General features: G+C 68.8%; 55 protein-coding genes and 2 pseudogenes (1 of these 57 cut by a window edge). 32 read left to right on the top strand and 25 right to left on the bottom strand.

The features are described from left to right. Window positions 1-991, top strand: the 3' portion of a protein-coding gene (locus AB0F15_RS19585) for an SEFIR domain-containing protein (protein WP_360271821.1). It extends 521 nt beyond the left edge of the window; 991 of the gene's 1512 nt are visible here — the last part of the coding sequence; its start codon lies beyond the left edge, outside the window; its stop codon occupies window positions 989-991. Here the strand turns inward: AB0F15_RS19585 and AB0F15_RS19580 are convergent. The 3 genes from AB0F15_RS19580 to AB0F15_RS19570 all read right to left on the bottom strand — a co-directional run bounded on the left by AB0F15_RS19580 (window position 973) and on the right by AB0F15_RS19570 (window position 3189). Further along, on the bottom strand, window positions 973-1461 hold the full coding sequence (locus tag AB0F15_RS19580; RefSeq protein ID WP_360271819.1) for a hypothetical protein: 489 nt from the start codon (window positions 1459-1461) through the stop codon (window positions 973-975). The genes AB0F15_RS19585 and AB0F15_RS19580 overlap by 19 nt on opposite strands. 181 nt (window positions 1462-1642) lie before the next feature. Further along, a complete protein-coding gene (locus tag AB0F15_RS19575; protein ID WP_360271816.1) occupies window positions 1643-2842 on the bottom strand; it encodes a DUF6596 domain-containing protein in 1200 nt (399 codons plus the stop codon). Next, on the bottom strand, window positions 2839-3189 hold the full coding sequence (locus AB0F15_RS19570; RefSeq protein WP_360271813.1) for a YciI family protein: 351 nt from the start codon (window positions 3187-3189) through the stop codon (window positions 2839-2841). The genes AB0F15_RS19575 and AB0F15_RS19570 overlap by 4 nt, the downstream gene beginning before the upstream one ends. A 117-nt stretch (window positions 3190-3306) precedes the next feature. Between AB0F15_RS19570 and AB0F15_RS19565 the strand changes: the two are divergent. Together AB0F15_RS19565 and AB0F15_RS19560 are read left to right on the top strand one after the other, a co-directional pair. Then, a pseudogene (locus AB0F15_RS19565) lies at window positions 3307-4104 on the top strand (cytochrome P450); the annotation flags it as partial. Window positions 4105-4172: 68 nt separating this feature from the next. Next, entirely contained in the window at window positions 4173-4316 is a 144-nt protein-coding gene (locus AB0F15_RS19560) for a hypothetical protein (RefSeq protein ID WP_360272030.1), read from the top strand. On the opposite strand, the gene AB0F15_RS19555 is transcribed toward AB0F15_RS19560, so the two are convergent. Next, a complete protein-coding gene (locus AB0F15_RS19555; RefSeq protein WP_360271811.1) occupies window positions 4313-4963 on the bottom strand; it encodes a hypothetical protein in 651 nt (216 codons plus the stop codon). The genes AB0F15_RS19560 and AB0F15_RS19555 overlap by 4 nt on opposite strands. A 90-nt stretch (window positions 4964-5053) precedes the next feature. Between AB0F15_RS19555 and AB0F15_RS19550 the strand changes: the two genes are divergently transcribed. Together AB0F15_RS19550 and AB0F15_RS19545 are read left to right on the top strand one after the other, a co-directional pair. Beyond that, window positions 5054-5431 carry a nitroreductase family deazaflavin-dependent oxidoreductase gene (locus AB0F15_RS19550; RefSeq protein WP_360271809.1) on the top strand — a complete coding sequence of 126 codons (378 nt, stop codon included), beginning with the start codon at window positions 5054-5056 and terminating at the stop codon, window positions 5429-5431. 8 nt (window positions 5432-5439) lie between these two features. Further along, a complete protein-coding gene (locus AB0F15_RS19545; RefSeq protein ID WP_360271806.1) occupies window positions 5440-5973 on the top strand; it encodes a GNAT family protein in 534 nt (177 codons plus the stop codon). Here the strand turns inward: AB0F15_RS19545 and AB0F15_RS19540 are convergent. The 4 genes and pseudogenes from AB0F15_RS19540 to AB0F15_RS19525 all read right to left on the bottom strand — a co-directional run. After that, window positions 5966-6196: pseudogene (locus AB0F15_RS19540) on the bottom strand (MmcQ/YjbR family DNA-binding protein); the annotation flags it as partial. The gene AB0F15_RS19545 and the pseudogene AB0F15_RS19540 overlap by 8 nt on opposite strands. A gap of 13 nt (window positions 6197-6209) precedes the next feature. Further along, the gene (locus tag AB0F15_RS19535) at window positions 6210-7901 is read right to left on the bottom strand and encodes a bifunctional metallophosphatase/5'-nucleotidase (protein ID WP_360271804.1); all 1692 of its coding nucleotides are present in this window, start codon (window positions 7899-7901) and stop codon (window positions 6210-6212) included. 217 nt (window positions 7902-8118) lie between these two features. Further along, complete coding sequence (locus AB0F15_RS19530) at window positions 8119-8898, bottom strand: alpha/beta fold hydrolase (protein ID WP_360271801.1); 780 nt, start codon at window positions 8896-8898, stop codon at window positions 8119-8121. A gap of 51 nt (window positions 8899-8949) precedes the next feature. After that, the gene (locus AB0F15_RS19525) at window positions 8950-10029 is read right to left on the bottom strand and encodes a Gfo/Idh/MocA family oxidoreductase (RefSeq protein WP_360271798.1); all 1080 of its coding nucleotides are present in this window, start codon (window positions 10027-10029) and stop codon (window positions 8950-8952) included. 219 nt (window positions 10030-10248) lie between these two features. On the opposite strand from AB0F15_RS19525, the gene AB0F15_RS19520 reads away from it, so the two are divergent. Then, entirely contained in the window at window positions 10249-10875 is a 627-nt protein-coding gene (locus tag AB0F15_RS19520) for a VanZ family protein (protein ID WP_360271796.1), read from the top strand. On the opposite strand, the gene AB0F15_RS19515 is transcribed toward AB0F15_RS19520, so the two are convergent. Next, window positions 10816-10992: a hypothetical protein gene (locus AB0F15_RS19515; protein ID WP_003058066.1), complete on the bottom strand. Its 177-nt coding sequence runs from the start codon at window positions 10990-10992 to the stop codon at window positions 10816-10818. The genes AB0F15_RS19520 and AB0F15_RS19515 overlap by 60 nt on opposite strands. A gap of 96 nt (window positions 10993-11088) precedes the next feature. Between AB0F15_RS19515 and mug the strand changes: the two genes are divergently transcribed. The 4 genes from mug to AB0F15_RS19495 all read left to right on the top strand — a co-directional run bounded on the left by mug (window position 11089) and on the right by AB0F15_RS19495 (window position 15107). Next, the gene (gene mug / locus AB0F15_RS19510) at window positions 11089-11649 is read left to right on the top strand and encodes a G/U mismatch-specific DNA glycosylase (protein ID WP_360271794.1); all 561 of its coding nucleotides are present in this window, start codon (window positions 11089-11091) and stop codon (window positions 11647-11649) included. Between the two features lie 266 nt (window positions 11650-11915). Further along, a complete protein-coding gene (locus tag AB0F15_RS19505; RefSeq protein ID WP_360271791.1) occupies window positions 11916-12701 on the top strand; it encodes a response regulator transcription factor in 786 nt (261 codons plus the stop codon). Between the two features lie 157 nt (window positions 12702-12858). Further along, window positions 12859-14694, top strand: a complete 1836-nt coding sequence (locus tag AB0F15_RS19500) for an acyl-CoA dehydrogenase (RefSeq protein WP_360271788.1) — start codon at window positions 12859-12861, stop codon at window positions 14692-14694. Between the two features lie 137 nt (window positions 14695-14831). Then, on the top strand, window positions 14832-15107 hold the full coding sequence (locus AB0F15_RS19495) for a GlsB/YeaQ/YmgE family stress response membrane protein (RefSeq protein ID WP_360271785.1): 276 nt from the start codon (window positions 14832-14834) through the stop codon (window positions 15105-15107). A 54-nt stretch (window positions 15108-15161) separates the two neighbouring features. On the opposite strand, the gene AB0F15_RS19490 is transcribed toward AB0F15_RS19495, so the two are convergent. Further along, entirely contained in the window at window positions 15162-16583 is a 1422-nt protein-coding gene (locus AB0F15_RS19490; protein ID WP_360271782.1) for an MFS transporter, read from the bottom strand. 156 nt (window positions 16584-16739) lie between these two features. Between AB0F15_RS19490 and AB0F15_RS19485 the strand changes: the two genes are divergently transcribed. Both AB0F15_RS19485 and AB0F15_RS19480 read left to right on the top strand, forming a co-directional pair. After that, complete coding sequence (locus AB0F15_RS19485) at window positions 16740-17582, top strand: helix-turn-helix transcriptional regulator (protein ID WP_360271780.1); 843 nt, start codon at window positions 16740-16742, stop codon at window positions 17580-17582. After that, window positions 17579-18286, top strand: a complete 708-nt coding sequence (locus AB0F15_RS19480; protein ID WP_360271777.1) for a leucine-rich repeat domain-containing protein — start codon at window positions 17579-17581, stop codon at window positions 18284-18286. The genes AB0F15_RS19485 and AB0F15_RS19480 overlap by 4 nt, the downstream gene beginning before the upstream one ends. Window positions 18287-18290: 4 nt before the next feature. Here the strand turns inward: AB0F15_RS19480 and AB0F15_RS19475 are convergent, their stop codons facing one another. The 3 genes from AB0F15_RS19475 to AB0F15_RS19465 form a co-directional block, all read right to left on the bottom strand. Continuing rightward, window positions 18291-20309 carry a VanW family protein gene (locus AB0F15_RS19475; RefSeq protein WP_360272012.1) on the bottom strand — a complete coding sequence of 673 codons (2019 nt, stop codon included), beginning with the start codon at window positions 20307-20309 and terminating at the stop codon, window positions 18291-18293. A 353-nt stretch (window positions 20310-20662) separates the two neighbouring features. Next, window positions 20663-20995, bottom strand: coding sequence for a co-chaperone GroES (locus AB0F15_RS19470; protein ID WP_360271775.1), 333 nt, complete (start codon window positions 20993-20995; stop codon window positions 20663-20665). 1 nt (window position 20996) lies between these two features. Beyond that, window positions 20997-22823, bottom strand: coding sequence for an NHL domain-containing thioredoxin family protein (locus tag AB0F15_RS19465; RefSeq protein WP_360272009.1), 1827 nt, complete (start codon window positions 22821-22823; stop codon window positions 20997-20999). A 164-nt stretch (window positions 22824-22987) separates the two neighbouring features. Here AB0F15_RS19465 and AB0F15_RS19460 point away from each other — a divergent pair, with 164 nt between their 5' ends. Beyond that, entirely contained in the window at window positions 22988-23563 is a 576-nt protein-coding gene (locus AB0F15_RS19460) for a hypothetical protein (RefSeq protein ID WP_360271772.1), read from the top strand. Window positions 23564-23694: 131 nt separating this feature from the next. Here AB0F15_RS19460 and AB0F15_RS19455 read toward each other — a convergent pair whose 3' ends face one another. The 4 genes from AB0F15_RS19455 to AB0F15_RS19440 all read right to left on the bottom strand — a co-directional run bounded on the left by AB0F15_RS19455 (window position 23695) and on the right by AB0F15_RS19440 (window position 28763). Next, window positions 23695-25998 carry an oxidoreductase gene (locus AB0F15_RS19455; RefSeq protein ID WP_360271769.1) on the bottom strand — a complete coding sequence of 768 codons (2304 nt, stop codon included), beginning with the start codon at window positions 25996-25998 and terminating at the stop codon, window positions 23695-23697. Window positions 25999-26085: 87 nt separating this feature from the next. Beyond that, window positions 26086-26859 carry an amino acid ABC transporter ATP-binding protein gene (locus AB0F15_RS19450; RefSeq protein WP_360271766.1) on the bottom strand — a complete coding sequence of 258 codons (774 nt, stop codon included), beginning with the start codon at window positions 26857-26859 and terminating at the stop codon, window positions 26086-26088. Next, window positions 26856-27803, bottom strand: a complete 948-nt coding sequence (locus tag AB0F15_RS19445; RefSeq protein ID WP_360271764.1) for an amino acid ABC transporter permease — start codon at window positions 27801-27803, stop codon at window positions 26856-26858. The genes AB0F15_RS19450 and AB0F15_RS19445 overlap by 4 nt, the downstream gene beginning before the upstream one ends. Window positions 27804-27827: 24 nt before the next feature. After that, on the bottom strand, window positions 27828-28763 hold the full coding sequence (locus AB0F15_RS19440; RefSeq protein ID WP_360271761.1) for an ABC transporter substrate-binding protein: 936 nt from the start codon (window positions 28761-28763) through the stop codon (window positions 27828-27830). Between the two features lie 138 nt (window positions 28764-28901). Here AB0F15_RS19440 and AB0F15_RS19435 point away from each other — a divergent pair, with 138 nt between their 5' ends. From AB0F15_RS19435 to AB0F15_RS19425, 3 genes are read left to right on the top strand one after another with little or no spacing between them, the layout of a single operon-like run. After that, entirely contained in the window at window positions 28902-30560 is a 1659-nt protein-coding gene (locus tag AB0F15_RS19435) for a circularly permuted type 2 ATP-grasp protein (protein ID WP_360271758.1), read from the top strand. A 10-nt stretch (window positions 30561-30570) separates the two neighbouring features. Next, entirely contained in the window at window positions 30571-31518 is a 948-nt protein-coding gene (locus AB0F15_RS19430) for an alpha-E domain-containing protein (protein WP_360271755.1), read from the top strand. Next, window positions 31515-32357: a transglutaminase family protein gene (locus AB0F15_RS19425; protein WP_360271753.1), complete on the top strand. Its 843-nt coding sequence runs from the start codon at window positions 31515-31517 to the stop codon at window positions 32355-32357. Before AB0F15_RS19430 ends, AB0F15_RS19425 begins: the two co-directional genes overlap by 4 nt. A gap of 3 nt (window positions 32358-32360) precedes the next feature. On the opposite strand, the gene AB0F15_RS19420 is transcribed toward AB0F15_RS19425, so the two are convergent. Then, on the bottom strand, window positions 32361-33365 hold the full coding sequence (locus tag AB0F15_RS19420) for a hypothetical protein (RefSeq protein ID WP_360271750.1): 1005 nt from the start codon (window positions 33363-33365) through the stop codon (window positions 32361-32363). Window positions 33366-33445: 80 nt separating this feature from the next. On the opposite strand from AB0F15_RS19420, the gene AB0F15_RS19415 reads away from it, so the two are divergent. Continuing rightward, window positions 33446-34006 (top strand): helix-turn-helix domain-containing protein, encoded by a 561-nt coding sequence (locus tag AB0F15_RS19415; RefSeq protein ID WP_360271747.1) that lies wholly within the window; start codon window positions 33446-33448, stop codon window positions 34004-34006. Here AB0F15_RS19415 and AB0F15_RS19410 read toward each other — a convergent pair. Further along, window positions 34003-35421 (bottom strand): M20/M25/M40 family metallo-hydrolase, encoded by a 1419-nt coding sequence (locus AB0F15_RS19410; protein WP_360271745.1) that lies wholly within the window; start codon window positions 35419-35421, stop codon window positions 34003-34005. The two genes, AB0F15_RS19415 and AB0F15_RS19410, sit on opposite strands and share 4 nt — an antisense overlap. Window positions 35422-35780: 359 nt before the next feature. Here AB0F15_RS19410 and pdhA point away from each other — a divergent pair, with 359 nt between their 5' ends. Genes pdhA through AB0F15_RS19395 form a run of 3 tightly spaced genes read left to right on the top strand, consistent with a single transcriptional unit; the run spans window position 35781 to window position 39296 of the window. Further along, a complete protein-coding gene (gene pdhA, locus AB0F15_RS19405) occupies window positions 35781-36986 on the top strand; it encodes a pyruvate dehydrogenase (acetyl-transferring) E1 component subunit alpha (RefSeq protein WP_360271742.1) in 1206 nt (401 codons plus the stop codon). Next, a complete protein-coding gene (locus AB0F15_RS19400) occupies window positions 36986-37978 on the top strand; it encodes an alpha-ketoacid dehydrogenase subunit beta (RefSeq protein ID WP_360271740.1) in 993 nt (330 codons plus the stop codon). The genes pdhA and AB0F15_RS19400 overlap by 1 nt, the downstream gene beginning before the upstream one ends. 16 nt (window positions 37979-37994) lie before the next feature. Next, window positions 37995-39296 (top strand): dihydrolipoamide acetyltransferase family protein, encoded by a 1302-nt coding sequence (locus AB0F15_RS19395; RefSeq protein ID WP_360271737.1) that lies wholly within the window; start codon window positions 37995-37997, stop codon window positions 39294-39296. 45 nt (window positions 39297-39341) lie between these two features. Here the strand turns inward: AB0F15_RS19395 and AB0F15_RS19390 are convergent, their stop codons facing one another. Next, a complete protein-coding gene (locus tag AB0F15_RS19390; protein ID WP_360271734.1) occupies window positions 39342-39635 on the bottom strand; it encodes a DUF6191 domain-containing protein in 294 nt (97 codons plus the stop codon). A 95-nt stretch (window positions 39636-39730) separates the two neighbouring features. On the opposite strand from AB0F15_RS19390, the gene AB0F15_RS19385 reads away from it, so the two are divergent. Both AB0F15_RS19385 and AB0F15_RS19380 read left to right on the top strand, forming a co-directional pair. Continuing rightward, the gene (locus AB0F15_RS19385) at window positions 39731-40321 is read left to right on the top strand and encodes a TetR family transcriptional regulator (RefSeq protein ID WP_360271731.1); all 591 of its coding nucleotides are present in this window, start codon (window positions 39731-39733) and stop codon (window positions 40319-40321) included. 20 nt (window positions 40322-40341) lie between these two features. Continuing rightward, on the top strand, window positions 40342-42288 hold the full coding sequence (locus tag AB0F15_RS19380; RefSeq protein WP_360271729.1) for an ABC transporter ATP-binding protein: 1947 nt from the start codon (window positions 40342-40344) through the stop codon (window positions 42286-42288). On the opposite strand, the gene AB0F15_RS19375 is transcribed toward AB0F15_RS19380, so the two are convergent. Beyond that, on the bottom strand, window positions 42285-43184 hold the full coding sequence (locus tag AB0F15_RS19375) for a zinc-binding dehydrogenase (protein ID WP_360271727.1): 900 nt from the start codon (window positions 43182-43184) through the stop codon (window positions 42285-42287). The two genes, AB0F15_RS19380 and AB0F15_RS19375, sit on opposite strands and share 4 nt — an antisense overlap. A 79-nt stretch (window positions 43185-43263) precedes the next feature. Between AB0F15_RS19375 and AB0F15_RS19370 the strand changes: the two genes are divergently transcribed. The 3 genes from AB0F15_RS19370 (at window position 43264) to AB0F15_RS19360 (ending at window position 44810) form a co-directional block, all read left to right on the top strand. Then, on the top strand, window positions 43264-43815 hold the full coding sequence (locus AB0F15_RS19370) for a helix-turn-helix domain-containing protein (RefSeq protein ID WP_360271724.1): 552 nt from the start codon (window positions 43264-43266) through the stop codon (window positions 43813-43815). Window positions 43816-43862: 47 nt separating this feature from the next. Continuing rightward, window positions 43863-44333 (top strand): FxsA family protein, encoded by a 471-nt coding sequence (locus AB0F15_RS19365; protein WP_360271721.1) that lies wholly within the window; start codon window positions 43863-43865, stop codon window positions 44331-44333. 81 nt (window positions 44334-44414) lie between these two features. Continuing rightward, complete coding sequence (locus AB0F15_RS19360) at window positions 44415-44810, top strand: very short patch repair endonuclease (RefSeq protein ID WP_360272006.1); 396 nt, start codon at window positions 44415-44417, stop codon at window positions 44808-44810. On the opposite strand, the gene AB0F15_RS19355 is transcribed toward AB0F15_RS19360, so the two are convergent. Further along, window positions 44793-45887, bottom strand: a complete 1095-nt coding sequence (locus tag AB0F15_RS19355) for a DNA cytosine methyltransferase (RefSeq protein WP_360271718.1) — start codon at window positions 45885-45887, stop codon at window positions 44793-44795. The genes AB0F15_RS19360 and AB0F15_RS19355 overlap by 18 nt on opposite strands. 274 nt (window positions 45888-46161) lie before the next feature. On the opposite strand from AB0F15_RS19355, the gene AB0F15_RS19350 reads away from it, so the two are divergent. The 5 genes from AB0F15_RS19350 to AB0F15_RS19330 are packed head-to-tail and all read left to right on the top strand — an operon-like array spanning window position 46162 to window position 53342. After that, window positions 46162-48732: a Z1 domain-containing protein gene (locus AB0F15_RS19350; protein ID WP_360271716.1), complete on the top strand. Its 2571-nt coding sequence runs from the start codon at window positions 46162-46164 to the stop codon at window positions 48730-48732. Further along, window positions 48732-49733 (top strand): PD-(D/E)XK motif protein, encoded by a 1002-nt coding sequence (locus tag AB0F15_RS19345; protein ID WP_360271714.1) that lies wholly within the window; start codon window positions 48732-48734, stop codon window positions 49731-49733. Before AB0F15_RS19350 ends, AB0F15_RS19345 begins: the two co-directional genes overlap by 1 nt. Beyond that, complete coding sequence (locus AB0F15_RS19340; protein ID WP_360271711.1) at window positions 49730-51658, top strand: hypothetical protein; 1929 nt, start codon at window positions 49730-49732, stop codon at window positions 51656-51658. Before AB0F15_RS19345 ends, AB0F15_RS19340 begins: the two co-directional genes overlap by 4 nt. Beyond that, window positions 51655-52551, top strand: a complete 897-nt coding sequence (locus tag AB0F15_RS19335; protein ID WP_360271709.1) for a hypothetical protein — start codon at window positions 51655-51657, stop codon at window positions 52549-52551. The genes AB0F15_RS19340 and AB0F15_RS19335 overlap by 4 nt, the downstream gene beginning before the upstream one ends. Then, window positions 52551-53342 carry a DUF6339 family protein gene (locus AB0F15_RS19330; protein WP_360271706.1) on the top strand — a complete coding sequence of 264 codons (792 nt, stop codon included), beginning with the start codon at window positions 52551-52553 and terminating at the stop codon, window positions 53340-53342. The genes AB0F15_RS19335 and AB0F15_RS19330 overlap by 1 nt, the downstream gene beginning before the upstream one ends. A 27-nt stretch (window positions 53343-53369) precedes the next feature. Here AB0F15_RS19330 and AB0F15_RS19325 read toward each other — a convergent pair whose 3' ends face one another. The 3 genes from AB0F15_RS19325 to AB0F15_RS19315 all read right to left on the bottom strand — a co-directional run bounded on the left by AB0F15_RS19325 (window position 53370) and on the right by AB0F15_RS19315 (window position 54931). Continuing rightward, window positions 53370-53849: a SitI3 family protein gene (locus AB0F15_RS19325; RefSeq protein ID WP_360271703.1), complete on the bottom strand. Its 480-nt coding sequence runs from the start codon at window positions 53847-53849 to the stop codon at window positions 53370-53372. Window positions 53850-53874: 25 nt separating this feature from the next. Further along, entirely contained in the window at window positions 53875-54141 is a 267-nt protein-coding gene (locus AB0F15_RS19320; RefSeq protein ID WP_360272004.1) for a hypothetical protein, read from the bottom strand. A gap of 232 nt (window positions 54142-54373) precedes the next feature. Then, window positions 54374-54931: a hypothetical protein gene (locus AB0F15_RS19315; RefSeq protein ID WP_360271701.1), complete on the bottom strand. Its 558-nt coding sequence runs from the start codon at window positions 54929-54931 to the stop codon at window positions 54374-54376. Between the two features lie 125 nt (window positions 54932-55056). On the opposite strand from AB0F15_RS19315, the gene AB0F15_RS19310 reads away from it, so the two are divergent. Together AB0F15_RS19310 and AB0F15_RS19305 are read left to right on the top strand one after the other, a co-directional pair. Continuing rightward, on the top strand, window positions 55057-55536 hold the full coding sequence (locus AB0F15_RS19310) for a hypothetical protein (RefSeq protein WP_360271698.1): 480 nt from the start codon (window positions 55057-55059) through the stop codon (window positions 55534-55536). Further along, on the top strand, window positions 55529-55771 hold a 243-nt coding region (locus AB0F15_RS19305; protein WP_360271695.1), incomplete at its 3' end, for a transposase. The genes AB0F15_RS19310 and AB0F15_RS19305, both read left to right, overlap by 8 nt.

Below are 55771 nucleotides of genomic sequence, written 5' to 3'. Positions count from 1 at the left end.
AGAGCAAGAGACAGCTATCGGCGCAACTCCCCTTTTACTGCACGCTCCTTCTGTCGAACCTCATCAAGAGCGCAGCGACACCCTACAAATACCTACCGTTACGACCGAAGACTCCCACTTGCTGGCACCTCTCCCCGGAATATTCTTGCACTACTTCGACCCACATTTCCTTAGTGAAGTATCCGTCGGCAGGAACGTCGAGCGTGTCAACGTCGAGGCAAGACGAGCAACCCAGCTAGCGATCCTAGCCGCGCAGGCCGTGTACGTGCCGGCCGCGAGTTACCTGGAATCAGATCTTTGCACGCAAATTGTCAACAATTACCAATCACTGTTCGAACTCGGCCAGGTTGTCTTGGTCGGCAGTGAAGCCAACCTGATCGACTTCGCCACTTTGAAGATGCTTCAGTACGAAGAAGGCGGGCAGCGCCACGCCAAGTATCGAGCAGCACTTGGCCGGCAAGACGAAACGCCACCGTTTCGAACCCGGCAAAGATCAGCCACCACAGACATCCGAAAGGCATGGTGGCGCGGCCTCACGGATCTCGGACGTTTCACCGAGGGGATAGCGCCCAGTCAGGTATCAGACCTCGAAGAGCGTTGGGCTGACGTACCCGGAGCCCTGGCCGGACGAGCCTTTACGCCCGAGTACGCTGTTCTTGCCCTGTATGACTCAACAAGAATCTCAGACGTGCAGAACATCATCGCCAAGCGTGCTGGATCGTACATCAACCGCCACTACACTCAGAGCTACGTCGATGAACTACAAGTAGGCGTAGTCACCGATCTCAACTACTTGCACAGTCCACACGTGCCATCAGCAGGCGTCAACTTGCCTTTCAAGGCTGCCGTTCGCGCACTAACAGAGGCGGGATGCGCAGAAAGGGTGTTCAACGCTTCGCCGATCGAACTGGTCAATCTACGAGCAGACAACTCCATCACTCGAGCATTCGTCAGCGCGTTCCAGAAATCGATTCACACCAGCTCGGATTGAAGCGCAGTCCGCCATGTGCCAAAATCAACCGATCGCGGCGCGGATAATTCCGTAAGCAGTGGCTGCACATCGCCGTTGAGACAATGGACACCCCATGCGCTGAGCTCCTCGAAGTACGCATCCGGCATTCCGTGCAACAGGAATACCTTTCGATCGTCCGCGAAAGCTACGCTGATCTCAGCGAAAGAGTTCGGACCAATATAATTGTCAGCCTCCGGACGGTGCGCGTTCACAACGAGGATCGCAACTGTGTCCTCGCTCCGTATTTTGTTCATGTGGTCACGTGAGGCTTCTCTTTTTCGACGATTCCTGGCTTCAACACTTGAGCACGTATGGAACTCATCCGAAGAGGGGGTGACAACCTCAATACCGGCATCTTCGATCACTGAAGCAATCCTCGACATGAGGTCGAGCGACTTCATCGATCCGCAAATGACGACGGTTCCGCGTTGTCGGCGATCGCTGGTCACGCAAGAACCTCCTTGGGCCCCGTACTCGACAAAATAGCCTCCTGCGCCGTTTCAGGCCAAGATCGCCATATGACGATCACTCGTTCGACCCGCTCCCGGACATGGTGACACGAGCACCAATTGACGCGTCAGTTGACACGCCGAGTACCACACGGCGACCCAGCCTTGCCAGGCCGATCAGCTAATTCAGGGGGTCTGACCCTATTCGGGCTCGCAAATGCGCCGCGTGAGCCGCGGGAAGGCCGGTTTCCTCCGCCCGGGCCAACGCCTCCAAAGCCACCGGGGAACCCAAGCGGTGCAACAACTCCGCCCGCGACGCATGCCACCACGGGTAGTCCGACAGCCCCGGCAATCCGTCCACCAGCGCCAAAGCCGCCGACGGGCCGTCCCGTTCCGCCACCGCCGCCGCGCGGTTCAGGCGGACCACCGGTGTGTCCTGGACCGACAACAGCACGTCGTACCAGGAGATCACCGCGTCCCAGTTCGTCTCCTCGTACGCCGGCGCGAGGTCGTGGCAGGCGGCGATCGCCGCCTGGACCACGTATGCGTTCGGTACCGATGGGGTCCGGCGCAGGCCGCGGCCGACCAGCTCGACGCCTTCCTTGATCAGCGCTGCGTCCCACCGCGAACGGTCCTGCGAAGAGAGCAGCACCGGCGAGCCTGCCGCGTCGAACCGGGCCGGGCGGCGGGCGTCCTGCAGCAGCACCAGGGCCAGCAGGCCCAGCGCCGTCGGCTCGTCCGGCATCAGCGAAACCAGCAAGCGCGCCAGGCGGACGGCTTCGGCGGCCAGTCCCGAGCGGCCCGTGTAGCCCTCGTTGAAGATCAGGTACACCGTCGACGCCACGCCGGCCAGCCGCGACGGCAGCTCCTCCGCCGAAGGCACCCGGTACGGGATGCGGGCCGTGGCGATCTTCTGCTTCGCGCGTGTCAGCCGCTTCGCCATCGTCGCTTCGGGCAGCAGCAAGGCGCGGGCGACCTCCGCGGTCGACAAACCGCCCAACGTCCTGAGCGCCAAAGCGACCTGAGCGTCCAGCGACAACGCCGGGTGACAGCACGTGAAGACCAGCCGCAGCAGGTCGTCGCGGACCGAGACCGGGTCCGGAGACGGCTCGACGACGGGCATGGCGACCGCCTCCTTCCCGAGCCGCTTGGCCTCGCGCCGGACGACGTCCACCGCGCGGTGGCGGGCCGCGACCAGCAGCCAGCCGCGGGGGTTGGCGGGGACGCCGTCGCGCGGCCACGTCTCGAGGGCGCGCACGACGGCGTCCTGCACCGCGTCCTCGGCCAGGTCGACGCTGCCGGTGACGCGGACCAGCGTGGCCAGTACCCGGACGCCCTCGTCCCGGACCAGCCGCGCGACCGCGTCCCCGGCGCCGGTCACTTGCCGAAGTCGACGACCGGCCGGACCTCGATGGCGCCGTCCCAGGCGCCCGGGATCCGCGCCGCGACCTTGACGGCCTCGTCGAGGTCCGCGCATTCGAGCAGGTAGAAGCCGGTGAGGGCTTCCTTCGTCTCCGCGTACGGGCCGTCGCTGGTGACGACGTCGCCGCCCTTGCCGCCGGTGACGCGGACCGTCGTCGCGGTCGCCGTCGGGTACAGGGCCGCGCCGCCGCGGATCACCGCCTGGGCCCCCGCACCGAACTCGTCGTAGTCCTTCATCAGGTCGGTGGCCTCGGGCCGGGTCGGGTCGACGTCGGAGGCGTAGATGATCGCGGCGTACTGGGGCATGGCTGCTCCTCACAGGTCCTGACCGGCGCCGATCGCCGGTTCTCACTGTAAGGACGAACGGGCGAAGCCGCGCCGGGACACTTGTCGCGAAGAAAGTCCGGCGGGCAGGGTGAACCCATGGGAGAGCCTGCGCTGTTCGGTCCGGACTTCGATCGCGACCCCTCACCCGCCTACGCCTGGCTGCGTGAACGACCGCCGCACCGGCTCGCCTTTCCCACCGGCACCTGGGCCTGGCTGATCACCCGGTACGACGACGCCGTCACGGCGCTCAACCACCCCGCCCTGGTCAAGTGCCCCTCCGCCGGCAACGAAGACTGGCAGCGCTCGGGCATGGGCCTGCCGCTCGACCACCGGCCGTCGCTCGCGTCGAACATGATCAACACCGATCCGCCCGAGCACACCCGGTTGCGGCGCGCCTGCGCCGGCGCGTTCGGCCCGCGCCGGATGCAGCACCTGCGCGAGCGCGCCCAGCGGGTGACCGACGAGCTGATCGACGCCGTCGAAGGGCGGGGGCATGGCGATCTCGTCACCGACCTCGCCTACCCGCTGCCGATCGCGATCATCTGCGACCTGCTCGGAGTGCCCGGGTCCTACCGCGAAGACGTGCACGAGTGGTCCCTGGTCATCGACTCCGCCGACGACACCGACGGCTCGAAGGTCCGCGAAGCCACGGACCTGGTCACGGAGGAGGCCACGGGCACGCTCTCCGCGGACGAGGTGACGTCGACGGCGTTCCTGATCCTGATCGGCGGCCATGAAACGACCGTCGGGTTGATCGCCACCGGCGCGCTCGCCCTGCTGACCCACCCCGGCGAAGCGGCGAAGGCACGCCAGGATCCTCAGCACCGCGCCGCCGTCATCGAGGAGACGCTCCGGCTGCACGCGCCGCTGCAGAACGCGACCTGGCGGTTCCCCACCGAGGACGTCGAGATCGGCGGCCGGCTCATGCGGCCCGGCGATCCGATCCTCGTCTCCGGGCGGCGTTGGCCCGGCTGCAGGCCGATGTCGCCTTCGAGACCCTGCTCCGCCGCCTTCCGACGGCCCGGCTCGCCGTGCCCGAAGCGCAGCTCACCTGGTGGCCGAGCCCGATCACGCGCGGGCTCTTCCACCTCCCCGTCGAGGTCTAACCCTCGACGAGTTCCCAGTCGCCGTCCGGCGTCGCGCGGTCGTACACCTGGCCCGGCGCGGCCTTCAGCACCGTGCGCACTTCCGGGTACAGGTTCGCCACGTGCTCCAGCTCCAGGCCCTCGACCTCGAAGTCCTCCGCTTCGGGAACTTCGAAGCCGACGAACAGCCAGGTGCCGTCCTGCTCGCGGACGACCTGGCGGACCGCGCGCACCGGCTGCTCCGGGCCGGTGGGGATCTCGGTGAGGCCGCTGCTGATCTGGGCCTCGTCGTCCGGGGAGCCTTCGAACTTCCAGGCCGCGCGGCGCTGGGCCAGCAGCCGGAGGTCCTCATCCTCGTCGTCGGAGCCGGTCACCGACGAGAGCAGCCACGTGCGGCGCTCGGGGTCCCAGTCCGCGGCCATCCCGGTCGGGAGGCCCGCCAGCGCGCCCAGCTGCGGCAGCAGCTCGACGGCTTCGCGCAGGGACAGCTTGCCGAAGCTCTCGCGGTTGACCAGCACGTCGTCGGACAGCTCGGTGCCGTCGCTGATGAACCAGTCGTCTTCGTCGTCCAGTACGACGAAGCCGAGCTCGTCAGGGTCGTTCACCAGGGCCAGTGCGATGATCACCGGCGCTTCCGGGTCCTGGCGCAGCGGCCATTCGGTCGACATGCGCCATATCCCACCATCGGCGCGATGGGGGCGCCGAGCCGGGGGGTCACCCGATCGGTTAATTCATCATTTGTTGATATCATGCCGTCCATGGTGCTGCCCAAGCGACTCGCCCGCTTCAACCGCGTGGTGACCAACCGGATCAACAAGCACGTCGTCGGCTGGGCCCCCGGGTTCGGCCTGCTCGTCCACAAGGGACGGAAGTCGGGCCGGGAGTACCGGACGCCGTTGAACGTCTTCCGCACCGGCGACGGGTTCGTCGTCGCCCTCACCTACGGCCCCGGCGCGGACTGGGTCAAGAACGTGCTGGCCGCGGAGAGTTGCACCCTCATCACCCAGCGGAAAAATTACCGCGTGCACTCGGCCGAGCTCGTGCATGATGAATCGCGGAAGGCCATGCCGGCGCCGATCCGGCAGTTCCTCGGCCTGCTGAACGTCCACGACTTCCTGCTGCTGAAGCGGGACTAGGGGGAAGAGTGTTGCTCGAGGGGGAGCTCGTCCGGCTGCGCGCGCTCGAACCGGAGGACGCCGAGAAGATCCACAGCTGGGGGAACGATCCCGAGGTCGGCCGGTGGATGGAAAACGGTCACCCGAGGTCGCTCGCCCAACTGCGCAAGAGCGCCGCAGAACGTCCGGTCAACGAATACAAGCTGGTCGTACTCGGGATCGAGGCCAAGGCGGCGGGTGTCCTCATCGGCATCGTCGACCTGCGCGACGCCGAGCCCGAGGTCGGCGAAGCCACGCTGGACATCTACATCGGCGACGGCGAGTACCGCAACGGCGGCGGCTACGGCACCGAAGCACTCCGGCTGATGTGCCGCTACGGCTTCGACCACATGCGACTGCACCAGATCACGCTGTGGGTCGTCGCCGAGAACGAGGTCGCCCGGCACGTCTACCGGAAGGCCGGGTTCGTCGAAGAGGGCCGGCACCGCGAGTGCTTCATCGGCGAGGGCGGCCGCCGCCACGACATGATCCTGATGAGCATGCTTCGCGGGGAACTCAAGTGAGGAGCCGCCGCGGCGCCTTCAGCCGCCACGCCTCTTCGAGCAGCTCACGCAGCTGATCGACGTCCACCTTCGCCAGGTCGACGACGATCATGCCGTGGCCGTCGTAGTGCGGGGTCGTGAAGAAGGCCGCGTCGCCGGAATCCAGCAACGCGGCCTTCTCGTCGTGCCCGCACAGCACCACCAGGCCGCCTTCGGCCTCGGTGCGCAGCCGGGCGAATCCCTTGCAAAAACGGGAACTACGGCAGGCGGGTGATCCGGTCCGCCGCGGGCGGGGCCAGGTTCGCGTGTGCGCCCAGGTAGGCGATCAGCGCGTCCAGGTCCACCGGGCCACCCGCCAGGTTCGTGCCCTTCGTGAACTCGGTGAAGCCGTCCCCGCCGGCGGCGAGGAAGTTGTTCACCGACACGCGGAACGTCGCCGCCGGGTCGACCGGCGTGCCGTTGACCGTGAGGTTCGAAACGCGCGAGCCGATCGGTGCGGACGCCGAGTAGCTGTAGTGCAGCGAGCTCGAGATCTGCAGGATCTTCGTGCCGGTCGCGGTCCACTGCTGTTCCAGCACGTTCTTCAGGTTCGCGCCGGTCAGCGTGATCGTCTGCATGATGTTCGAGAACGGCTGGACGGTGAACGCCTCGCCGTAGGTCACCACGCCGTCACCCTCGCCGTTCGGCGAGGACTTGTACAGCAGGTCGGCGCGGATGCCGCCCGGGTTGGTGATCGCGATGACGGCGTTGTTCGTCTGCGTGCCCGCGAGCTGCGCGTCGGCGATGACGTCACCGAGCGGCGACTCACCGGCCGCGTTGCCCGCCGCCGGCAGGTCGGCGGTGATGGTGCCGACCTGCTTGTTCGCGATCGGCGCGGACTTCGTCTTGGCGTCGGCGACCAGCGCCGCCACGGCCGGGTCCGGCGTGACCGTGCGGGTGACGATCTCGTTGAACGCCGTGGTCTGCGAGCGCACGACGTCCCGCGTCTTGCGGCTGATCTTCAGGTCCACCACCGACAGCAGCCTGCCGAACGACGACCCCTGGATGACCGGCCGCGGCTGGCCCGCGGGGTCGTTGATCACGCAGTTGTACTGCTGGTGGCTGTGCCCGGTGAAGAACGCGTCGACCTTCGGCGTCACCGCGGCCGCGATCGCGGCGGCCGGGCCGGGGCGCAGCTTGCAGTCGTTCGGGCCCTCGACCTCGGTGCCGTCACCCTGGTGCATCAGCACGACCTGGGCCTTGACGCCGAAGAAGTCGAGCAGGTTCGCGGTCCGGTTGATCGCCTCGACCTCGTCGCCGAACTTCAGGCCCTTGATGGCCTCCGGCGTGACGACCGACGGCAGGTCCTTCAGCGTGGCACCGATGACGCCGATCGGCACGCCGCCTTCGAACTTGACGGTGAACGGCAACAGCGCGGGCAGGCCGTTGGTGAAGTACACATTGGACCCGAGGAACGGGAACTTCGCCCCGTCGAAGGTCTTCTGGAACTGGCAGCCGTCCGTCGGGTGGCAGCCGCCGAACTGCATGCGCTGCAGCTCCTTGTACCCCTCGTCGAACTCGTGGTTCCCGACGACGGACGCGTCGACGCCCAGCATGTTCAGGAAGTCGATGGTCGGCTCGTCGTGGAACAGCGCCGACGTCAACGGCGACGCGCCGATGTTGTCGCCGGCGGACACGACGAACGAGTTTGCCACCTGGGCCCGCAGCTGCTTCACGTGCGTGGCCAGGTAGGCGGCCCCGCCGGCGTCCACAGTGGTCCCGTCCGACTGCACCACGCGGCCGCTGGAGCCGGACGGCGGCTCGAGGTTGCCGTGCAGGTCGTTGAACCCGATGATCCGGACGTCGGTGGTGGGGTCCGGGCGCTGGCCCGCGGACGCGGGTGCGGTGGTCACCGCCGTGGTCGCCAGCGCGGCCGCGGCCAACACCGCGAGCCGGGTCGAAAGCCTCATGAGTGTTCTTCCTCCGATTCGCGCCCAGGGTCCCCGAACGGGCGCACGGCGGAGGATTCTGCCTCGCGGCGGAGGCATCTGCCAGGGGCGAAAGACGGACGTGCTGTGCGATTGTTACCAATCCGACCGGCAGTCACGGCGGAACAAGTCCCGTTGAGCGGATTCACTCCGGCCCGTTTCCGCCTGCTTTCGGCCGGATTTGTAACGTGAATGTCACCTAACGGCTTCCGTCGAGCAAGACCCGCGCGACGAGTTCCGGGTCGTCGTTCATCGGCACGTGCCCGCACCCCGGCAGCAGCCGGAACACCCCGTTCGGCGCGACTTTCCGCAGGTCGGCGACGCGCGGCCGGGCCAGGATGCGATCGCGCTCGGCCCAGGCGACGGTCACCGGGACGCCGGTGACCGGGCCGGTGAACCGGAAGTCACCCCGGGACTGCGCGGCGGTGGGTTCGAAGCCGGGCGCGGTGGCGAGCGCGCGGGCGTCCTCGACGACGGCGTCGGGCGTCAGCCGCTCGGGCCGTCCGACGATCATCCCGGTCAGCGCGCGCCGGCCGGACGCCGTCGCGGCGATCCGGCGCACGACGTGCGGTGGCGTGCGCTGGGCCAGGGCGCGGTGGGTCCTGAGCGTGGCGATCGCGTAGACCTTCTGGGTCCGGTTCCACAGCCCGGCCGGCGACAACGCCGTGACGCTGCGCACCAGCCCCGCCTGCCCGAGCGCCAGCGACAGCAGGCCGCCGAGCGAGTTGCCGGCGACGTGCGGCCGGTCGAGCCCCAGCTCGGTGAAGAGCTCTTTGAACATCACCAACGCGGGCTCGATGCCGTACCCGCCGACGGGCTCGGGCGATTCACCGAAGCCGGGCAGGTCGACGGCGATCACGTCGCGATGGGGCGTGAGCAGCGGAAACACCGGCGCCCACGCCTGGCGGCGGTGGCCGATGCCGTGGATCAGCACCAGCGGTTCGCCCCGGCCCGCACGGTCGTAGACAACGTCGTCCATGAGCCGAGCGTAAGGGGCGGCTAGCGGAAAAGCTACAACCGCCAGTAACAGTTACTTTGCGTCCAGCTGGACGCGCGTCCCAGCGTCGGCCGACCGCTGGACGGCGTCGAGCACCTGGTGCACGCGCAGGGCGTGCGCGAAGTCGGGCAGGTCGCCCTTGAGGTGCCGTGCGTACGCGTGCGCGACGTTGTACGACGGCTCGGCGCTGCGCCCGGCCAGCTGCGGCAGCTCGTACCGCGCGGGCACCGTGAGCTTCTCCAGCGAGCCCGTCCGGCTGCCGCGCAGCGTCAGCTTCGCGATCCAGAACAGCGGGTCCGCCGCCTCGACAACCAGCGTGCCCTCGGTGCCGTTGATCTCCCAGTGGAAGTTCGTGGCGGGCGACGTCCCGCCGCGCAGGTGCAGTGACGCGACGGCGCCCCCGGTCAGCACGCCGGTGACGGCGATCTGGTCCGGCGCGGTCATTTCGACGGACTCGCCGGTGACCTCGTCGCGCACCCGCGGCCGGACGGTCGCCATCGTCGCGGAGAGCTCGGCGAAACCGCCGAGGACCATGGCCAGCGCGTCGACGGTGTGTGCGAAGGGGATGGTCAGCATCGTGGCCCCGCCTTCGGGGTGCAGCTGGTAAGCCCGGCCGGCCCGGACGGAAGGTCCCCAGTTCGCGCCCGACGCGATCAGCGACGTCGAGAGCACGCGGCCGACGTAGCCGTCCTTGATGAGGTCACGCAGGTAGCGCAACGCCGGCGCCGACCGGCCCTGCAGGCCGACCGCGGTCGTCTTTTCCCGAGCGGCTTCGGCCAGTGCCTCGGTTTCGGCCCGGCTCACGCCCAGCGGCCACTCGCTCAGCACCTGCTTGCCCGCGGCCAGCGCGGGCTCGATGAGCGCCCGGTGCTCGGACACCTTCACGGCGACCACCACGAGGTCGACCTCCGGGTGCCGGGCGAGCTCCCCGGCGTCACCGAACGTCAGCGGCACGCCGTACTTCTCCCCGGCCACCCGCGCCGACTCGGCGCTGCTGCCGCTGAGCGCCCGGAGTTCGTAGCCCTCCACCGCGGCCAGCGCGGGCACGTGCGCGGTCGCGGCCCAGCCGCCGTTCGCGCTGAGCCCGACGATGCCGACCCGGACCGGTGCCATGAGCGTTCCTTTCGTTGCCTGCCAAGACTCCGACGCGCTGAGCGTCGTGCTCATTCCCGTATCGGCGCAAGCCGCATCCGGTTACGCCCGCATGACTTCGCTCACCCACGGGCCGCCGATCGGCGGGCGCCCGGGTCGGCCGAGTGGCCGATGGGGCCCGCAATCGTCCGGCTCTTCGACCGAAGTGATCCCGGGGGCAAGATCCATACCGTCGGTGGCATGACGAACGCGCAGGTCACCGCCCTGCAGTACGGCTTCATCGCCTTCCTCGCGCTGTGGGCCGTGGTGCTGGTGCCGCAGCTGATCACCCAGCTCGCCCGGCACGGCGGCCTGCGCCTGCGCGGCATCGCCACCACCGCGGCGGTGCTGCTCTACGGCTGCATGACCCTCGCGGTCGTCTTCCTGCCGCTGCCGGGCCCGGGCACCCACCGGCTCAACCAGACCGTGCAGCTGCAGCCGTTCCAGTGGATCGCCGACGTCCACACCGAGCTGCTCAAGCACGGCGAGCCGTGGTTCCTGACGCAGGCGTTCCAGCAGGCGTGCCTGAACGTCCTGTTGTTCGTGCCGCTCGGGGTGTTCGCCCGGATCCTGTGGCGCCGCGGCCTCACCGGAACCGCGCTGATCGGCTTCACGGCGTCACTGCTCATCGAGTTCACGCAGCTCACGGCGAACTTCGGCACGGCGCCGTACGTCTACCGCATCTTCGATGCCGACGACCTCATGACCAACACCTTCGGCGCCGTCGTGGGCTGGGTGTTCGGGGCGCTGCTGCGGACGCTCCTGCGTTCACCGGTCGACGTGCAGCCGGCCCGGCGCGAGCGGATCCACCTCGCCCAGACGCGCTAATCGCGCCTTCCGCTGCAGCGCCGCCCGCTTGGCGGCCCGCCGGTCCTCCAGGACGACGACGAGCGCCGCGACGGCCAGGACCAGCGCGACCAGCCCGAGGACGATCGGAAGCTGCACGAATCCTCCTCGGTACGGCGCTGTGCGGGAGATCACACAGGGTACGCAGGTTCGTGGTGAATCCGCTACCCCACGCGACCGGCGGAAACTGGACGGGTGAACACCCGACCCACGAAGGACCAGCTGGCCGCGGCGCACAACGCCACCATCCCGGACGTCATCGCGCCCGGACTCGACGTCCTCTTCTGCGGCATCAACCCCGGCCTCTACTCCGGCGCGCTCGGCCGGCACTTCGCGCGGCCCGGCAACCGTTTCTGGCCCGCGCTCCACGCCGGCGGGTTCACGCCCCGGCGGTACGCGCCGAGCGAGCAGGAGCAGCTGCTCGAACTCAAGCTCGGCGTCACGAACGTCGTCGCCCGCACCACCGCCCGCGCCGACGAGCTGACCGGCGACGAGCTGCGCGAAGGCGGAAAGCTGCTGGTCGCGAAGGTGCTCAAGTACCGGCCGCGGTGGCTGGCCGTCGTCGGGATCACGGCGTACCGGACCGCTTTCGGCTTCCCGAAGGCGCGCGTCGGCCGCCAAGATCACCGGATCGGGGACACCGGCGTGTGGGTGCTGCCGAACCCGAGCGGGCTCAACGCGCACTGGACGCCGGCCGGGCTGGCGGCGGAGTTCGCGGAGCTGCGGGCCGCATCCGACGACTGTCGAAATCGTTGAACAAGCTGTGGGCCACCCTCAGTAGTGCCGACTGCGCCATCCGGACCTGCCACGCCCGGCCGAGCCACCGCTTCAAGATCCACTTCTACCCATAGTTTGCTGTGACCTGCGGGTTCGGCCATGAGGGGGAATTGGCGTCATGAGCTGCGCAATCGCGACTCGTATCCAGCAGGAGGAGTCGCTTTTGGCCGGTCCCGACCGGGGACCGGACAGTGCCGGAGACGTCCGGCAGCCCAGGAGCGACGGCGCAGAGACGGAGGCCAGCGATGCACGGCATCGAGCCCACCCGCAGGTCCGTGGGGCCGGCCGGCCCTGGCGGCCGCAGTCTGGGCGTGGCGGTCGTCGACCCCGTGCCGATCTTCCGCGACGGCCTCGCCGCGCTCGTCCACCGCAGCCAGGGGCTGCACTGGTCCGGGCAGGCCGCCAGCCACCACGCGGCGCTGCAGCTGTGCGAGCAGGTCAAGCCGGACGTCGTCGTGCTCGATTCGGCGCTCGACCCGAACTGCCACCTGACCAAGCTGCTCAACGCCGGCGACCCGGCGCTGATCCTGGTCACCCTCATCCGTGACACGAATCGCACTCAGCAGTACCTCGCGGCCGCGATCGCCGCCGGAGCGCACGCCCTCGTGCCGCGATCGATCGATTCGCGGCGGCTCGCCGAAGCGATCCGCCGGGCCCACACGGAACGCCGGTACATCGACCCGGCCCTGGCCGCGCTGACCGCCCGGCCGAAGCGGTCGAGCCCGCCGAAGGGCGACCTCGGCCACGACAGCCCACCGGCGCCGCGCGGCGGGATGCCGCTGTCCAGGCGCGAATACCAGGTGCTTCAGCTGGTCGCCGAAGGGCTCGAAAACTCGGCGATCGCGAAGCTGCTGTTCCTGTCCGTCGAGACGGTCCGGACCCATGTGAAGAGCATTCTGCGCAAGCTTTCCGCCCGGGACCGGACACACGCGGTGACGATTGCCTTCCGCGGCGGGATCCTGGTCGCCCGGCCTGAAGACGGCTACGTCCCGGTGACGACGGACACAACGGCGCTCCCGGGGCACCCGTGAGCCCGTTCCGCAGGAAGAACCCGGATTTTCGAAGATTTCCCCTACTCGGAAGTGCGGATCTGCTTGCTCTGGTTACCCGCAGGTAATATCCTGAAGTTACCGGCGAGTAAGGCGAATATGTGCCCGGCCGGGGAGCCGAACACATTGGAGTGACGACATGGGCCACTACAAGAGCAACGTCCGAGACCTGGAGTTCAACCTCTTCGAGGTACTCGGCGTGCAGGAGCGCCTGGGCAAGGGGGTGCTCGCCGAATCCGACGAAGAGACCGCGCGCGGCGTGCTGTCCGAGCTGAACAAGCTCGCGACCGGGCCGCTCGCCGAGTCCTTCGCCGACGCCGACCGCAACCCGCCCGTGTACGACCCGAAGACGTTCAGCGTCAAGATCCCCGAGTCGTTCAAGAAGAGCTACCAGCAGCTCCTCGACGGCGAGTGGTGGCGCCTCGGCCTGACCAACGACCTCGGCGGCTTCGGCCTCCCCCCGACCGTCCAGTGGGCCGCGTCCGAGCTGATCCTCGGCGCCAACGCCCCGCTGTTCATGTACCTGGCGGGCCCGAACTTCGCCATGATCGTGAACAAGAACGGCACCGAAGAGCAGAAGCACTGGGCCCAGATCATGATCGACCGGGCCTGGGGCGCCACGATGGTGCTGACCGAGCCGGACGCCGGCTCCGACGTCGGCGCGGGCCGCACCAAGGCCACCAAGCAGGAGGACGGCTCCTGGCACATCGACGGCGTGAAGCGGTTCATCACCTCGGCCGAGCACGACATGAGCGAAAACATCATGCACCTCGTGCTCGCCCGGCCGGAGGGTCCCGGCATCGAGACCAAGCCGGGCACCAAGGGCCTGTCGCTGTTCCTCGTGCCGAAGTTCCACTTCGACTCGAAGACCGGTGAGCTGGGCGAGCGCAACGGCGCCTACGTCACGAACGTCGAGCACAAGATGGGCATCAAGGCCTCGACGACGTGCGAGCTGACCTTCGGCCAGCACGGGACCCCGGCCAAGGGCTGGCTGCTCGGCGAGGTCCACGACGGTATCGCGCAGATGTTCCAGGTCATCGAGTACGCCCGGATGATGGTCGGCACGAAGGCCATCGCGACGCTGTCGACGGGCTACCTCAACGCGCTCGAGTACGCCAAGGAGCGCGTCCAGGGCGCCGACCTGCCCAACATGCTGAACAAGGCCGCGCCGCGCGTCACCATCACGCACCACCCGGACGTCCGGCGCTCGCTGATGCTCCAGAAGGCGTACGCCGAGGGCCTCCGCGCAGTGTACCTCTACACGGCGTCCTTCCAGGACCAGCTGTGGACGGGCGAAGGCGACCAGAAGCTCGCGCAGGGCGTCAACGACCTGCTGCTGCCGATCGTCAAGGGCGTCGGCTCCGAGCGCGCCACCGAGCAGCTCGTGCAGTCGCTGCAGACGCTGGGCGGTTCCGGCTTCCTGCAGGACTACCCGATCGAGCAGTACATCCGGGACGCCAAGATCGACTCGCTGTACGAGGGCACCACGGCGATCCAGTCGCTGGACTTCTTCTTCCGCAAGATCGTCCGCGACAAGGGCCAGTCGCTGGCCCACGTCGCCGGCGAGATCACGAAGTTCATCGAGTCCGAGGCGGGCAACGGCCGGCTCAAGAACGAGCGCGGGCTGCTCAAGCAGGCCCTCGAGGACACCCAGGGCATGCTCGGGTCGCTGATCGGCTACCTGACCGCGTCGCAGGAGGACCCGCAGAGCATCAACAAGGTCGGCCAGCACACGGTCCGCCTGCTCATGTCGGTCGGCGACCTGGTCATCGGCTGGCAGCTGCTCAAGCACGCCGAGGTCGCCCTCGGCAAGCTCGACGCGGGCGCGTCCGCCAAGGACGTCCCGTTCTACGAGGGCAAGATCGCCGTGGCTTCCTTCTTCTCGAAGCAGGTGCTGCCGGAGCTGACCGCCCGCCGCGCCATCGTGGAGGCCGCCGACAACGCGCTCATGGAACTGGACGAAGCCGCGTTCTGATCAACGTATTGCGCCGAAGGGCCCCTTCCTGACGGGAAGGGGCCTTTTCGCGTTTCGGGGCGATCCGGCCGGGGCATTCCGTCCTCGAGTTCGTGGGACCGAGTGGCCGGACCCGCGATCATGGAGAGGAGAAAGTGATGACTGTCGCCGGCATCGTCAGCGCGATCATCGTCGGGCTGATCATCGGTGTTCTGGGCCGGCTGCTCGCTCCCGGCAAGCAGAACATCCCGGTCTGGCTGACCATCGTGATCGGTATCATCGCCGCCTTCATCGGTACGGCCATCGCGCGCGGTCTCGGGTACGCGGACACCAACGGCATCGACTGGCTGGAAATCCTCACCCAGGTCGTGCTGGCCGCGATCGGAGTCAGCATCGCCGCGGGCGCCTACGGTCGTCGCGGGGTAACCAGGTAACTTTCAGGAATCCGGCCCGGCCGGTTCACCTTCGGGTGAACCGGCCGGGCTTTTTCATGCCTGCCGCTTGGCCGACGCGCGGGCCAGCGCGACCGCGAACCCGGCGCCGACCACCAGCAACGCCGCCGCCCAGGTCATCGTCGTGGTGATGGCGTGCGCGGACGACCGGCCGGCGAGCGTCAGGAACAGGCTGCCGAACGTCGCCACCCCCACGACCTGCCCCAGCTGCAACGTCGTCGTGAGCAAGCCGCTGGCGTCCGCCGCGCTTTCGAGCGGGACGTGCGTGAGCGCGTGCGCCATCAGGGACCCGAATGCGAGGCCCATGGACACGCCGAACAGCAGGAGCGCGGCGAAGAACAGCGCACCGCCGGTTCCCCCGTCCGCCAGGCTGAACCCCAGCAACGCGTACGCGATCGCCGACCCCACGTAGCCGCACGGGGTCAGTGCCGCGTGGACGCGCTCGGGCAGTTTGTGCCAGAAGAACCCGCACACCCCGAAGACCACGCCACCGGGCGCCATGCTCAGCCCGGCCGCCAGCGCCGTCTCCCCGAGGCCCGCCTGCAGGTGCAACGCCACGCAGAACAAGAACCCGCCGTAGGAAGCGACACCGGTGGCCAGCGCGGCCAGTCCCGGTGCGACACCCCGGATCCGCAGCACGCCGAGGTTCACGAGCGGGTCGCGCACCCGGCGTTCCACAACCACGAACAGCACCGCCAGCAGCGCGCCGGCCGCCAGCGAGACGAACGTCCACACCGGCCAGCCGGTTTCGTGCCCGAGGACGAGCGGCAGCACGACGAGCACCACCGCGGGCACGGCGATCGCGAGGCCGGCGAGGTCGAGGCGGCGGCCCGCCCGGACGGCGCCGCCGGGCAGCAGCCGCAGCGCCAAGACGGCCACGAGCACGCCGATCGGCACGTTCACCAGGAAGATGGGCCGCCAGCCCGCACCGAAGAGGTCCGCGCCGACGAGCACCCCGCCGAGCACCTGACCGGCCACGAACGCGACCGAGATGACCGCGGTGTACGCGCTGAGCGCCTTGGCCCGCGCGGGGCCGGTGAACTGGGCCTGGATGACGCTGATGACCTGCGGCATCATCAGCGCGGCGCCGGCGCCCTGAGCGATCCGCGCGACGACCAGGAAGCCCGCGCCGGGCGCCAGGCCACAGAGGAGCGAGCAGCCGGTGAAGGCGACGACGCCGGTCACGAACAGCCGTCGCCGCCCGAACAGCTCGCCGAGCCGGGCACCGGTGATCAGCAACATCGCGTAGCCCACGGTGTAGCCGGAAACGACGAGCTGCAGCGCGGCGCCGGACGCGTGCAGGTCGGTGCGGATGTCGGTCATGGCGACGTTCACGACGGTGACGTCGAGCAGCGCCATGAACTGGCCGAGCAGCAGGACGGTCAGCATGAACCACGGCCGCCGGTCCGGCCGGGCGGCCCGATCCGGGGTGGCCGGGGCCGGGGTGGTCAGTGTCATGGCTCCGACCGTGGTGCTTTCCGGCCGCGGGCGGAGAGAGCCTGGGGATGCTGGTACCGGCAGCACCACCATCCTTCGGGGGGCCGGGTGGCGGAGCCCCGGAGCCCCGGGCGACACAGCGCGGAAATTGTCGTACCCCTCGGGCACCATGTCCGCATGACGTCAACGCAGGGCCACACGAGCCGCCGGGAGGAACTCGGCCAGTTCCTCAAGGCGTGCCGGGCCCGGATCGGCCCGGAGGAGGTCGGGCTGCCACCCGGCGTGCGCCGTCGCACCAGCGGGTTGCGGCGGGAGGAGGTCGCGCTGCTCGCCGGCGTCGGCGTCACCTGGTACACGTGGCTGGAGCAGGGGCGGCCGATCAACGCGAGCGCGCAGGTGCTCGACGCGGTGGCGCGCACGCTCCGGATGGACCACCCCGAGCGGGAGCACCTGTACCGGCTGGCGGAGCTGACACCGTCCCGGCTGCCGTCGTCGGTCGAAGTGGTGCCGGCCGCGGTGCTCGAGGTGCTGCGCGCGCTGGATCCGCTGCCCGCCACCGTCGTCAACGGCCGGTTCGACATCCTGGAGTCGAACGCGGCGCAGACGGAGCTGTTCTGGGAGTGGCACAGCCTGCCGTGCCTGCACAAGAACCTGCTGTGGTGCTGCGTGACCGAGCCGAACGCGCGGAAGTTCCTGCTGAACTACGACGAGGAGGTGCCCCACATGGTCGCGCGGATGCGTGCCGAGTACGGCAGGCACGTCGGCGACCCGGTCTGGGAGGAGGACATCCGGCGCCTGTCGGCCTTGTGCCCGGAGTTCGCCGAGCTGTGGGCGCGCCACGAGGTGGCGGAACCGCAGCCACGGGTGCGGGATTTCCAGCACCCGCGCGCGGGCCGGATGCACTTCCGGCTGACGGAGCTGGCCGTCTCGGAGGCACCGGGCCTGCGGATCCAGGTGTCCACTCCGGACGACGCGCACACGTGGTCCCTGCTGCCGTCGACTCGCCTGGAGGCACCATGACCTGGCTCGAACTCAGCGGGCAGGAGCTGACGTCGGTGCCTTCGGTGCCGCCCGGCACCACCCGGCTCGATCTGTACCGGAACTCGATCTCGGTGGTGCCCGCGGCCCTGTGGGAACTCACCGGGCTGGAGGTGCTCAACCTCGCGGCGAACCGGATTTCTTCGCTGCCGCCGGGCATCTCGGCGCTGACGTCACTGCACACGCTCGACCTGGCGCACAACCGGTTCGACTCGCTGCCGGACGAGCTGGGCGACCTGGCCGGGCTCACCGAGTACCTGTACATCAGCGACAACCGGCTGACGAAGTTCCCGGATGCCTGGTGCCGGCTGGGAAAGCTGCGGTACCTGGGCTGCACGGACAACCGGCTCGCTTCGCTTCCGCCGGACCTTTCGGGATTCGCGGCGCTGCGCGAACTCCGGCTCTACCGCAACGAGCTGACCGCGCTGCCCGAGTCGATCGGTGCCGTCGGCACGTTGCGGGAGCTGCACCTGCGGGGCAACCGGCTCACCGCGCTCCCGGAGTCGATCGGGGAGCTGAGCGAGCTGCGTCAGCTCGACCTGCGGGAGAACGCACTGACGACGTTGCCGGCGTCGGTGGCCCGTTTGTCCAAACTGGACAAACTGGATCTGCGGTGGAACCGGCACTTCCGCGAGCCGGCGTGGTTGCGCGACTTCGAGGAGGCGGGGTGCATGGTCCTTCGCTGACAACTCAACAGAGAACGGTCGGCCGCGGACCGTAGGTGGCCGTGTGCGACGTCCGCCGGAGTTCGGTGCCGCTCGCGAGGTCGTAGAGCACGCGCGTGTCGGTGACGCTGAAGCCGGACGAGCCGATCGAGGGCAGGCACGGACCGCTCCCGCCTGAGCCGAACTGGATCGGCGGCGGGTCACCAGGCGTCTGCGCTCCGGTCTGGCCCTCGACGCGGAAGTGGCGGGTACCCCAGATCCGCACGGTCACCGAGTCACCGGAGACCGTGGCCTGGATGGCAATGCCGGTCGCCGCGTCGTTGGTCAGCTTGAGCTCGGCCGGGCTGCCGTCGGCGTTGACGGCCTTGGCGTCGCGGCCGACGGGGTAGCGGTCGAGGTAGTGGTCGTGCTCCAGGTGACCGCTGTCGGCCAAGCCGGCGAGGTAGGCGGCGTTGTACAAAGTGGACGCCAGCTGCGAGACACCGCCGCCGGCCACGTCCGGGCCGGTGCCGTCCTCGTCGACGGGGGCGGCCACGTAACCGGTGCCCGCGGTGCGTGGACCGGACCGGCCGCCGAGGCTGAATGTCTCGCCGGGCTTGACGATCGCGCCGGACACACGGGCGGCGAGCGTCCGGTTGTTCGTCTCGGCCGGCCCGCTCAGGCCACCGGTGGTGAACTCGCCGATGACCTCCTTGATGCCGAGCGCGCTGGCGGCGTCGGTGGTCACGCTGGGTGCCGACGCGCTGTAGACGACCGGGAGATCCCGCCCGTCGGTCTTCTTGAGCACGTCGATCAGGGGGAGGAAGGTCTTCTCCCAGTCCACCTTGCGGGCGTCTTCGGACGGCTCGACCGTCGGCTGGTCGTCGCTGAAGACGATCTGCGCGTCCTTGCCGTCGGTCTCGGTGCTGGCGAGCTGGTCCTTGAGGGCGGCTTGCAGCTTGCCCTGGTCGACGCGGACCTCGACGGCCCCGCCCTCGACCGGCGCGAACTGGAACGACGACGCGATCGCCACCGGCTTCAGCGGAACGTCCTTGCCCTCACCGTGCACGACGACCGGCTTCGCGACCGCGGGCACGACGATCTGCCGGCAGGCCGCCTGCACCCCGGCTGCGGTTGCCCGCACCGGCGTGACCGCCATGGCCAGCTTGACCCCGCCGGGGTCGAGCCAGTGGTCGGTGACGGTGTGCACGGCGCCGGCCACGTCGGTCAGCTGCTGGCCCTGCCGCGGCAGGATCGGGTGGGCCGTGACACCACCGTCGCTGCCCTCGATCGGCGTGAACCCGACCGAGCCTTCGGTGGCGGGGTGGTTCAGCCTGCCCTCGGCGAGCTCGCGCAGGGCCTGGCCGATCCGGTTCTGGTCGGTGCGCGTCGCCACCCCGACCTCGCGGCTGCTGAAGAACGACATGATCCGCGTGATCGGGCTGAGCGGCTGGTGCCCGGCGAGCCCGAGGGTGTTCGGCCAGTCGAGGCCGAGCCCGGACTGCGACGGCAGGAGTTCGGCTTGGACATCCCCGCCGTGGACGACCACGGGCCGGATCAGCCGCGGCTCGAGCTCTTGCCGCAGCTTCGCTTCCGCCTCGGCGTGGGTCAGCCCACCGACATCGATGCCGGCAACGGTCACCCCACGTGGCACATCACCGGCGCTGACGACCAGATCGACGGCGTAGAGGATGACGAAGATCCCGAGCGCAAGCCCGACGGCCATCATGGTCCGGGCCAGGCCCCTGCGCAGCTTCCGGGCCGGAGTCTCCGGAGCGGGAGGTGGCGCAGGGTTTTCGAGGAGCTCGCCGAGCAGATCGTCGGCGAAGAGATCGGTGGTCGCGCCGGCGGTGCCGGGGGCTGGGGACGCGACCGGAGGCCACTCGGGCACAACACCGCTCGCGAGCGGCTCGGCTGCCGCCGCAGGCGGCTCAGGAGCCGCGGGCCACTCCGGGATCGCCTCGCTCGCGGGTTCGGTGGGCGGCTCGGCCGCCGTGGGCCACTCCGGCACCACCGGCTCGGCAGATTCGGCAGGCGATTCGTCAGCCGCGGGCCACTCCGGCATCGCCTCGCTCGCGGGCTCGGCGAGCGGCTCGGCAGCCGCAGGCCACTCCGACACCGCTGCGCCCGCAGGCTCGGCAGGCGACTCGGCAGCCGCGGGCCGCTCGGGCGCCGTCGCGCCGGCAGGCTCGGCCGTCGGCTCGGTGGGCAGCTCGGGGTCGGTTTCCGCCGTCTCGGGGGCGAGCTCGGGCTCAGCCGTGCGCACCGGCTCGGGCTCCGCGGCAGGCCACCCCTCGGCCACTGCGGGGAGCTCGGTGGTCACCGGCCCCGTCGGTGGGTCGGGTTCGAGCTCGCGCACGTCGACGCCCTTGCGCACCTCTTCGTCTGCCACGCGCCTGCCCTCCGCGGGGACCCGGCCTACAGGTAGAGCCCCGTCCCGTGCTCGGTTCCCTCGGTCGCCACCGCGTGGATGTCGCGTTCGCGCATCACCAAGTGCCCCTCGCCCTTGATCTCGACCTCGAACTGGTCCTCCGGGTTGAAGAGCACGCGGTCGCCGGCCTTGACGTTCCGCACGCTGTTGCCTACGCCCAGTACATCACCCCAGGCGAGCCGGCGCGCGACCTGCGCCGTCGCGGGGATCACGATGCCGCCGCTGCTGCGGCGCTCCCCTTCTTCCGGCGCCAGCCGCACGAGTACCCGGTCGTGCAGCATCTGGATTTCGAGTTTCGGCCCGTCAGACACGGCGTGCATGTTACCCGTCGGTCCGCGGCTCACCGGCCATGACCAGGTTCAGCTCGCGCACTCCGTCACTCTCGATCCGCACCGGCACACCCCAGTCCTGCCGGGTGATCCGGCACGCCGGGTGCTCGCTGCCGCCGTCGGCACTGTCGCAGCTCGCGGCCTGCGCGACGACCTGCAGCACGCCCTCGGTGACCCCCGGTGCCAGGCGGATCTTGCGGGTCAGGTCCGTGCCGGTCCCCCCGCCGTCGACCAGCAGCGACGGCGGTGACGCGCTGATCTCGAGCCGCGTCGACGGGCCGAAGCGGTCGTCCAGCTTCTCGCCGGGCGGGGCGGTGAACACCACGGAAAAGTCGATCTCGCCCGGCGCGAGCACCGTCGGCGGGCGGCGCACGGCGTGCGCGTCGCCGGTGACGACCGTCGGCTCGGTCGTGGGCAGCGGGCCGATCCGGTTGCCCGCGGACTCGACGACCAGCAGCTCACCGTCGTGCGCCAGCAACCCCTGAGGTTCGGCGAGCCCGTCGGCGATCGTGGTCACCGTGCGGGTGAAGATGTCGAAACGGCGAACCGCGCCGTTGTAGGTGTCGGCGATCGCGATCTTGTCGCCGGGCAGCACGGCGAGGCCCAGCGGGTGCTGGAGCAGGGCCTGGTCGGCCGGGCCGTCGGTGTGGCCGAAGGAAAAGAGGTCGACGCCGATCGCGGTGTGCACGGTGAACGACTCGCCGTCGGGCTCGATCCAGCGCAGCGCCGACGTCTCCGCGTCGACGAGCCACAGCTTGTCGCCGTCCACGGCCAAGCCGGACGTCTGCGCGAAGAACGCTTCGCCGACGTCGCCGTCGCGGAGGCCTTCGACGGTCGTCCCGGCGAACCGGCGGATCGTGCCGCCGACCGGGTCGAACACGCTCAGCGTGTGGTTGCCCGCCATGGCGACGACGACCCCGCCGGCCGGCCCCCACCAGGCGACGTCCCACGGACTCGTGAGGTCGACCTCGGTGCCCTTGCCGGCGTCCGGCCCGCTGCGCCACTGCGCGCCGGTGCCCGCGACCGTCGTCACCTCGCCGGTGATCAGGTCGAGGCCCCGCAGCCGGTGGCCGGCGGTGTCGGCGACCACGGCGTGGTAGCCGACGCGCTCGGCGATGTCGTACGGCAGGAGCGCGATGCCCGACGGCTCGGTGAAGGTCGCGATGTCGAACGGACCGTCCTGGCCGCCGCGGGCCCCGCTGCCGAAGCGGCGGATGACCGTCTCACCGTCCGAAGCGAACTCGACGATCGCGTGGTGCCCGGTGTCGGCGACCAGGACGCGTCCCTCGGCGGTCGCGACGGCCTTGCTCGGGAAGCGCAGCTCGCCGGGCTGCTCTTCGACCGGCACGTACGGGCTGCCGCCGCGGCGGAGCGTCCCCTTGGCTTCGTGCTTCGTCACCAGGTCCGCGATGACGCGGCGAAGCGCCTCTTCGTGTCCTTCGCCCGCGGCGACGTGCACGACGTACCCCTCGGGGTCGACGACCGCCAGCGTCGGCCACGCGCGGACCGCGTACTGCGACCACAGCTCCATCTTCGGGTCGTTGACCACCGGGTGGTGCACCTCGTAGCGGCGGACCGCGGCTTCGATGGAGGCGCGCTCGCCCTCGTGCAGGAACTTCGGCGAGTGGACACCGATCGTGACCAGCACGTCCGCGAACTCGGCTTCTAGCGGACGCAGCTCGTCGAGCACGTGGAGGCAGTTGATGCAGCCGCTGGTCCAGAAGTCCAGCAGCACGACGCGGCCGCGCAGCTCGGCGAGGGTGATCGGGCGGCCGCCCGTGTTCAGCCAGACGTCGCCGCGCAGCTCGGGGGCGCGCACGCGGCTCTGCGGTCGTGGGGAAGTCACGGGAAGAGTGAACTACACGCGCTCACGCTCTGTTCCGCGGTTCGCCCGATGAGAGAACAAACTCACCCTGCCGTGGACGCCCAGGTCAGCGCGAAAAAGGACGCGCGGGCGGGTGAGCCGCCGCTTAGGCTCGCGTCATGACCCCCGTCCAACCGGCCGGCTCCCTCACTCCCGAGGAGGCACGGCACCTGCAGGAGAACCTCCGGGAACCGGTGCGTCCCGGGCTGAGCGAAGCCGAACTCGACGACGTCGAGCGCCGGTTCGGCTTCCGCTTCGCCGCGGACCACCGGACGTTCCTGTCCGCCGGCGTCCCGATCGGCGACCGCTGGCCCGACTGGCGCTGCGGCAACGCGGAGCAGCTGCGCAAACGTTTGGCATGGCCGGTGGACGGCGTGCTGTACGACGTCGAACACAACGGCTTCTGGCTGCCCGATTGGGGCACCCGCCCGGTCGGCCCGGAGGACGCGGTCCGCGAAGCCCGGCGACGCCTGGCCGACGTGCCGCAGCTGGTGCCGGTGTGCGGGCACCGGTACCTGCCCGGCCTGCCGGGCACGGTGGGGTACCCGGTGCTGTCGGTGTACCAGACGGACATCGTCGTCTACGGCAGCGACCTGCGGGATTACCTGCACCGCGAGTTCTCGACCGGCGGAATCAGCACGGCCCCGCCGGACGGCCCGAGGTACATCCCGTTCTGGTCGCGCTTCATCGACTAGCTTCGGCGGCCCGCTTCAGCCGGGCCGGGTGGCGGCAGCCAACTCGCCGCCCGCAGTGGCCAACTCAACGCCGGGAACGGCCAACTCGCCGGAACGCGGGAGCTGGTTTGGGGTCTGGGGGAGCCGGGGGCTCAGTTCTCCCGGCGCAGCATCCGGCTCACGCCCGCCGCGACGGTGGTGGCCAGGAGCCAGCCCGAGGCCGTGAAGCCCGCTGCCACCCAGTTGTCCGTGCCGTGCATGTACCACCGCGACTTGTTGCCGAAGTCGACGATCGGGACCAGCAGGTCGGCCGTGTAGATCACCGGGTTCCACTGCAAGCCCGTGTCCTGCTGGTTCACCACGCACCGCTCGCCGCTCTTCATGTAGCGGCCCGAGGAGTCGTTCACGCAGTCGTCCGAGCCCAGGCCGAACCACAGGCTGCCCAGCACCAGGAGGGTGAGCAGCCAGCCGAGTGCCCGCACCGGGCGGTAGCCGTAGCCGACCATCGACCGCTGCAGCCAGCTCCACAACCGCACGCCCGGGCCGAAGAACTTGAAACCGCGGGCCAGGGCCTCGTACCTGAACTGCTGCTTGCGCAAGGCCACCGTCGAGGCGTGCTCTTCGTTCCCCGCCGCGCGGAGCATGTGCGCGAGCTGGTCGTACGGGCCCGGCCGGTAGCCGCGCATGGCCTTGCGCAGCAGCTCGATGCGGTGGTCGAGAGCCTTGTCGTCGTCGAGCGGGATGCCCTTCTTGAGCGCGTCGTAGCGGAAGTCCTCCAGCTCGATGCCCTCGGACGCCGCCCAGAACTCCTCGTTGTCGCTCAACGTCCCGCAGTGCGCCCGCCGGAGCACGATGCGGCCCACGGGGGCGACGCTCGGGGTCAGGATGAACTCGTCCGAAGCGACGTCACCGGCGTCGAGGGCGACGGAGAACGGGGGCAGCGAGCCGAGCTGGGAACCGCGCAGGTCGACGCGGCGGGCGATCTGGGCGCCGTCGAGGTTGACGCCGCCTTCCGCGACGAACGGGCGGCCGTTGTTGTCCCGCAGCGTGAGATCGCGGCCGACCCGGCCGGTGCGGACGTCGAGGGAGTAACTGCTGGTCGCGCGCTTGCCCGGGTCGGTGAGCCGGGTGCCCGCCAGGTTGATGCTGCCGCCGACGTCGACGCCCTGCAGCCGCAGCGTGCCGTGGATCGTGGCGTCGGTGAGCTGGAAGTTGCCCGCGATCTTCGAGCGGCGCGCCGAAAAGACGTCCCGGCCGGGGTGGCGGAACATCGAGTTCCAGGCCAGGAAGTTGCCGCCGACGGTGACGTCGGCCAGCCTCAGCTGCCCGGCGGGGACGCGCAGGCTCGTCGCCTCGATGTCGCCGCCGATCTCGGTGCCGTCCAGGTGCAGCGCGCGGTCGTAGTACGGCACCGTCTTCCCGCGTTCGACCCGGATCTCGGCGCCGGCCAGCCGCAGCGAGCCGCCGATCCGGGCGTTGACCATGCGCAGCGTGCCCAGCGCCTGCAGGCCGTCCGACAGCTCGACGTTCCCGTCGACGCGCATCCGGTCGGCCACCAGCGCCGGCCGGGGGTCGATGTACGGGTCGTTGGACTTCCACGCGTCGACGGCGATCGGGCCGTGCTGGGACACCGTGAGCTTGGCCTCGCGCAGCGAGATGTCGCTGTCCACCGTGGCACTCGGCAGGTACATGATCCCGGTGGCGGAGAACCGCTTGCGCTGGCTGGCCGGCCCGTAGTTGTCGACCTCGCACAGCAGGCTGCCACCGATGTGCAGGCCGTTGCCGTTGAGCGCGAAGCCGTCCGGGTTGTTCAGCGTGGCGCCGGAGAAGTTGACGTTACCGCCGGTCCGGAGCCCGGGCAGCCGGACTTCGCCGTTCGCGACCATCCGGTAGGCCAGCAGCGCGCCGGCGAGCACCAGCCGGTCGGCGTGGATGGCCTTGCCGTGCGGGTGGGCGATCACGGTGCGGGTGAGCACCAGCGAACCCTCGATCACCGCGTCGGTCAGGTTGACCGCGGCGTTCGGCATGCCGCGTTCGCGGTCGTCGCCACGCTGGACGGTCGTCTCTTCGATCTCCCGGATGTCCCCGTCGACCTGCACGATGCTGCGGATCAGCCGGACGTCGTTGCGGCTGCGCATGTTCCGGGCCTTGAGCCCCGGCAGCCAGCACTTGCGGAAGACCAGGCCGAGCAGGCTCGCCTCGCGCACGTCCGGCGGCTGCTCGAACCGGCACCGCTCGAACCGGAACAGGTACTGGAGGTCCGCGGCCCGCAGGTCCAGCGTCCCGGTGATGTAGGCGTCCTCGACGTAGACGATCGGGGCGTTCGTGGCCTGCCGCCGCCAGCGCAGCAACCCGGCGTTGCCCGGTTTCAGCAGGTCGGCCGCCTTGACCTCGTAACGGCGGTCCGGGACGCCGGCGAAGGGGTCGAGTGGCGGCAGCACGCTTTCGGTCGTCATGAGCGGCTCCCCCTCCGTCACCCCGCCATCAAGGTAGCGAAAAAACGGCGGAAACGGTGCCGTAACACCGTTTCCGCCGCAAGATCGTCAGGCGTTGGGGTTCAGCACCCGGGCCAGGAACGACTGGGTCCGCTCCTCGCGCGGGCTCCCGATGACCTGGTCGGGCGGCCCCTCTTCGACGACGACACCGCCGTCCATGAACAGGACCTTGTCCGCCACCTCGCGCGCGAACTGCATCTCGTGCGTGACGACGACCATGGTCATGCCGTCCTTGGCGAGCTGCTTCATCACGCCCAGGACATCGCCGACGAGCTCCGGGTCCAGCGCGGACGTCGGCTCGTCGAAGAGCATCAGCTTGGGTTTCATCGCCAGCGCCCGCGCGATCGCGACGCGCTGCTGCTGCCCACCGGAGAGCTGCGCCGGGTAGTTCTTCGCCTTGTCGCCGAGGCCGACGCGGTCGAGCAGCTCCAGTGCGCGTTGCCGCACCTGGGCCTTCGGCTCGCGCCGGACCTGGATCGGCGCCTCCATCACGTTTTCCAGCGCCGTCATGTGCGGGAAGAGGTTGAACCGCTGGAACACCATGCCGATGTCCTTGCGCTGGGACGCGACCTCGCTCTCGCGCAGCTCGTGCAGCTTGTCGCCGCGCTGCTTGTAGCCGACCAGCACGCCGTCGACGTAGAGCCGGCCGGCGTCGATCTTCTCGAGGTGGTTGATGCAGCGCAACAGCGTCGACTTGCCCGAACCGGACGGCCCGATCAGGCAGAGCACCTCCCGCTCGTGCACCTCGAGGTCGATGCCCTGGAGGACGTCGACGCTGCCGAAGCTCTTGTAGATCTTCTGCGCAGAAACAACCGGGGTCATCGGGCTCCTCCGCTGGCGCCGGAGCCGAACCGGAAGCCCAGCATCCGAGCCACCCATCTGTTCTTCGTCGCGACATCCCGCGAGGTACCCCGCGCGAAGCGCTTCTCGATCTGGATCTGAACGAGGGTCAGCACCGACGTCATGAACAGGTACCAGAGCGCGGCGACGATGAGCAGCGGCACCGTCTTGTAGTTCTGCGAGTAGATGGTCTGCGCCGCGACCATCAGCTCGAAGTACCCGATGACCACGACCAGCGACGTCGTCTTCAGCATGGAGATCGTCTCGTTGCCGGTCGGCGGGATGATCACCCGCATCGCCTGCGGCAGGATGATCCGCCGCAGGGTCCTCGCCTGGCTCATGCCGAGTGCGCTCGCCGCCTCCCGCTGACCGGAGTCGACCGACTGGATCCCACCGCGCACGATCTCCGCCATGTAGGCGGCCTCGTTGAGACCGAGGCCGAGCAGCGACGCGGTGAACTGGGTGATCAGCTGGTTGGTGTCCCAGCTGACGAACTCCGGCCCGAACGGCACGCCGAGGCCGAGCCGCGGGTAGGCCAGCGCCAGGAAGTTCCAGAACAGCAGCTGCGTGATCAGCGGCGTGCCGCGGAACAGCCAGATGTAGAGCGCCGCCGCGCTCGAGGTCAGCGGGTTGGGCGACAGGCGCATGACGGCGAGCAGGATCCCGCCGACGATCCCGATGACCATCGAGATCACGGTCAGGATCAGCGTGTTCTGCAGGCCGCGCAGGATCCGGTCGTCGAAGAGGTAATCGCCGACGACCGGCCACTGCAGCGCGTCGTTCGTGATCACACTGCGTATCACGATGAACGCGACGAAGAGGATGACCACCCCGGCCGCCCAGCGCCCGTAGTGGCGCACCGGGACGGCCTTGATGGGCTCGGCGTCGATCGGCGCCTCGGCTGGAGGCGCTTCTGAGGAGCTCACGAACTACGTCCTAACTCGACAGACTCAGGAGGCCGGGTTGATCTCCGACTTGGTAACCGCGCCCGTGGCGTTCAGACCCCACTTGTCCAGGATCTTCTTGTACGCGCCGCTGTCGATCAGCTTCTGGATCGCACCCTGGACGGCCTTGCCGAAGTCGCCGCTGTTCTTCGGCAGCACGATGCCGTACGGGGCCGTGTCGTACGGCGCGCCGACCGACTCGAGCTGGCCGTTGGTCTGCTTGACCGCGTAGTCGATGACCGGGGAGTCGGCCAGCTCGCCCTGCACGCGCTTGGCGGTGAGGGCCAGGTTGACGTCGGTCTGGGCCTGCAGCTGCGTGACCTCGATGGCGGGCTTGCCCGCGCCGGTGCAGGTGGCGTTCTTCTTGTCGAGGTCCTCGACCTGGGTGGTGCCCTTCTGCACGGCGATCTTCTTGCCGCACAGGTCGTCGATCTTCAGGCCGTCGGGGTTGCCCTTCAGCACGGCCAGCGAGGTACCCGCGCTGTAGTAGGAGATCATGTCGACCGACTGCAGCCGCTCGGCGTTGATGCTGAACGACGACATCGCCAGCTCGTACTTCTTGGCGCCGATGCCCGGGATGATGCCGTCGAACGCGGCGTTCTGGAAGTCCATCTGCACGCCGAGCACCTGGCCGATGGCGGTGCCCAGGTCGACGTCGAAGCCGGCTGCCTTGCCGCCGTCGACGAACTCGTTCGGCGGGTAGCTCTGGTCCTGGCCGACCACGATCTTGCCGTCGGACTTGACGTCGGCGGGCACCATGGCAGCCAGCGCGTCGTCCTTGGCGACCGCACCCACGTCACCCGATCCAGTGCCGGACGCGGCAGTGGTGCTCGAGCTGACGTTGCCCGCGCCGCTGCCTCCCGCTCCGCACGCCACGGTCAAGCCGACCAGGGCGAACGCAGGCAGCAGGGCGATCGCCTTGAGCTGGGTTCCTCGGGGCACGTCGTCACTCCTCGTAGTTCTCAGGTTCTGAGAGCACGCATATTGCCACTCATCCATACCAAAGCACAGCACCGTGAAGTTACAGCGATGTTTAGAGCGGCGCGCGAGTGTCGCGTCCGGGCCGCACGGTGAGCAAGGATGTCGTTCATGAACGCCACCCCGCCGCGGCTGCCCCCGTCCGGTCGACGCGCGCGGAAGGCGACGACCAGCCGGATCACCCGTCCGGGCGCCCGGTTCGACGGCTACCTCGCCCCGGAGCGGCCGCACGCCGATGCCTACGACGAGATGTTCACCGCCGACGGCACGGTCCGCGGCCCGTACCGCGCGCTGTACGAATCGATCGCGGCCCTCGACGCGCACGACCTGAACTCGCGGTCGATCGCGCTGGACCGGGCGATGGTCGACCAGGGCATCACGTTCTCGCTGTCCGGGCAGGAGCGGCCGTTTCCGCTGGACCTGGTGCCCCGGGTGATCCAGGCCGCGGAGTGGACGAAGATCGAGCGCGGCGTGGCCCAGCGCGTGCGCGCGCTGGAAGCGTTCCTCGCCGACGTCTACGGTGATCGGCAGATCCTGCGCGACGGCGTGCTGCCACGGCGGCTGATCACCACCTGCGCGCACTTCCAGCGGGAGGCGTTCGGCATCACCCCGCCGAACGGCGTGCGCCTCCACGTGTCCGGAGTGGACCTGGTGCGGGACGAAGAGGGCACGTTCCGGGTGCTGGAGGACAACCTCCGCAACCCGTCCGGCGTGTCGTACGTGATGGAGAACCGGCGGACGATGGCCCGGGTGTTCCCGGACCTGTTCGCCCAGCACCGCGTGCGCCCGGTCGGTGACTACGCGTCGCACCTGCTCCGGGCGCTGCGCGCGGCGGCCGCGGCGAACGTCGCCGATCCGACGGTCGTCGTGCTCACCCCCGGCATCCACAACTCGGCGTACTTCGAGCACTCGCTGCTGGCCCGGCTGATGGGGGTCGAGCTCGTCGAAGGCCGCGACATGTTCTGCCGCGACAACGTCGTCTACCTGCGGACCACCGAGGGCGAGCGCCAGGTCGACGTCATCTACCGGCGGATCGACGACGAGTTCCTCGATCCCGTGCACTACCGGCCGGACTCCGTGCTCGGCATCGCCGGCGTCCTGAACGCGGCGCGCGCGGGCAACGTCGTCGTCGCGAACGCCGTCGGCAACGGCGTCGGCGACGACAAGCTCGTCTACACCTACGTACCGGAGATGGTGAAGTACTACCTCAACGAGAAGCCGCTGCTGCCCAATGTGGACACGTTCCGGTGCTGGCTGCCGGACGAGTTCGACTACGTCGTGACCCACCTCGACGAGCTGGTCGTCAAGCCGGTCGACGGCTCCGGCGGCTACGGGATCGTGTTCGGGCCGGAGGCCACCCCGGCCGAGCTGGGTGCGCTGCGCCGGAAGATCCGCGCGGACCGGCGCGGCTGGATCGCGCAGCCGGTGGTCCAGCTCTCGACCGTGCCGGCCAAGGTGGACGACCGGCTCGCGCCGCGGCACGTCGACCTCCGGCCGTTCGCCGTCAACGACGGCAAGGAGATCTTCGTGCTGCCCGGCGGGCTGACGCGGGTGGCGCTGCCGGAGGGCAGCCTCGTCGTCAACTCGTCGCAGGGCGGCGGCTCGAAGGACACGTGGGTGCTGGCGTCCCGGGCGTCGACGGCCGAGCGCGAGCTGGAGCAGCCCGCACTCGGCACGATGTCCACTGTGGATGGATTGGTCGCCGAGCAGGGGCCGGAGCTGACGACGTCCCAGCAGCAACAACAACAGCAACAGGGTTGAGGAGGTTCGAATGCTGGCACGCAACGCGGAGTCGCTGTACTGGATCGGCCGGTACGTCGAACGCGCCGACGACACCGCCCGCATCCTCAACGTCTCGGTCCACCAGCTGCTGGAGGACGCGACCGTCGACCCGGACCACGCGAGCCGCCAGCTCCTGGCCGTCCTGGGCATCGACCCGGCGGGCGCGGAGTCCCTCGACGTGTGGAAGCTGACCGAACTGGTGGCGTACGGCAAGGACAACCCCGCCTCGATCGTCGGCTCGATCAACTCGGCGCGGGAGAACACACGCGGCGCCCGCGAAGTGGTCTCGACCGAGCTGTGGGAGTGCCTGAACGCGACGTGGAACGCGGTGCCCGACCGGCAGCGCTACGCCCGGCGCGCCGGGCCGCACGCGTTCCTGTCGTTCGTCGAGGAGCGCGCGGCGATGTTCGCCGGGCTCGCCGACTCGACGATGAGCCGGGACGACGGCTGGCTGTTCATGGTGCTCGGCCGTTCGATCGAACGCGCCGACATGGTGGTGCGGCTGCTGCTGTCCCGGGTCGCGGACCGCGCGTCGTCGCCCGGCTGGATCACGGTGCTGCGCTCGGCCGGCGCGCAGGACACCTACCTGCGCACCTACCGCGGCGCCCTCGACGCCGGCCGCGTGGTCCAGTTCCTGTTGCGCGACACGCTGTTCCCGCGGTCGGTGTTCCACGCGCTGAGGCAGGCGGAGGACTGCCTGCAGCAGCTGGATCCGGGCGGTGGCGCGCGCACCAGCGAGAAGTCCGAGGCGCTTCGCCAGCTCGGCCGGGCGCGCAGCGAGCTGGAGTTCCTCCGCCCGTCGGACCTGCTGACCGACCTGCCGCGACGGCTCGGGGCGTTGCAGACGTCGATCAAGGAAATCGGCGAAGCGGTGTCGATGCAGTACTTCAGCACGTCACCGTGGGTGGCGTGGAGCGGCGCGGAGGTTTCGTTGTGACGTGGCAGCTGCGGGTGGCGCACCGGACGGGGTACCGGTACGCGACACCGGCGACGCAGTCCTACAACGAGGCACGGCTGACCCCGCGCAACGACCGCCGCCAGACGACGGTGGCGACGCGCATCGAGACGGCGCCGGCGACCCGCGCCTACCGGTACACGGACTACTGGGGCACGGTGGTCACGTCGTTCGACCTCCACGCCCCGCACACGGAGTTCACGGTGCTGGCGACCTCGGTGGTCGAGACGGCGGACGAGGCGGAACCGATCCGCACGGCGTCGTGGAAGGACCTCCGCGGCGAGACGGTGATCGACCACCGCACCGAGTACCTGACCCCGACCGACTACACCCCGCGCGACCTGGAGCTGGCGCGCGAAGCCCGTGAACTGCGGAAGGGCCTCGATCCGGCGGACGCGGTACTGGCCGTCTGCGAATGGGTGAACAAGCAGCTGAAGTACCAGCCGGGCACGACGGGCGTCCACTCCACCGCGACGGACGCGTGGAACGCGCGCGAAGGCGTGTGCCAGGACTTCGCGCACGTGACCTTGGTGATGCTGCGCGCGATCGGCGTCCCGGCCCGGTACGTCTCGGGCTACCTGCACACGAAGCCGGACGGGAAGCTGGGCGAAGTGGTGGAGGGCGAGTCGCACGCCTGGGTCGACGTCTGGACCGGCGGGTGGTGGGCCTACGACCCGACGAACGCGATCCCGGTCGGACCGCGCCACGTGTGGGTGGCCATGGGCCGGGACTACGCGGACGTGGCGCCGTTGAAGGGCATCTTCACCGGCGGTGGTCAGTCCACTTTGGACGTCTCGGTCCAGCTGACCCGGCTGGGCTGAGCGTCAGAGCAGGAAGGTCCCACCCGCCGCTTCGGCGAGGTCCGCGCCGAGGGCCGAGGCCGGGGTGTGCGCGCCCGGTTTGCCCTCGCCGCGGGCCAGGCGGGCCGCGACTTCGGCGACGACCGCCGTGGTGAAGTCCATGCCCTCGCCCGCGCGGAGCCAGCCTTCGCGCGTCGTCCCGCCGGGCCAGGTGACGACGGCGTGCCCCCAGGTGTGCGCGCGAGGGCGGGGTGCCGCCTTCGTCCGGACCGCGGCGAGCCGCCGCACGGCGAACCGGCGCACGATCGGGATCGACACCACCCGCCCGAGCAGCGGAAGCAGGGCCCGGACCACCGGGGCGGTCGGTGCCAGCCCGGAGCAGACCGTGACGTCCGGCGCACCGCTCGCGCGCTGGGCGGCGATCAGTTCACCTGAGTCGACGCCCGCCACCTTGCCCGTCTCGCCGTCCGGCAGGACAAGGGTGCGCGGCTTCGCGCCTCTGGCCGAGACCGCGGTCAGGGCGTCGACGATGCTGGCGGCCAGCGCGACCCCCACGGCCCCCTCTTCGGTGGCGACGGAAGCCAGCGCGTCGACCTGGACGCGGCTGGGCGTGTCACGCCCCTCGCACAGCTTCGCGACGACGGCTTCGGTGGCCAGAACGCCGAACCCGGCCCCGGTGACGAACGTGCTACCGCCGGCCAGGGCCTCGTCGTGCAGGTCGAGCAGCCGCCGGACCGCGACCAGGTCCGCGGCCATGTCCACGTAGTGCCCGCCCGGCAGGCACGCCCGCGCGATCGTCGCGGCCGTGACGGCGTACTCGCCGATGGTGTTGACGACGACCGTCGGCCGCTGCCGGCGGATCTCCGCCGCCATGGCCTCGACGCCGTCGGCGACGACGAACTTCGAGCCGGTCGCCGCCAGGCGTTCCCGGTTGCGCCCGACCAGCACGACCGGCTGCCCCCGGCGCTCGAGTTCGGCGGTGATGCCGCGGCCGGTGCGACCCAAGGCGCCGAGTACCCAAATCTCCATGTCGACTCCCGTGATGTCTCAGTGTGTCGTCACCGACCCTAGCACGCGATGACACAGTGAGATGTCAGTTAGGGTGGGGCGTGGCCAGATGGGATCCCGGGACCGCGGACCGGCTGCGGAAAGCCGCGCTGGAGCTGTTCGCCGAGCACGGGTACGACGCCGTGACGATCACGCAGATCGCCGAGCGCGCCGGGATCACGCGCCGCTCGTACTTCCGCTACTTCCCCGACAAGCGCGAAGTGCTCTTCGCCGGCGCGGAGCAGCTGCCGCCCGCGGTCGCCGAAGCCGTCCTCGCCGCCGAAGAGGCGGAGTCGCCGCTTCGCACGGCCCTCGGTGCGCTGGCCGAGGTCGGGACGCGGGTCACGCAGTTCGTCGACCCGTCGCCCGAACGCCGGGCCGTGATCGCTTCGAGCGCCGAACTCCGCGAACGCGAGCGGAGCAAGGGCGCGGCGATCACGGCCGCGATCCAGGACGCTCTGGAACGGCGAGGAACACCGCTCGACCTGGCAAAACCGGCGGCGCAGGTCGCGACGATCGTCTTCGGCGACGCCTTCGACCGCTGGATCGACGAAGGCGGGAAGCAGGAGTTCCCGGCTTACCTCCAGACGGCCGCCGCGACCTTGCGCGAGGCCTGCGGCTAACCGCGGGCGTGGGCGTCCAGGAGGTGCGCGACGGCCTCGGTGACCTGCTGCGCGTAGTCCAGGTGCAGCCACTCGTCCGGCACGTGGATGTTCGAGTCGGCCCCGCACGCACCGGTGACCAGGAACTGCGCGTCCGGGTACTTCCGCGAGAGCAGGGCCATGAACGGAATGGACCCGCCCATGCCGGTCGCGCGGTGCGGGCGGCCGAACACCTCGTCGCTGACCGTGTGCAGAGCCGTCGTCAACCACGGCGATTCGGTCGGCGCGTTCCAGCCGTTCTCCGCCTGCGGTGAGCCGAGCGTGACCTTCGCGCCGTACGGAACGTCCGTGGTCAGGACGCGCTTCACGGCTTCGAGCGCCTTCTCGCCGTCGGCCGTCGGCGGCAGGCGGAAGCTCAGCGTCAGCGTGGTGCTCTCGCGCAGGACGTTCCCGGCGTCGGCGGGCTTCGGGAAGCCGTCGGCACCGATCACCGACAGCGTCGGGCGCCACGCGTTGTTGAGCATCAGCTCCAGCGCGTCCTCCGTGATCACGCGCCCGCCTTCGACCAGCGGGAACGCCTTCGAAAGCGCCTCGGGGAAGTCCTGCGAGACGGCCTTCAGCTCGGCCAGGCGGTCGGCCGGGACGTCGACCTTGAGCTCGGCCGGCAGCAGTTCGCCGGTCGCGCTGTCCTCGAGGCGTTCGATGAGGTGCCGCAGGATCCGGAACGAGCTCGCGACGACACCGGACGCGATGCCGGAGTGCTGCGCCGAGCCCAGCAGCTGCACCGTGACGTCGAGGTGCAGCATCCCGCGCAGGCTCGTGACCAGCCACAAGCGCTCGTAGTCGCTGCCGCCGGCGTCGAGGCAGACCACCAGCGAAACGTGGCCGATGCGGTCGGCCAGGTGCTCGACGCAGGCGGGCAGGTCGGGGCTGCCGGACTCCTCGGCCGTCTCCAGCAGCACGACGATGCGGGCGTGCTCGCCGCCGGCCGCGTGCACGGCTTCGATCGCCGTCGTCGCCGCGTAGCCGGAGTAGCCGTCGTCGACGGACCCGCGGCCGTACAGCCGGCCGTCGCGGATCACCGGGGTCCACGGGTCGAGGCCTTCGGACCAGCCGCCGACCGGGGGCTGCTTGTCGAGGTGGCCGTACATCAGGACGGTGCCCTTGTCCGCCGCACCCGGGGTCGCCGGGACGTCGACGAGCAGCAGGGGAGTGCGGCCTTCGAGCTGGACGACCTCCAGGCTCGCGCCGGGCAGGTCGCGCCCGGCGATCCACTCGCGGACGTGGTCGACGGCGGCGGACAGGTGGCCGTTCTCGGCCCACTCGGCGTCGAAAGCCGGCGACAGGGCGGGGATCGCCACCAGCCCGGACAGGCTCGGGATGACGTCGTTGGTCCAGGAGGACACGACGGATTCACGGACGGATTTGTGCTCCACGTGGCCCATCGTGCCACGCGGCACCGGCCGTGCCGCACATCACAACGACGTCGCCCGGACCGGTGATCAAGCGATCGCGCGAGCGCGCGACGCCTGGTGAGCGCTCGGACCGGCACCCTACTCTCGTAGGTCCGATGCTCGGGCTTCCTAACGTTTGCCCTGTTCAGGGGCCCTTTATCAGCAACAAATCAGTATCCGTGACTCACCAAAACGCTGACCTTCGTGCCAGGATGACGGCGAGAACCGTCAACGCCGACGGTGACCGAGCGCTTCGGACCCGATGCGCTGGTCCCCGCCGGTGCAGTCGCTGTGGTCGCCACAAGCGGCCGCCAGAGGCACCGACACGAGGAGTACCGCCCATGCCGTCCGAACAGTGGACGCACCCGGAGCCTGGAGACGGGCCGGCCGCCGTCGCGGCTCAGCCTTCGCCCGAGCAGGTGATCGCCGGATTGCGAGCGACCAGCGAAGGTGGCGCTGAGCTGACTCAGCTGCTCACCCCCGAAGGCGAACGGGTCCCGTCACCCCAGTTCGACAAGTACGTCGAGGACGTCGACGCCGAAGCGCTCCGCGGCCTGTACCGCGACATGGTGCTGGTCCGGCGGGCCGACCGCGAGGCGAACGCCATGCAGCGCCAGGGCCAGCTCGGCATCTGGGTTCCGCTGCTCGGCCAGGAAGCCGCGCAGATCGGCTCCGGCCGCGCCCTCAAAGCCAACGACATGGCCTTCCCCAGCTACCGCGAGCACGGCGTCGCGTACGCGCGCGGGGTCGACATGAAGGACCTGCTGGGCATCTTCCGGTGCACCGACCACAGCGGCTGGGACTACCAGGCCCACGGCTTCCACCCGTACTGCATCGTCATCGGCAACCAGGTGCTCAACGCCGCCGGGTACGCGATGGGCCAGAGGTTCGAGGGCAAGGTCGGGGACGACGACGGCGAAGCCACGATCTGCTACTTCGGCGACGGTGCCACTTCGCAGGGTGACGTCCACGAAGGATTCGTCTGGGCCGCGGTCTACGACGCGCCGCTCGTGTTCTTCTGCCAGAACAACCAGTGGGCGATCTCCGAGCCGACCGAGCGCCAGTCGCGCCTGCCGCTGTACCAGCGCGCCCGCGGCTACGGCTTCCCCGGCATCCGCGTCGACGGCAACGACGTCCTGGCCTGCCTGGCGGTGTCCCGTTGGGCGCTCGACGAGTGCCGGCACGGCAACGGCCCGGTGCTGATCGAGGCGTTCACCTACCGGATGGACGCGCACACGACGACCGACGACCCCTCCCGCTACCGGCTCTCCGACGAGCTGGAGGAGTGGAAGCTCAAGGACCCGATCGAGCGTGTCCGCGCGTACCTGGCCCGCAACGGCTACGCCGACCACGACTACTTCGACAGCGTCCAGGCCGACGCCGACGCCTTCGCCGCCGACCTGCGCGAGTACACGTTCAACATGCCGGAGCCGCCGCCGGAGCGGATCTTCAGCAACGTCTACGCCGAGGGCAACCCGGTGCTGGAGGCGCAGCGCGAAGAGTTCCTGTCCTACCTCGACGGCTTCGTATCGGCGGGTGAGCACTGATGACCGACCTCCAGAAACTCACCATCGGCAAGGCGCTCAACCTCGGCCTGCGCCGGGCGATGGAAGAGAACCCCAAGGTCCTGATCATGGGCGAGGACGTCGGCAAGCTCGGCGGCGTCTTCCGGATCACCGACGGCCTGCAGAAGGACTTCGGCGAGCAGCGCGTGCTGGACACGCCGCTGGCGGAGTCGGGCATCATCGGCACCGCGGTCGGCCTGGCCGTCCGCGGCTTCCGGCCGGTGTGCGAGATCCAGTTCGAGGGCTTCATCTTCCCCGGCTTCGACCAGATCTCCTCGCAGCTGGCGAAGCTGCACTACCGGACACAGGGCCGGATCAAGATGCCGGTCGTGATCCGGGTGCCGTTCGGCGGCGGGATCGGCGCGGTCGAGCACCACTCGGAGTCGCCGGAGTCGCTGTTCGCGCACATCCCCGGCCTGAAGGTCGTGTCGATTTCGAACGCCGTCGACGCCTACTGGGGCATCCAGCAGGCGATCAAGTCGGACGACCCGGTGCTGTTCTTCGAGCCGAAGCGGCTGTACCACTCGGGCGCGTTGCGCGCGGAGATCGACACCGACGGCACGCCGTCGGAGATCTTCTCGTCGCAGGTCGTCCGCGAAGGCACGACGGCGACGGTCGTCGCGTACGGCCCTTCGGTGAAGGTCGCCCTCGATGCCGCCGCCGCGGCCGCGGACGAAGGCAAGTCCCTCGAGGTCATCGACCTGCGCACGCTCTCACCGCTGGACCTCGGCCCGGTGTTCGAGTCCGTGCGCAAGACCGGGCGGCTGATCGCGCTGTCGGAGGCGCCGTCCGAGTCGTCGCTGACGTCGGAGATCGCGGCGCGCGTCCAGCAGGAGTGCTTCTACTCGCTGGAATCCCCCGTCCTCCGGGTGACCGGGTTCGACACGCCGTACCCGCCGGCAAAGCTCGAGGAGCACTACCTCCCCGACCTGGACCGGGTGCTGCACGCCGTCGACCGCTCACTCGCCTGGTAAGGGGGATTTCCGCGCAATGCCTACGTACAAACAGTTTCCTCTGGCCGACACGGCGGAGGGGCTGACCGAAGCCGACATCCTGTCCTGGCACGTGAAGCCGGGCGACACCGTGACGGTCAACCAGATCGTGGTCGAGATCGAGACCGCGAAAGCCGCTGTCGAGCTGCCGATCCCGTGGGCCGGCGTGGTCACGGAGCTGCACGTCGAGCCGGGGCAGACGGTGGAGGTCGGCACGCCGATCCTCACCATCGACGTCGACCCCGGCGGTGCTGCCGCGCCCGTCGCGGCGCCGGCTCCCGCTGCCGCTCCTGCTGAAGAAGAAGAGATGAAGCCGCTGGTCGGCTACGGCTCCAAGGCCGTCGTCACCCAGCGGCGGACGCGGAAAGGCGCTGTGCCTGAGCCTGCTCCCGTGGCTGCGGTTGCCGCTCCGGCCCCGGTCGCCACTCCGCGCGGCGGGTACGTCCCGCTGGCGAAGCCGCCGGTGCGGAAGCTGGCGAAGGATCTCGGCGTCGACCTGCACGCGCTGACCGGAACCGCCTCGGGTGGCGTGATCACCCGCGAGGACGTCGAGCGCGCCGCCAACGGAACTCCGGTCATCGCGTCCGCTGTGGACAGTGGAACGCGTGAGCGGCGCGTGCCGATCAAGGGCGTCCGCAAGATGACCGCGGCCGCGATGGTGCAGAGCGCGTACACCGCTCCGCACGTCACGGAGTTCCTGACCATCGACGTCACGCCGATGATGGAGTTCCGCGAGAAGCTGAAGAAGTCGCGGGAGTTCGCCGGGGTCAAGGTCACGCCGCTGACGTTCGCGGCGAAGGCCGTGTGCCTGGCGGCGAAGCGCACTCCGGACGTCAACGCGGTCTGGGACGAGCAGGCGCAGGAGATCGTCTACAAGGACTACGTGCACCTCGGGATCGCCGCGGCCACCCCGCGCGGCCTGATCGTACCGAAGGTCCGTGACGCCGACTCGATGTCGCTGAAGGAGCTGGCGAACGCGCTGACCCAGCTCACCGAGGTGGCCCGCGAGGGCAAGACGTCCCCGGCGGACATGGCGAACGGCACGATCACGATCACCAACGTGGGCGTGTTCGGCGTCGACACCGGGACGCCGATCATCAACCCGGGCGAGTCCGCGATCCTGTGCCTGGGCGCGATCAAGGACCAGCCGTGGGTGGTGGACGGCGAGATCAAGGTCCGCAAGGTGCTCCAGCTGTCGCTGAGCTTCGACCACCGGGTGGTCGACGGCCAGCAGGGCTCGGAGTTCCTCGCCGACGTCGGCGCCCTGCTCGCCGACCCGGCGATGGCGATGACGTACTGAGTTAGAGCAGGGAGAGGGCCGTCCCGGAGCTTTCCGGGACGGCCCTCACCGCTGCCGGAAGACGATTTTCCCGGCGTCGAGGTCGACGTGGGTGCGCGGCGGGGCGCCGTCGGCCTCGTCGTCGACCAGCATCAGCTGGACCTGGCGTTGCTCGAGGTCGTGGTGCTTCGTGCCGCCGAGGATGGCTTCGACCTCCTCGGTCGCCGTGACGCTCGCCACTCGCTGGCCGTCACCGCGGCGGTGCCACGGCAGGAACCGGCGGCCCCAGACCTCGAACACAGCGAACAGGAACAGCAGCACGACCAGGGCCGGAAACGACATCGCCCAGACGAGTCCCATGGGCCCAACCTATACTCGCTTGACGGAGTGAGCACTCACTCCGCACACTGGATGCCATGACACCAGCACCCGAAACCCGGCGAAGAGCACCGGGCATGAGCGTCGAAGCCCGGCGCGCCATGATCGTGCACGCGGTGCTGCCGCTCTTGATGGAGCACGGCGCCAACGTCACGACCAGCCAGATCGCCCGCGCCGCCGGCATCGGCGAGGGCACCATCTTCCGCGCGTTCAAGGACAAGGACGAGCTCTTCGACGCCTGCACCGCGGAGGCGCTGCGCCCCGACCACGTGCTCGACGCGATCGCCGAAATCCCCATCGACCAGCCGCTCGAGGACCGGCTCGTCGAGGCCGCCGAAGCACTCGGTGCGCACCTCGAGCGGATGGGCGCGCTGATGGGCGCCCTGCACGCGTCCGGACGGCACAAGCTGCGCGATCCCGAACAACGCCTCAAGGACCGGCGCAGCTCGTGGAAGGGTGGCCGACGCGAGTCGATGGCCGCCATGCGCGGAGCGATGGTCGACCTGTTCACGCCCGAGAAAGACCAGCTGCGACTGCCGCCCGAGCAGCTCGCCTCGCTCTTCCTGGCCCTGCTCTTCGGCGGCCGCCGGATGACCCCGGACGACGACGCGCCCACCACGCGCCAGGTGGTCGACGTCTTCCTGCACGGCGCTGTGGAGGCCAAGTGATCCCGGGCGGTGGGGGCGGCATGGAGTTCATGCTGGCTCGGCGTGGCCGGCGGCGGCATGCGACGACGGTCCCGGAGAGCGGGCTGACCGGGCCGGTCGAAATCCCCGAGCCCCAGCCGGAAGACCAGCCGAAGGACCTTCGCTCGCGGCTCAAGCGCGCGAAGACGTCGGTGGCGGGCACGGTCCGCGGCCTGCCGAAGGTCGTCAGGCTGACGTGGCAGGCCAGCCCGGTCTTGACGATCCTCCTCGCGCTGATCACGCTGCTGTCCGGGCTCTTGCCGACCGTGACCGCGTACATCGCGAAGCTGCTGCTCGACTCCGTCGTCGCGGCGATCCAGCACCGCGGCACGACGGCCGACATCGTGCACGTGGCGCTGTTCCAGTTCGCCGTGCTCGCTGCGACCGCGATCAGCAGCGCGCTGACGTCGATCGCGCAGTCGCTGCTGCAGGAACGCATGACGCTGACCATCCGCCACCAGGTGATGGCGCACGCCAGCGAGCTGCACCTGGCGTACTTCGAGGGCTCGACGTCCTACGACATGCTGCGCCAGGCCGCGCAGGAAGCACCGACGCGGCCGCTGTCGATGATGAACTCCGCGCTCGGCCTCGTGCGGACGCTGATCACGTTCGGCAGCATGGTCGCGCTGCTCGTCTCGATCAGCCCGCTGCTGGCCCTGGTCGCACTGGTGGCGCCGATCCCGGCGTTCATCTCGCAGTCGAAGTACGGCTCGCGCGCGTTCTGGCTGACGTTCCTGATGTCGCCGATCAAGCGGCGGATGGACTACCTGTCGTCACTGGTCACGACGGACACCTACGCCAAGGAGACGAAGCTGTTCGGGCTCGGCCCGTACTTCGTCGACCGGTTCCGCCGGCTCGGTGCCGTCTCGTACGAGCGGCAGCGGAAGCTGACGATCAACCGCAACATCAGCTCGACGTCCTGGGGGCTGCTGAGCACACTCGCGGGTTCGGCGATCGCGCTGTACATCGCGCTGGAGGCGGTCGGCGGCCGGCTGACGCTGGGTGACCTGGCGCTGTACACGGCCGCCGCGACGTCGGTGCAGACGTCGGTGTCCGGGCTGTTCACGGCGTTTTCGGGGATGTACGAGAACAACCTGTACCTGGACACGCTGTACCGCTTCCTGGACACGAAGCCGGAGATCACGGCACCTGCTTCGCCACGTGCCTTTCCCTCCAAAGTGGACGGACACATCGAGTTCGACTCGGTCACGTTCGCGTACCCGGGTTCGGAGGAGCCGGCGCTGGAAGACGTCAGCTTCGAGATCCGCCCCGGCGAGACGGTGGCGGTGGTAGGCCGCAACGGCGCGGGCAAGTCGACGCTGTTCAAGCTGCTCTGCCGGCTGTACGACCCGACGGACGGCCGCATCCTGCTGGACGGCGTCGACATCCGCGAGTACGACCCGGAGGACCTGCGGGCGCGGATCAGCGCGATGTTCCAGGACTACGTGACGTACCAAGGAACGGCGGCGGAGAACATCGGCTTGGGTGACCTTTCGCGGTTGGAAGATCGCCCGCACATCGAGGACTCCGCCCGCCGCGCGGGCGCGGACGAGCGCATCGAGCGGCTGCCTTCCGGCTACGACAGCCCGCTGGGACGCTGGTTCGACCAGGGTGTTTCGTTGTCTGGTGGGGAGTGGCAGAAGATCGCGCTGGCACGGGCGTTCCAGCGGGAGGCGCCGCTGTTGATCCTCGACGAGCCGACGTCGGCGTTGGACGCCCAGGCCGAGCACGACCTGTTCTCGCGACTGCGCGAGCTGTCCGAGGGGCGTACGACGCTGTACATCTCGCACCGGTTCTCGACGGTGCGGCAGGCGGAGCGGATCCTGTTGCTGGACCACGGGAAGGTCGCGGAGTACGGGACGCACGAGGAGCTGATGGCGGCGAAGGCGGGGTATGCGGAGCTGTTCACGCTTCAGGCCCGGGCGTACCTCGACGAGGTGCCGAGCTAGGGGATGAGCACGACCTTGCCGACCCCTTCGCGGCTCTCGACGCGCGCGTGCGCGGCGGCGACGTCGTCGAGGGGGTAGGTCCGGTCGAGCACGGGGACCAACGTGCCGTCCGCGACGAGGTCGAGTGCCTCGGCGCGGACGGCCGCGACCCGCTTCCCGTAGGCGTCGGGCCCGCCGAAGCCGATCAGGGTGATCCCGCGCGCGATGAGGCCCGCGACGGGGAACGTCGGGAATTCGCCGCTGAGCAGGCCGTAAGCGAGGATCCGGCCGTGTGGCGCGAGTTTCGCGAGGAGCTCCGCGGCACGCGGGCCGCCGATCGACTCGAAGACGACATCGATGCCTTCGGGCACCTTCTGCCGCCAGTCCGGGTCGTTGTGGTCGATGTCGGCTGTTCCCTTGCCGGCGGTCGTGACCACGCGGGCACCCCGGTTCTCGGCCAGCCGCGCCAGGTAACCGCCGATCGCCCCGGACACGGCTTCGACCAGGACGGTTTCACTCGCTTTGACGTCCGCGGTGTTCATCAAGGCCAGCGCCACGGAGGCCGGAACGGCAGCGGCGACGGCCTGCGTGGGCGTGATGTTGTCGGGCACGAGCGTGTACTGGCTCGCGGCGACGACTTCGGCGTACGCGCCTCCAGTGAAGGACACGCTGACGACCCTCTTGCCGTGCAGGCTCGGATCGTCGGCCTCGACGACAATCCCGGCGGCCTCGTGCCCGAAGATCGCCGGCACCGGCCCGGCGGGCATCAGCCCGGACCGCAGCTGGGTTTCGTAGAACGGCACCCCGATCGCCTCGGTCCGGATCAGCACCTCGCCGTTTCCCCGCGCCGGCACCGGCCGCTCCTCGACCTTCAGCACTTCCGGACCACCCGTGCCGTACTGCACCACCGCGCGCATGACCTCTCCTAACTGGACCATCGGTCAACTTACGGTCGCCTACTATATGGACCGACGGTCAACTTGTCGAGGGAGTCTTATGGAGCGCGCCGACGCGGCCCGCAACCGCCGGGCGATCCTGCGCGCGACGGAGGAGCTGCTGTCGTCGCACGACCTGTCAGAGGTGTCGATGGACCGCGTCGCAGCCGCGGCCGGCGTCGGCAAGGGCACGGTGTTCCACCGCTTCGGCAACCGCGAAGGCCTGATGCGCGCACTGGTGGAGTCGCGGGTCGAGGAGTTGTCGGCGGCTGTGGAGTCGGGCCCACCCCCGCTGGGGCCGGGCGCACCGGCGCCGGAGCGGCTGGCGGCGTTCTTCGACGCGGTGGTCGAGCTGGCGACCCGCAACGTGAAGGTGATGGCGGCGTTCGAGCAGGCCTCGACGGACCGCCTGAACAACCCGATCTACCTGTCGTGGCACGCGCACGTGTCGGGGTTGATCGCTTCGGCGGCACCTGCGCTCGACGCCGACTTGACGGCGCACCTGCTGCTGGGCTCGTTGCACAGCGACCTGATGCGGCGGTTTTTGCGGACGGGCGAGACGCACCGCCTGTCGGACGGCCTGCGGTCGATGGTCGCGGCGTTGCTGCGCTGATCAGGCGGCGCCGGGAGCAAATCGGACAGGTCGTTCGTTATGCGGGTATGGCTGTCGCGTTCCTGCTTTACGTCATCGCCGAGATCGCCGCGATCTGGGCGGTGGGTTCGGCCGTCGGCGTGCTCGGCACACTGGGCCTCCTCCTGGCGGGCGCGTTCCTGGGCTCCTGGCTGGCCCGCCGCGAGGGCGGCAAGGCGATGCGGGCATTCACCTCGGCGGCCCGCTCAGGACGACCGGCGGAGAAGGAACTCACCGACGGGATGCTGGTCGGGCTGGGTGGAGTGCTGATCCTGGTGCCCGGCTTCGTGAGCGACGTGCTCGGGTTGCTGCTGATCCTGCCGCCGTCGCGGGCGGTGGCTCGTCGGTTGTGGTTGAAGCGGATGGAGAAGCGGGCCGTGCGGTTTGCGAACCGCCGGCGCGGGCCGGTGATGGTGGTGGACAGCGAGGTCGTGTCTTCCGAGGAGCCCCGGCGACGGGAGCAGCCGACGGTCATCGAGGGTCGGGTCGTGGAGAACTAGCCACGATCGGCCGGGGGCACGAAACCTTGCCAGAATGTGCGCGTGGAGCGTTTGAAGACCACTTCCGCCGTGCGCATCCGGATGAGCAAGCAGAAGTCCCGGAACACCGGGATCGAGATGGCGCTGCGCAAGGCGCTGCACAGCGCAGGCTTCCGCTACCGTGTGCACCGCCGACCGGTCAAAGGCGTACGCCGCGAGGCAGACCTCGTGTTCGCCCCCGCCCGCGTGGCGGTCTTCGTGGACGGATGCTTCTGGCACGGGTGTCCGGAGCATGCGACGTGGCCGAAGAACAACGCGGAATTCTGGCGCGAGAAGATCGAGACGAACCGCAGGCGGGACGCCAACACCGACACCCGACTCAATGACGCCGGGTGGCTCGCCGTCCGGATCTGGGAACACGAGTCTGTCGAGGTCGCTACCGACCGCGTCATCACGGCGGTCCGGGAACGCCGCCGGGTGTCAGGCGTCCTTCAGTAGCCCGTCGACCCCGTTGCGGGTTTCCTTCCAGCTTCGCTTGACGCATCGGTCCAGCGCCGCGGTATCGAGCTCCTTGCCCATGGCCGCGGCCAGGACGTGGGCAGCCAGCCGCGGCGGGATCGCATTCCCGATCTGCTGGGCGATGGCGCGCCCGGCCCAGGGGTAATCAGGCGGGAAGGTTTGCAACCTGCCTGCTTCGTGGTCAGTGAAGCGGTCAGGCCGCCCCTTCGGTCGCTCATGGATCAGACGGTTGCGGGAGACCTTGCCGGTGACAGTGAATGCCGGTTCACTCGACAGCCGTTCGCCACGCGCCTTCGGGTCACCACCGGTGCCGTAGTTGGACCGCACGGTGAACTGCTCCGACCAGCCGAGCGCTTCCCCCATCGTCTTCCACGGAAGCAACCGGGGATCCCCTTCCCCGCGGGCCGCCCCTTTGCGATACCGCCGATGCGTGGGCTTCGGCAGCTTCGCTTCCCCCTCACGTCGAGCGATCAAAATCGCCCGACGGCGTGTTTGCGGAACTCCGAACTCCTCGGTGTGGAGAATTCCACAGTCGACGCTGTACCCCCGCCCTTCGAGCACCTGCGCATACGCCTGCCACACCGGCAGCACAGCAGGGACCTGTTCGAGAACGATCGCTTCATACGGATCGCCCGCGTCCAGCGCCCACCGCAGGGGCTCCAGCACCAAGCCGGTTCGTTCGTCGTCCAGCTCCAGCTCCGCAAGGTCCCTCTCACTGACGCCGTGGGTGTCGCCGACGGCACGAACGAAGGAAAGCAGCCGCTCCAGAGCTCGCCTCCCGGCCCCCTGCCCGGCGACGGTGTACGTCTGGCAGGGAGGACCTCCGGTCAAGATACGAGCCTTTGGATAGTTGGCAGGCTTGGAAAGTCGCACATCTCCGTGCTTGGTGTGCAGTTCGGCTCGCTCACGAGTGATGCAGGCATCGTCGTCCCATTCGATGCCGACAACGGACACGCCCAGCCAGTGGGCGGCGACGTCGAGCCCGCCCGGACCGGCGAAGAGGTCCACCATCTCGACCTGCGCCGATAGCGGCAAGGCCAACTGTCCGTCGGTCATGGGACGGGAGTCTATAAGTCGGGTACGACAGTCCGAACGAGCCATGAATTCGACACGCCGGCGACCTGCTCGCCCAGCGTGTGACGCATTCGTGACCACACGGAGTAACGGAAGCGGCCGTCCGTGCGACGTGATCGATCACGGAGGGGTTGCGTCAAGGCGCCGATCAGGGTCACCCGTTCGAGGCACCTGGCGGTGAGGCCGGCAGCACCTACCGTGGGGCGGGTCGGCGTCGTTCGTCCCGTCGATGCGCCCGGACGGAGTTGGAGGATCGGTGACCGACAAGTTCGACCAGCAGTACGCCGCGTTCCTTGACTTGGTGGATACCGGAACCCCGGAAACCGCCATCAAGAAGATGGAACTCTTCGGCGCAGAGGACGAACTTCTCCAGCGAATCGCGGAGCGGCACGAGCGCGAAACCATTCGGATTCGGGAACGTGAGGAACCGCGCAGCGTCATCCTCGACAACCGTTACACCTGGTACACCGGCCCGCGGCCACGTGACAAGTACTGGCCGGCGCTGGAAGAGCTGCTGCGGAAGTCGGGGTGGTCGGAGCAGAGCCTCGACGACCTCGACGGCGCATCGACCAAGGTCGTTTCGCTGCTGAGCCACCCGCGGGTGACCCAATTCTCAACGAAGGGGTTGGTCGTCGGCTACGTCCAGTCCGGCAAGACGACGAACTTCACCGCCGTGACGGCGAAAGCGGCCGATCGCGGCTACAAGCTCTTCATCGTGCTGGCCGGTATCCACAACGGCCTGCGCAGGCAAACGCAGCTTCGCCTCGTCGACCAGCTGGTCAAACCGAACCCGTCGCGCTGGCTGCAGCTCACCGACCCCGACAAGGACTTCACGCCGCCTGCCAATGCGGCCGCGTACCTGGCCAAGAACAACAAGCAGCACGTCCTGTGCGTGATCAAGAAGAACCCGCGCGTTCTCGAGAAGTTCTCGGCCTGGCTCGAGACGGCTTCGGAGTACCTGGCGGACTGCCCGGCCTTGATCATCGACGACGAAGCCGACCAGGCGACGGTCGCCACCGAAACCATCAATCCCTTGATCATCGAGATCCTCGGTCGCCTGCCGAAGTCGGCCTACGTGGGCTACACGGCGACCCCGTTCGCGAACCTGCTGATCGACCCTTCGGTCAAGGATCTGTACCCCGAGCACTTCATCGTCAACCTGCCCAAGCCGGAGGGCCATTTCGGGACCGAGGTCTTGTTCGGTCGCGACGTCATGGACGGCGAAGACCCTGAAGACGTCTTCGACGGCTACGACATGATCCGGCAGGTCCCCGAATTCGAAGTCGACCTCGTACGCCCGAGTTCACGCGCCGACACCGACGGCTTCCACCCGGTGCTGCCGGACACACTCCGTACAGCGATCCGGTACTTCTGGCTCAGCACCGCCGCGCGTCGAGTACGCAAGACAGGCAATCCACACTCGACGATGCTGGTGCACACCAGCGTCAACACCGCCGTTCACAACAGTTTCAAGCAGCCCCTGACCAAACTCCGCAACGAGAGCGAGGACCGGCTGCGGGCGGGCGACACCGAACTCTTGGCCGAGCTTCGCGAGCTTTGGGACAGGGAGGCAGCACGCGTGCCCGCGGACCTGTTCCGCGAGCAGAGGGTGACTTTCGACGACTTGGCGCCGCTGCTTCCCGGGGTTCTGCACGATTGCCGGATCATCATGGACAACTCCGGCAGCAAGGATCGTCTCGACTACGAGAACGGTCCGGTCGTCGCCATCGCGGTCGGTGGCAACACCCTCTCCCGCGGCCTGACGCTCGAAGGCCTGGCCGTGAGCTACTTCGTGCGATCCGTGTCCGCGTACGACACGCTGCTGCAGATGGGCCGGTGGTTCGGCTTCCGCAACGGCTACGCCGATCTGCCCCGCATCTGGATGACCGACGAACTCCGCGACTGGTTCCGCCACATCGCGACGGTCGAAAGCGAAATGCGCCGCGACATCGACGTGTACATGGTCGAGGACAAGACCCCGAGGACCTTCGCCGTACGGCTGCGCACGCATCCGGCGCTACGCGTGACGGCGGCCGCCAAGATGACCAACGCCGTCCCCTCGGCGTCGGCGTACGGCGGCCAGCGCGTGCAGACGCGCTACTTCCGCACCGACCACGACTGGCTGGCCGACAACCAGGCCGCAGCTCGCAAGCTCGTCGCGACGGCCGCGCTCAAGGACAGGCCGGACCATGACCGCAAGGACGGCAACAAGCTGATCCGCGGCGTTCCACATGAGCTCGTCACGAATTTCCTACGCGAGTACCGGTTCCACGAGAAGTCGCAGGAGTGCGACTCCAAGCTGCTGACCGACTACATCGCCAGGCGCATCGCCAAGTCGGGCGCGCTGCTGCGTTGGAACGTTGCCATCATCGGCGGATCCGCGGGCAAGGAGACTCCCAAGGAGTTCCCCTTCGCCGAGGGGTTCACGGTCCGTATGGTCACTCGTTCCGCTCTCGACGGTGACACGACCGACTTCGTCGACATCAAGACCCTGATGAGCCGCCGCGACGCGGCCATCGACCTCGACACTTCGTCGGTGCAGGGCGAGCTGACCGAAGAGAAGATCAAGGGACTGCGACTGCAGCAGAGCCCGAATACCGCTCTCCTGGCGCTCTACGCGATCGACAAGGACTCGAAGCCCGAGGCCTACCGAGAGGGCAAACGTCGCCCGCTGAATGCCGCGGAAGACGTCATCGGTGTAGGTCTGGTATTCCCGCCGCCGTCATCGGTCGATTCGACTGTCGAGTGGCAGTACGTGGCCACGAACCTGGCCAAGGTCCGTATCGAGGACGAGGACCTGAGTGCGCTCGACGCGGTGGACGACTGATGGCCGTGCCTCTGCGTGAAGTCGTCGATGACCATTGGGATCGCCTGGAGGAACAACACACGTCAGGACCGGAGCACGTACGCACGTCGGAGCTCCCGGTGACGACCTCACTCGGCCCCGTGCTGGCGGCGGTGGACCACGCCGGAAATCGCCACCTGCTCGTTCCGCTGAGTGCCCACCAACACGTCCGCCTCGACCGCGGTGGCGCGGCGTTGACCGTCCGCGAGCGTCCGCTCGAGAATGAGCACGCCTACGAGCGGTACGCCGACCTGGGTTGTCTCCGCAGGGATCTCGACGAGGTCTTCACCGGACTCGTCGCCGACGTCCTGACCTCCGTCGAAGAAGCACCGGACCGGCCACTGAAATCGCTGTACACGGTTCTGGGCCGGTGGCGTGCGTTGTTCCAGCATTCACCGGCACCGCTGAGTGCCGATCGGTTGGCGGGCCTGTTCGGTGAGCTGGTGGTGCTGAACGAACTGCTCGCGGGTGAGAGCACGGCTGTCGACTTCTGGACGGGACCCTCCGGAAACCGTCACGACTTCACCGTCGGCACGCGGGGTATCGAGGTGAAGACCTCCACAGCCACAACTGGGCGAAAGGTCCGTATCCACGGCGTCGAGCAGCTCCAGCCGCCGCCCCACGGAACGCTCGACCTGGTGTGGGTCCGCGTGGAGCGGGTGGCCGAGCAGGGAAACACGATCGCCGAGCTCGTCGATCGTGCGCGCCGCACCGGCGACGACGACACCAAGCTGCTCTTCAAGCTCGCCGAAGCCGGGTATCGACCGGCTGATGCGGACCTGTACCAAGACGTGCGCTTCGCGCTTCGCGAGCAACGGTGGTACGAGGTGGATGACGACTTCCCCCGCATCACTCCTTCATCAGTCGTTCCCGGGGTATCCGATCTCGTCTACACGGTCGACCTGGACCAGCAGCAACCACAGGTCGTCGACGCGCACGAAATCCGTGCTCGAACTGCCCGGATAATCCAGGAGAACAAGTGACCACAGCGGCCTGGCACTCACAGATGTTCCCGCCCGAAGGGGCGAGTGCAGCAGAGGGGATCCGGAACCAACTCGGCAGGCCCGAGCTGGATCTGCTGACGATCCTTGTCCGCGAGTCCGCCCAGAACAGCTGGGATGCGCGGACCGGCGAGACGCCGGTCGACTACCACCTCGATCTTCGAGTCGTCAGCCCGGCGCACGCGCCGGCGTGGCGGGAGCTGCTCGTCCGCAACGTCCCCGCTCACGAGCACCTGCCCCTGCGGCAGTCGATCTCGAGTCCGGTCATCCGCGTCCTGACGATTTCGGACCGTGGAACGACCGGCCTGGGTGGACCTACCCGCGCGGACAACGCGGTGGTCGAAAACCATGACTTCGTGTCCTTCATCAGGAACATCGGCGAACCGAGGGACACGGAACTCGGCGGCGGCACCTACGGCTTCGGCAAGGGCATCTTCTACCTGCTGAGCAGGCCCGGGACCGTGCTGGTGCACACGCGATGTCGAGTCGACGACGGGTTCGAGACCCGACTGATGGGCTGCGCACTCTGGAAGAGCTACGCCGAAGGCGAAGGCCTCTCCGGCCACCGGTACACCGGACGGCACTGGTGGGGCACCCATTCCTCGGACGGTGTGGTCGAACCGCTGATCGGCGATGAGGCCGACGCCACTGCGGAGCGACTGGGCCTGCGCGGCTTCGGCCCTGAGGAGACCGGCACCACGGTCGTCGTAATCGATCCCGATCTCGGCGAACGAGAGATCGAGCACGCCGGGACTTACCTGGCGGAGACGATCGCGTGGAACCTCTGGCCGAAGATGCTGGCCGACCCTGCCGACGGCATTCCTCCGATGCGGTTCTCCGTGCAGTGCGACGGGATCACAGTTCCCATCCCGGACCCTCGTGAGACGACCCCGCTGGACATGTTCGTCACCGCGCACGAAGCGATGCGGTCGAACGAGGACGGCAAAGAGCTCTGGTACAACGGGCACCCCAGGACGAAGCTCGGAATACTGGGCCTCGAGAAGCGCTTCCTTCCACCGTTCACCGAGACCCCCGCGGCCGAAACGGCCGGCATCGGCAGCACCGTTCACCACGTCTGTCTCATGCGGACAGCGGAACTCGTGGTCACCTACCACGCCGGCCCCAAGCCGGCCGCCGAGTACGTGTCCTATGCCGGGGTTTTCCGCGCAGACGTCGAGCTCGACAGTACGTTCGCGTCGTCCGAGCCGCCCACGCACGACGCGTGGAACTGGCAATCGCTCGAAGGCCACCAGAAACGGCTCGTCCGGATGGCCTTCACCCGGATCAAGGAGTCGATCGAAGGCCTCATCGAGATCGACGGCCGTGTCCGCACGAGTTCGTCGGAGATTTCCCTGGGTGCCGCGAGCCGCTCGTTCTCCGATCTCGTCGCGGGTGCCTGGGGTATCGGTGGAGCCTCCGACTACCGACGAGCCTTCAAACCGGTGAAACCGACACCGCCGGCGGGGACAGTCCACCTCTCCGGGGACCTCTACGATTCGGGCGGCAATGGCACCGGCTCCCCGCCGAAGGGGGAAACCAGCCCGGAAACCGGCCGTTCGAGCGGACGCCCACCGCGGGTCGAGTACCTGGAAGCGCCGTACTACGAAGTCCGCGCCGGACAGGTTCTGCTGGTACAGGCGTTCCGAGTCTCCGCGCTCGGCGTGCACCGCTGCAGCGCCGATCTCGGCGTTGCGTTGGCCGGCACGAGCAGCAGGGAGACGGATCCCCCGCGGGGAGCCGACGAACCACGGATCTTCGGGTGGGAAGGCCCCGACGGCGCGCTGCACACCGATCCGACGCAGACCCTCGAAGGCGGCGAAGACATCTGGCGAGTCCTGATCCGTCCCGCACCCGACACTACAACCGAGATCGCGGTGCACGCCCAGCGTGAGGAGGCGTTGCGATGAGCATGCAAGCACCTCCGTACCGGATGGCCCCGGCAGAATCGGTGGTGGCCGGACCATGGCAGTGGCTCATCGATGATGTCCCCGGTGAGCTGCCGGACGCCCTGAGCGACTGGGACTACCGCATGGACCTTTCTCTGCGCCAACCAGTGACCGTCGATGTCGATCTCGTTCGGCAGGCCACCGGACTGCCTGCGGCCGCGAAGTTGACACTCGCCATGATCTGGACCGCGTCCGGCTCGGGTCTGAAGGCCGCAGCCCATCGCGTTCCTCTGCCCGAGACAGGTGTCGCGCACGTCGACCTGGCCGCGGTGTTGCCCGGGGAACAACTGGGTGGCGTGTTGGGCTTGGAGACGACGTTGGTGCTCGCCGAGTTCACCCAGGGCGGCGACTTGGCGTCGCCCCGCCGGGCCGGGTCGATCCTGTGGACCAGCAAGCACGAGACCCGGCTCCAGGGCGACGCACCGCTTTTCCCGATCGCCGTCGTCGACTTCGCCAAGACCCAATATCCCGAAGACGCCGGCTGGCACGTGGAAATCGGCGGCGACCTCGAGACGGCCACGATGGGTGCGTTGCTCCTGTTGGTGAACGAGCGCAAAAGGGTGCTGGTCGACGCCATGCGCAACGCGGCCAAGCCACGCCCCGTCGACCGCGTGGTGTTGTCCACAGTGCACGCGGACGTCGCGCGCACCTTGGTGGAGTACGCCCTGCAAGACCAGGACTTCGACCTCGAAGTCGACTACGGCGACGAAACGATCGGCAGCACGCTGCAAGCGCTGATCGGAAGGTTCTTCCCGGAACAGAGCCTCACCCACTTGCGCAGACGGCAAGGGCAGTCGCCGACCGCGTTCGCCACCGAGCTGCAGCACGCTGTTCGGATCTTCGAGGAGTCCTGATGAGCGTCTTGTTCCCGCGTCTGCTGCCTCGGCAGGCTCACAAGCTGTACGAAGAGTACAAGTCGCTGACCATCGAAGAGCTCGAGCCGCGCACGGCGCTGCGCCACGACTCTGCCGTTTACGCCGCCACGGGCGGTGATCGAGTCCGGGAGAAGGACCTCGCTCAGCTGCGTCAGGCGGTCGTCGCGGCGGCTCGTAAGGCCGGCTTTCCGAACCGGTCGACACCCGCCACAAAGAACGACTTCGATCGGAACGTCGCCGAGCTGCTCCACCGGACGGCCGGGTTGGCTCCTGCGGAAGCTGCGGCCCGTGACATCTGGGTGTTCGTGGCGCTCGTCGTGCTGCCGGATGTCTCGTTCTGGCGATTCGAAAAGCGGACCGACGAACGCTTTCTCGCCAAGGACCTGACCCGGCACGTGTTCGGTCGTCTCTGGTGGCGAGCCCACCTGGTCCACGACACCGACAGCCCCGATCCCTACGCCGCGTTGAACATCCTGGGCGAAGGTGCATTCGACCAGATCTACGCACGTCGGCGGGCGCTGGGCGGCAGTCCCCAATTGGTTCGCTCGATCCTGCATGTCTGGCACGAGATCGACACCGGCGGACTGAACGAAACCGATCTGCTCAAGGACTTCCTGAAGCGCTTGTTGCGGCTCGGCGCCTTCATGTCCTTCGAGACGCTCCATGACGAGCAGCTCAACGCCGAGGTGCGCCGTGCAGCTCACGATTCACTGCAAGCGTTCCACGCGGAACGTCGGCCTCGGCACGCGCTCGAGCACGCCGGAGGGTGACGACCGCCAAGACGATCTGATCGACCGTCACTCCTCGGAGAAGGCCAGGGCTTCACGTCGGTAGGGCTGATGCACCACGGCGAGGCGGCGCTCGGGCCAAATGTCGTCTCGGGCGTTCAGGATCAATTCGCCGCCGCGGCGCATGAGCCAGAGCGTATCCATGCCGGACAGCAGCGCGTCGCCGGTGATTCTGTCCAGCAGGCCAGCGGACAGCCGGACCAGGTCGTCCTGTTGTTCGGGAATCTTGTCGTGTTTGTGGATGCCGAACCCGATCGCCACCGTCGGAGTGATTCCGAAGTCTGTCACTACCGGTGCCCAAGGTGCTGGAGTCCGTTCGTACACTCGAATCCAGGTGCGGAGCGGGGTCACCGCTCCGTCGCGGGTCAACTGCGCGGGCGTGACCGCTTCCTCGAACAGGCCCAACGGACGGCCGACGTCGAGCAGTGCGAGTGCGACTTGCTCCAACGACGATGACGTCCCCATTTCGAGGTCGTATGAGATGGCCATTCGAGTAGTGTCCTCGCGTAGTGAATCACGGGTAAAGGTGGAGTATATTGCCTTGTTTGTCGATCGCGATGGCTTCCTTGAGGCCGTTGATCGGCCAGTCGTGAAGTTGCGCACGCATCGCGTTGAGGTCCACTGGACTGTCGGCCAGGTTGAGGACGATCCGATCCGTCTGCTCCTTCGCGACCTTCTTCGCCATTTCGTCGGCGATGTTGCGAGCACGGCCGGTCGACGGCGCGTAGTTGTCGAACACCTTGCCATCGATGCGGTAGGCGGGATTCCTGCCATTCGGCAGCGTCGCCGGGTTCTGCTCGACGTCGTAGCCCGCTCGCGCGAGGGTCGTCGCCGATTCGTTCTCACGTTGCAGCGAGCGCGCCGTCTCCGGGTCGGCACCCTTGGGGATATTGGTCGGGTTACCGCCGGGAGTCGCGTCGGGTCCGGAACCCGGGACGGTTCGGTGTGGCCGCTGATCTCGTCGCTGATCTTGTCTGCGTCAACCCCTTCGACTTCCGGGTTCGGCGTGCCGGTCATGGCCGCCTGCATCGCCGGAACCACACCTGGGTGACCGCGACCGCTCCACCCGCGGCGACCAGGATGGCCTCCGCGGTGGCGGCGACCTCGGCGATGGGAATGGCCAGCGTGGCTCCGGCTTCGACACCGAAGAAGTCGAGCGCTTCGATCACGCCCACGATGAGCACGTCCAGCCCACCGTCGGTGAGGACGCTACCGATCACGAGGACCAAGCCCACGATGCTCAGGCCGTCGATGATCGACTTGATCTTCTCCTTGATCGCGTCCTGGGTGTCGTTGTTCCAGATCCGGAAATCGACGAGGCTGTTCGCGACGTCGTCCAGCGTTCGAGGCAATCCGGTGAGGATTGAACGCTCACCGGCGGCGCGCAGCCAGAACTGCTCCAGTTCGGTGAGGTCATCCGAGCTGTTGTTGCCGACCAGTCCTTGCAACCGTGTGTGCAGGTCACTGACAAGACCGCGAATGGCAGCGGCTGCGTCGCGGCACGCCTGGGCGGCGGCATCGATGCGGCCGGTGTCGGCAGTGGGTATGTACCGCTCGAGGAAGTCCGGCATCCACACGGTGAATCACCGGTCAAGGTCACGAAGTCGGTGTTACCGGGCCAAGCGTGGGGCGCAACGGGAGGCCAGGGCTGTGGTCCACCAGAGTTGCCCGGCACACTGTTCCGATCGGCCTTCGCGTGATTGAGCGCGGCTACGTCGATGCCCTTCCCGATCGCGCCGAGCAAGTCGAATGCCGTGCGGAAGCCGTCGTTCAGGACGCAGTGGAGGGCATCGGCCCAGCCGTCCTGGTACTTGTGAGCGCCGTCGCTCGCGCCGGCCGCTCCGGCGGCCTGGTCGAGGCGGTCGAGCATGTCCTGCCGAATGCGATCGAGGCCGTTCTGCGCGTCGATGAACTGCTGCCCGACGACGTGGAAGTCCACCAGTTCGACTCGCACCGGACTGTTCGGGCCACCGTCCTGCCCACGTTCCAGTACCGCCACGACTCAGCCCCGCCAAATCCGGACATTCGCGTCAACCGCGGCGGCGTGGTTGTCGTGTGCGTGCACCACGACGTCACGAATCCAGTGCAGCTGGTCCCGCAGATCATGGGCGGAGGCTTAGAGCGTGTCTTACGTGGTGATCTGGCGATCTTGAGCGATGATGTTGGCTGTGGTTGATCGTTTGTCGTTGCGGTTGGTGCCGGATGAGCTGTGGGAGCTGGCGGAGCCGTTGATCCCGGTGTTCGAGCCGCGTCCGCAGGGCGGTGGCACTGCCCCGGTGGACGCGCGTGCGGTGTTCACCGCGATCGTGTACGTGCTGACCAGCGGGTGTGCGTGGCGGGATCTGCCGCCGTCGTTCGGGGTGCCATTCCAGACCGCGCACCGCCGCTTCGGCCAGTGGACCAAGGCCGGG

The sequence above is a fragment of the Amycolatopsis sp. NPDC026612 genome (genome assembly GCF_040638285.1).
Taxonomy (GTDB): domain Bacteria; phylum Actinomycetota; class Actinomycetes; order Mycobacteriales; family Pseudonocardiaceae; genus Amycolatopsis.
Note: the sequence above shows the minus strand (reverse complement) of the source record. Positions and strands in the feature narration are given on the sequence as shown.

Excerpts from the sequence above, each read along its gene's own strand:
- AB0F15_RS19500 (WP_360271788.1), top strand. The coding sequence starts at position 12,859 with ATGGGCCACTACAAGAGCAACGTCCGAGACCTGGAGTTCAACCTCTTC.
- AB0F15_RS19490 (WP_360271782.1), bottom strand. The coding sequence starts at position 16,583 with ATGACACTGACCACCCCGGCCCCGGCCACCCCGGATCGGGCCGCCCGG.
- AB0F15_RS19330 (WP_360271706.1), top strand. The coding sequence starts at position 52,551 with ATGAGCGTCTTGTTCCCGCGTCTGCTGCCTCGGCAGGCTCACAAGCTG.
- AB0F15_RS19380 (WP_360271729.1), top strand. The coding sequence starts at position 40,342 with ATGGAGTTCATGCTGGCTCGGCGTGGCCGGCGGCGGCATGCGACGACG.
- AB0F15_RS19450 (WP_360271766.1), bottom strand. The coding sequence starts at position 26,859 with ATGACCCCGGTTGTTTCTGCGCAGAAGATCTACAAGAGCTTCGGCAGC.
- AB0F15_RS19390 (WP_360271734.1), bottom strand. The coding sequence starts at position 39,635 with ATGGGACTCGTCTGGGCGATGTCGTTTCCGGCCCTGGTCGTGCTGCTG.
- AB0F15_RS19460 (WP_360271772.1), top strand. The coding sequence starts at position 22,988 with ATGACCCCCGTCCAACCGGCCGGCTCCCTCACTCCCGAGGAGGCACGG.
- pdhA (WP_360271742.1), top strand. The coding sequence starts at position 35,781 with ATGCCGTCCGAACAGTGGACGCACCCGGAGCCTGGAGACGGGCCGGCC.
- AB0F15_RS19325 (WP_360271703.1), bottom strand. The coding sequence starts at position 53,849 with ATGGCCATCTCATACGACCTCGAAATGGGGACGTCATCGTCGTTGGAG.
- AB0F15_RS19385 (WP_360271731.1), top strand. The coding sequence starts at position 39,731 with ATGAGCGTCGAAGCCCGGCGCGCCATGATCGTGCACGCGGTGCTGCCG.
- AB0F15_RS19355 (WP_360271718.1), bottom strand. The coding sequence starts at position 45,887 with ATGACCGACGGACAGTTGGCCTTGCCGCTATCGGCGCAGGTCGAGATG.
- AB0F15_RS19435 (WP_360271758.1), top strand. The coding sequence starts at position 28,902 with ATGTCGTTCATGAACGCCACCCCGCCGCGGCTGCCCCCGTCCGGTCGA.
- AB0F15_RS19570 (WP_360271813.1), bottom strand. The coding sequence starts at position 3,189 with ATGCCCCAGTACGCCGCGATCATCTACGCCTCCGACGTCGACCCGACC.
- AB0F15_RS19470 (WP_360271775.1), bottom strand. The coding sequence starts at position 20,995 with ATGCACGCCGTGTCTGACGGGCCGAAACTCGAAATCCAGATGCTGCAC.
- AB0F15_RS19315 (WP_360271701.1), bottom strand. The coding sequence starts at position 54,931 with ATGCCGGACTTCCTCGAGCGGTACATACCCACTGCCGACACCGGCCGC.
- AB0F15_RS19430 (WP_360271755.1), top strand. The coding sequence starts at position 30,571 with ATGCTGGCACGCAACGCGGAGTCGCTGTACTGGATCGGCCGGTACGTC.
- AB0F15_RS19535 (WP_360271804.1), bottom strand. The coding sequence starts at position 7,901 with ATGAGGCTTTCGACCCGGCTCGCGGTGTTGGCCGCGGCCGCGCTGGCG.
- AB0F15_RS19420 (WP_360271750.1), bottom strand. The coding sequence starts at position 33,365 with ATGGAGATTTGGGTACTCGGCGCCTTGGGTCGCACCGGCCGCGGCATC.
- AB0F15_RS19365 (WP_360271721.1), top strand. The coding sequence starts at position 43,863 with ATGGCTGTCGCGTTCCTGCTTTACGTCATCGCCGAGATCGCCGCGATC.
- AB0F15_RS19555 (WP_360271811.1), bottom strand. The coding sequence starts at position 4,963 with ATGTCGACCGAATGGCCGCTGCGCCAGGACCCGGAAGCGCCGGTGATC.
- AB0F15_RS19505 (WP_360271791.1), top strand. The coding sequence starts at position 11,916 with ATGCACGGCATCGAGCCCACCCGCAGGTCCGTGGGGCCGGCCGGCCCT.
- AB0F15_RS19455 (WP_360271769.1), bottom strand. The coding sequence starts at position 25,998 with ATGACGACCGAAAGCGTGCTGCCGCCACTCGACCCCTTCGCCGGCGTC.
- AB0F15_RS19495 (WP_360271785.1), top strand. The coding sequence starts at position 14,832 with ATGACTGTCGCCGGCATCGTCAGCGCGATCATCGTCGGGCTGATCATC.
- AB0F15_RS19375 (WP_360271727.1), bottom strand. The coding sequence starts at position 43,184 with ATGCGCGCGGTGGTGCAGTACGGCACGGGTGGTCCGGAAGTGCTGAAG.
- AB0F15_RS19525 (WP_360271798.1), bottom strand. The coding sequence starts at position 10,029 with ATGGCACCGGTCCGGGTCGGCATCGTCGGGCTCAGCGCGAACGGCGGC.
- AB0F15_RS19370 (WP_360271724.1), top strand. The coding sequence starts at position 43,264 with ATGGAGCGCGCCGACGCGGCCCGCAACCGCCGGGCGATCCTGCGCGCG.
- AB0F15_RS19360 (WP_360272006.1), top strand. The coding sequence starts at position 44,415 with ATGAGCAAGCAGAAGTCCCGGAACACCGGGATCGAGATGGCGCTGCGC.
- AB0F15_RS19335 (WP_360271709.1), top strand. The coding sequence starts at position 51,655 with ATGAGCATGCAAGCACCTCCGTACCGGATGGCCCCGGCAGAATCGGTG.
- AB0F15_RS19475 (WP_360272012.1), bottom strand. The coding sequence starts at position 20,309 with ATGCCGGAGTGGCCCGCGGCTGACGAATCGCCTGCCGAATCTGCCGAG.
- AB0F15_RS19480 (WP_360271777.1), top strand. The coding sequence starts at position 17,579 with ATGACCTGGCTCGAACTCAGCGGGCAGGAGCTGACGTCGGTGCCTTCG.
- AB0F15_RS19550 (WP_360271809.1), top strand. The coding sequence starts at position 5,054 with ATGGTGCTGCCCAAGCGACTCGCCCGCTTCAACCGCGTGGTGACCAAC.
- AB0F15_RS19345 (WP_360271714.1), top strand. The coding sequence starts at position 48,732 with ATGGCCGTGCCTCTGCGTGAAGTCGTCGATGACCATTGGGATCGCCTG.
- AB0F15_RS19485 (WP_360271780.1), top strand. The coding sequence starts at position 16,740 with ATGACGTCAACGCAGGGCCACACGAGCCGCCGGGAGGAACTCGGCCAG.
- AB0F15_RS19395 (WP_360271737.1), top strand. The coding sequence starts at position 37,995 with ATGCCTACGTACAAACAGTTTCCTCTGGCCGACACGGCGGAGGGGCTG.
- AB0F15_RS19520 (WP_360271796.1), top strand. The coding sequence starts at position 10,249 with ATGACGAACGCGCAGGTCACCGCCCTGCAGTACGGCTTCATCGCCTTC.
- AB0F15_RS19530 (WP_360271801.1), bottom strand. The coding sequence starts at position 8,898 with ATGGACGACGTTGTCTACGACCGTGCGGGCCGGGGCGAACCGCTGGTG.
- AB0F15_RS19400 (WP_360271740.1), top strand. The coding sequence starts at position 36,986 with ATGACCGACCTCCAGAAACTCACCATCGGCAAGGCGCTCAACCTCGGC.